Here is a 56,322-nt window from a genome sequence, read left to right as displayed (position 1 = left end):
CACGACAAGTATTTCGCAGGCGGACCGAACAGGAAACACTCCTGACACACAGGCGCCGGAAGGGCCGGTGAAAGGCCCTCCCGGCACCCCTGGTGAGCAGGTGTCAGGAGATGTTCAGCGCGGTGTCGTCGATGACGAAGCTGGTCTGCAGCGAGGCGTCCTCGACGCCGTTGAACTTCAGGGTGACGGTCTGTCCGGCGTAGGCGGACAGGTCGACGGTCTTCTGGACGTACCCGGTGCTCCTGTCGAGGTTGGAGTACGTGGCCACCGAGGTGCCGTTGACCGACAGGGTGAGCTTGTCGTAGGCGGTGGTGCCGGTCTCGGCCGTGTCGACGTGCAGCCAGAAGCTGAAGGTGGCCTTGCAGCCGGCCGGGATCGCCACCGTCTGGGAGACGGTGTCGGTGTGGGCCGAGCCGTAGCCGTTCATCCAGGCCTTCCAGGAACCGCTGTGCGCGGCCTGCGAGGTGGAGTTGTCGAGCACGCCGGTGGTGGTGGTCCACGGGGCGGCGGTGCCGGTCTCGAAGCCGGGGTTGCCGAGCAGCTGCGCGGCGGTGCAGCCGCCGGTGGGCGGCGGGGTGGTGCCGCCGGTGCCGAGCAGGGCGTTCGCCAGGCCGTCGGCGATCGGGGTGCCCCAGCCGGTGACCTGGTCGTAGCCGGCCTTGGTGGCGAAGTCCTGGTTCGAGCCGCTGGTCACGTCGTGCAGGGCGGTGCCGTAGGAGCTGCTGTTGGCGACCGGGTACAGCTTCGGGTTGACCTCGCCCAGGGCGGGCTTGGCGGCGGCCTTGGCCTTCTGGTTGTACAGCGCGGCGAAGCCGGACCACAGCGGGGCGGCCGCGGAGGTGCCGCCGTAGACCTGCCAGCCGGGGCTGCTGCTGCCCTGGGTGTAGATCGCGAAGCCGCTGGCCGGGTCGGCGTTGGAGGCGATGTCGGGCACGGTGCGCATGGTGCCGGTGACGTTGGTGCCGGTCTGCCAGGCCGGCTTGGCGAACTGGGTGGAGACGCCGCCGCCGGCGGTGCTCCAGGCGCTCTCCGAGCTGTAAGTGGTGCCGGAGACCTTCAGGTTGGTGCCGCCGACGCCGGTGTTGTACGGGCTGGAGGCGGGGAAGTCCACGGCCTTCACGGTGGAGCCCGAGGTGGAGCGGGTGCAGTCCCGGGAGCCGTCGTCGCCGGAGGCCGAGAAGATCGAAATGCCCTGGGCGGCGGCCTGCTTGAAGGAGTTGTTCACCGCCGTCATCGAGGAGGCGGTGGTGTCCGGCTCGCAGGAGCCCCAGGAGATGGAGATGACCGAGGCCCGGTTGTCCGAGACGATCTTCGCGGCCATGTCGATCTCGCCCTGGTCGCTGTTGGGCGCCTCGTAGATCAGCTGGGTGGCCTTGGGGGCGACACCGCGGACGATCTCCGAGTCCAGCTCGACCTCGCCCTGGCCGCCGCCGGGGGCCGCGTCGTAGTTCGCGCCGTCCACCGACACGGTGCTGACCGCCGGGCCCGACAGGCCGAACTGGCTGTCGTAGGTGGTCAGGTTGGAGGACTTGTACCCGTCGAACTCCCAGAGCGCCACGGTGCTGCCGGTGCCGTCCGCGCCCAGCTGGTCGAGGCGGTAGGCGCCGTCGTAGCCGGACGGGCCGAAGCCGCTGGGGGTGGCGTGCGGGGTGGCCGCCTCGGGCTTGGCGACCCGGGAGGTGCGCACGGTGTGGTCGTTGAGGCCGCTGACGCCCTCGACCACGCCGGCCAGCGCGGCCGGCACCGAGGCCGCGTCGTCGTTGGCGAAGAAGCTCCGGTTGCCCTGCTGCGGGTCGTTGTAGGTCGACTCGTGGGTGCCGAACGCGGCGGCGACCGCGGAAGCCGGGCCGGTGGCGTTCACCACCTGGCGGTTCGCGCTCACCGAGTCGACCTTCAGGCCCTGCGCGGCCAGGAACGCGCGCACCTGGTCCACGTCGGCCTGGGTCGGGCCGAAACGCTCGTTGAACTGCGCGGGCGTCAGATAGTGCCCGAATTCAGCGGTGCCGGGAGTCGCGACCGCCGAAAGGAAACGGTCGAGTTCGGCGGTGTTGCGCAGCTTCAGGGAGACCGCCACGGATATCTTCCGGTCGGCCGGTACGTCCCCCTGCTTGTGGGAGCGCGCCACCGCCGGCGTGACGGTCTGCGGCAGTGCCACCCGGGCACTGGCGTTGGGCGTCGGCGCCGCCTGGGCGGTACCGACGCCCAGCGAGACGGCGGTGAGAGGCAGGACAGCCAGGGCTGCGGCAAGGGCCAGCGAGCGGGGTCGCACGGGTTCCTCCGGAAATCTGGGGGCGTTCCGGTTTTCGAAAACGCTCGCCAGAATCTCTCAGAGAACTCTCAGGAATTGGCCCATGCCTGAGTAACCACCAACTAAAAAACAGTCAACTGTGGAACCGGAGAAGGCTTCAGTGAATGAACAGTGTGCCGACCGGTGAATTCAGTGAATATCAGGGACGGCCCAGCCACTGGCTGAGCGCGGCCCGCAGCTCGCCCCTGGTCGGGTCGATACAGGCCCAGGCCGCGTAGCCGTCCGGGCGGACCAGCAGCACGGTGTCGCGCAGCTTGCCGTGCGGGTCGGCGGGGGCGGCGGTGACCACCCGGTCGGCCCAGGAGTCCGCCACCGACAGCTCGTCGTTGCTGATCAGCACGGCCTTCCCGGCGCGCAGCGCCTCGTGCAGCCGGGACGGGCCGCCGGGCACGTCCACCGCCAGGCGCAGGTCCGGGACGCGGCGGCCGGCCAGCGGGTGGGAGCCCTTCTCGGCGGGGTAGCTGTAGCCGATGCCGGAGATCTGCTTGGCGCCCAGCTCGGCCAGCGGGCCCAGGTGCCCGGCGGCCGCGCCGAGGGCCGAGCGCAGCGCCCGGGTGGGGGCGTGCCGGCCGAGCGCGAGCCGCACCAGGGTGCCGGAGCTGCGCAGCACCGCCCGGCCGACCGGGTGCCGCTCGGTCTGGTAGGTGTCCAGCAGGGCGTCGGCGGCCCAGCCGCGGACGGCGGCGATCAGCTTCCAGCTCAGGTTGGCGGCGTCCTGCAGGCCGGTGTTCATGCCCTGGCCGCCGGCCGGGGAGTGGCAGTGCGCGGCGTCCCCCGCCAGGAACACCCGGCCGGAGCGGTAACTGGTGGCCTGGCGTTCGTCGCTGTGGAAGCGGGAGGTCCAGCGGGGCTCGGACATGCCGAGGTCACGACCCGTCACCTCGCGCAGCAGATCGGCGAGTTCGGCGGCCACCACCGGTTCGGAATCGGGCACCTGGTGGTCGCGGTCCCAGCCGATCACCCGGTGCCAGCCGTCGCCGTACGAGGCCAGGAGGACGAAGCCGCGCTCGCCGGCGCCGACCGTCAGCGGCTCCTCGGGCTCGTGCTCCAGCCGGACGTCGGCCAGCATCACCGAGCGCACCACCGACTCGCCGGGGTACGGGATGCCCAGCAGGTCGCGGACCGCCGAGTGCACGCCGTCCGCGCCGACCGCGTAGCGGGAACGGAGCCGCTGCTCGCCCTCGGCGGTGCGGACGGTCAGCGTGACGCCCAGCGCGTCCTGCCGAAGGCCGGTCAGTTCGGCGCCGCGGCGCAGCTCCGCACCCGCCTTGACGGCCCGTTCGCGCAGCACCCGCTCGGTGTTGGACTGCGGGGTGACCAGGGCGAACGGGAACCGGGTGGGCAGGCCGGAGAAGTCCATCCGGACCCCGCCGAAGGCCTGCAGCGAGGGCAGGGTGCGGCCGGTGGCGATCAGTTCGTCGGCCAGGCCGCGGGAGTCCAGCAGCTCCAGGGTGCGGGCGTGCACCGCGAACGCCCTGGTCAGGCTGGACTCCTCGGCCCGCTTGTCGACCACGGTCACCCGCAGTCCGGCCGCGGCCAGGTCGCCGGCCAGCAGCAGGCCGGTCGGGCCGGCCCCGACCACCAGTACATCGGTGGTGAACTCCGTCTCGGACATCCCGTCTCTCCCGTCGTCATCCCTCGTGTGCCGGTGGTCAACGGACCGGAGTCCCACGGCTTTCGGGTTCTCAGAGCGCTTTCAGACTGCCATCATCGCGGCCCCATCCGGGGCTGTGAACCTCCTTCCCACGACTCAGCCCGCGATGCCTCCCACGCTCCGCGCCGCCCCGGCTCCGGCCGGCGCGGTGGTCCGGACGCGGCTGGTGGAGATCGTGGTGCCCGTGCACACCGAGCAGCACTCGTTGCCTGGCGCTGACCACCGGGCGGTGTCGGTGCTGCACGCGCTCTCCCCGCGCGCCGGGCGCGGCGTTGAGCTGGGCGTGCTGGTGGCGGCGAACGCCGCGGCCACCCTGCTGCGGGCGTGGGTGTTCGATCCGCGCCGGAGCTCCTGACTCCCTGTCCACTCCCCCTGGGGCAGGGATAGGAGCGGGCCCGGACGCCGTCGTGGTGGACGGCCTCCGGGCCCGCTTCGCGCCGGTCGTGACTACTTGCGGATCTCGACGGTGCGGAACCGGTTGGCGACGAACGCGGCGTCGCAGTACGCCGAGTTGGCGGCCGGGTTGGCGCCGGTGCCGTGCAGGTCGGAGAAGGCCGCGGTCTGGTTGACGTACACGCCGCCGGTGAGGTTGAGCGAGAGCGAGACGCCGGCGTCCAGGCAGGCGTCGATCAGGGCGGTCTCGACCTCGGGGTCGGTGGTGTACGCGCCGGCGGTCATCGCGCCGTGCTCGACCGTGGTGCGGTGCAGCAGTTCGACGGCGGCGGTGGTGGATTCCACGGCGACCGCGAAGGCGACCGGGCCGAAGCATTCGGTCAGGAAGCGCGAGAGGTCGTCCGGCTTGCCGGCGTCGGCCTTCACCAGGGCGGGCGTGCGGATGGTCGCGCCGGGGAACTCCGGCGAGGACACCACCCTTGGCGCGAGGGCGAGTTCGCCCAGCTCGCCGCCGGCCGCGGCGGCGCTGCGCTGGAGCACCCCGGGGTTGACCACGGCGCCGAGGATGGCGGCGGCCCGGGCGTCGTCGCCGAGCAGCCCCTCGACGGCGGCGGCCAGGTCGGCCACCACCTGCTCGTAGCTGCGCTCGCCGTCCTCGGTGCGGATGCCGGTGCGCGGGATCAGCAGGTTCTGCGGGGTGGTGCACATCTGGCCGCTGTACAGGCTGACCGAGAACGCCAGGTTGTCCAGCATGCCGCGGTAGTTGTCGGTGGAGTCGACGACGACGGTGTTCACGCCGGCCTTCTCGGTGTACACCTGCGCCTGCCGGGCGTTGTCCTCCAGCCAGGTGCCGAAGCCGGTGGAGCCGGTGTAGTCGATCAGCTTCACCTCGGGGCGCACCGCCAGCACCTGGGCGATCGCGGAGCCCTCGTGCTCGGCGGCCAGGCACACCAGGTTCGGGTCGAAGCCGGTCTCGGCGAGCACCTCGCGGGCGATCCGTACCGTCAGCGCCAGCGGCAGCACGGCCCGCGGGTGCGGCTTGACCAGCACGCCGTTGCCGGTGGCCAGCGAGGCGAACAGGCCCGGGTAGCCGTTCCAGGTGGGGAAGGTGTTGCAGCCGATCAGCAGCGCGGTGCCGCGCGGGACGGCGGTGAACTCCTTGGTGAGCACCAGCGGGTCGCGCTTGCCCTGCGGCTTGGTCCACTGCGCGGTGCGCGGCAGCCGGGTCTGCTCGGCGTACGCGTAGGCCACGGCCTCCACGCCGCGGTCCTGGGCGTGCGGGCCGCCGGCCTGGAAGGCCATGCCGTAGGCCTGGCCGGTGGTGTGCATCACCGCCTGCGCGAACTCGTGCGAGCGGGCGTTGATCCGGGCCAGGATCTCCAGGCAGACCGCGGCGCGGGCGGCCGGGCCGGCCTTGGCCCAGGCGGGGCGGGCGGCCTCCAGGGCGGCCAGCAGCGCGTCCGGCTCGGCGTGCGGGTAGGAGATGCCCAGCTCGATGCCGTACGGGCTCGCCTCGCCGGTCACCGGCTCGCCGCCGTCGGGGTGGCCCGGCAGCTCGAACTCCCGGCCCAGCAGGGCTTCGAAGGCGGCCTTGCCGTCGGCGGCGGCGCTCTCGCCGTACGCCTTGGGGAACTCCGGGTACGGCGACCAGTAGTCGCGGGACCCGGCCGCGGCGACTGCGCGGTCGAGGGTGTCCTGGTGGCGGGCGATCAGTTCGGCGACCGGCAGGGGGGTCGCAGCGGCCATGGTGCGCTCCTCACGGGGGCGGGGCGGGACACGGCTCAGCGTAACCGAACGATCGGTCGGTGCAAGAGGTTCTCGGCAGGCGGCGCCGCCCGCGCCGGAGCGCGCCGGAGCGGGCGGCGACCCGGTCGTCTACGGAATGCCGAGCTGGAAGATGACGTAGCCGGCGAACCAGCCGGAGGACAGCGCGGCCACGCCGAGCACGGTGGCCAGGTTGCGCAGCCGGACCCGGGCCAGGGCCACCGCGAGCGGGATCAGCAGCGGGAAGATCGGCAGCACGAAACGGGACAGCGTGCCGAACATCTGCTGGCTGCCGAGCACCATCACCAGGGTGCCCACCGTGTACACCGTCAGCACCAGCGGCGGGCGCTTGGACAGCAGCGACACCAGCAGGATCGGCAGCGCGAGCAGCACCACGACCGCGATCAGGTCCTCGGTCGGGTACGCGAACAGGTAGTCGGTCTCGCCGCGCAGCACGTTGGTGGCTGCCCGCAGCGTGTAGCGGCCCCAGTCGAAGAAGTGCAGCCAGCCGCCGCGTTGCAGGGTGATGTAGCCGTCCAGGTGGCCCATCCGGTAGCCGACCCAGCCCAGGTAGCCCAGGCAGCCGATCGGTGGCAGCACGATCGCGGTGAGCGGCCCCACCACGCCGTCGGAGCGCTTCCACAGGGCGATCGCGGCGGCCAGCGCCACGCCGGCGATCAGCGGGACCGAACTCGGCCGGGCCAGGCCCGCCATGAAGGTCACCACCGCCGCGCTCACCCAGTTGCGGTCGACGACGAAGAAGCAGGCCCAGGCGGCCAGGGCGACGAACACCGACTCCGAGTAGACCGCCCACTCCACGCCGGAGCCCGGGAACGCCGCCCACAGGCCCGCCGCGATCACGCCCGCCCGGTGGCCGTACAGCCGGGACACCACGGCGAAGATGCCGGCCGCGGCGACGAAGGAGGCGACGATCGACACCAGCATGCCGGCGCCGTACAGGCCGAGACCGGTGTTCGACACCAGGCGGATCAGGCCCGGATACAGCGGGAAGAACGCGGCGGAATTCTGCTTGATGGTGAAGAAACCCTGCTCGGGAATCAGCTGCGGGTCGTAACCGAGCTGCGCGACCTTCTGGTACCAGAGGCCGTCCCAGGTGCCGACCACATCCCACGGGTGGGTGCCGCCGCCGAAACGCGGGTCGGTGGTGCGGTAGTGGCCGCTGGTTTCCAGCAGCCACATGAAAGCGGCGAATCCGGCGAGTTTCACCGCGCCGAACAGGGCGAGCGCCGGCCCGAAACGCTGGGCGGTGCGGCGCAATCCCCAGCCCGCCCCGGAGCCGGCGGCCGGTTCGGCGGCCGAGTCCTCCCGCGCCCGGTCGTCCGTCTCGGCCGGGGCCTCGTCCACGGCGGTGATCCCGCTCTCGGCGGAGGTCGGTGGACGACCCGCCATCCCTTGCCGGACGACACCCACGGGCCGCCTCCATCCTGTGCCATCTCGGGCCGCCGGGGGCGGCGGTGCGGACAGTGTAAGGCTGCGTCAGGACTGGCCACCGCGCTTCGTGGACGGGTGCGTCGGCCCCCGGAGCGGCGGCGCCCCGGCCGGGGCCGAACCACTCCTGGTGGGGGCCGTACCAGCGCGGATCCGGGGCACCTCGGGCGGCTGCGAATCAATGCGGAGAATTCCCGCGCGGAACCCGGCAGGTGGCGGCGAATTCGACGGACGTGACCCGCTTTCCCTGATCTTTTGCGCCGATATCGGACCGAAACTCCCACTGTCCGGGGCGATTCGGCGGACGGCCGGGAACCGCACCCCGGCTGACGGGGCGGTGTGGGCGGCGCGATACTCGTTGCCATGGCCGAAAACCTCACGCGCGCCTCCTACACGGTCGAGTCGCTGCTCGCCGTCACGGTGCGGGTCTTCAACGAGCGCGGTTACGACGGCACCTCGATGGAGGACCTGTCCCGGGCCGCGGGGATCTCCAAGTCCTCGATCTACCACCACGTGCGCGGCAAGGAGGAACTGCTGCGGCTGGCCGTCGGGCGGGCGCTGGACGCGCTGTTCGCGATCCTGGAGGAGCCGCGGGCGGTCGAGGGTCGGCCGGTGGACCGGCTGGAGCACGTGGTGCGCCGCACCGCCGAGGTGCTGCTGGCCGAACTGCCGTACGTGACACTGCTGTTGAGGGTCCGGGGGAACACCGTGACCGAGCAGTGGGCGTTGGAGCGGCGGCGCGACTTCGACCACCGGGTGGCCGAACTCGTCCAGCAGGCCGTCGGCGCGGGCGAGCTGCGGGCCGACCTGGAGCCCCGGCTGGCGACCCGGCTGCTGTTCGGCATGATCAACTCGGTGGTGGAGTGGTACCGCCCCAGCCAGCGCGACTCGGAGGGCCTGCCGGACGCCGTGGTCCAGCTGGCCTTCGACGGCCTGCGGGCCCGCTGAGCCGGGTCAGGGCGCGTCCGAGGGAATGTGGTCGGTCTCCTCGAACACCAGCATGGTGCGGGTGCTGAGCACCTGAGGGATCGACTGGATGCTGCCCAGGACGAGTTCGCGCAGCTCCCGGTTGTCGGCGGTGTGCACCAGCATCAGCACGTCGTAGTCACCGCCGACCAGCGCGATGTGCGCGACGCCGGGCAGCTGGAGCAACTGCTCGCGCACGGTGCGCCAGGAGTTCTGGACGATCCGCAGGGTGACGTACGCGGACGCGCTCTGCCCGGCCCGCTCGTGGTCGATCCGGGCGGTGAAGCCGCGAATCACGCCGTCCTCGACCATCCTGGAGATCCGGGCATAGGCGTTCGCCCGGGACACGTGCACCCGCTCGGCGACCGAGCGGATCGAGGCGCGACCGTCCTGCCGCAGCAGCCGCAGGATCGACCGGTCGACACGGTCGAGTCTGGACACCTGTTCAGCCGACATGGCCCCCCATCCCTCGCGATTGGACGTGCTGGCCCCAGCAGACCGCCCTTTCGGCCGACTGTCCACCGTCTTGACGGGGATATGGTCAAGATGAACAGACGACCGAACAATCGGTAGGGAGCCCCCACCACCCCGGAGGTGCCCCACATGACCGTTCTGGACCACCGAGATCAGGCCGACCCGGGCGTCGTGCCCGGCTGGCTGCCCGGCGCCACCGCGCCCCGCACCGACCCCGCCCCGCTGCTGCCGGACGAGGAACCGCTGCGCGTCCTCGGCACCCCCGCCGCCGAGAAGGCCGACCCCGACCTGCTGCGCGAGCTGTACCGTCGGCTGGTCGCAGGCCGCCGCTACAACCAGCAGGCCACCACCCTCACCAAGCAGGGCCGGCTCGCCGTCTACCCGGCGTCCACCGGCCAGGAGGCCTGCCAGATAGCCGCCGCCCTCACCCTGCGTGACGACGACTGGCTGTTCCCCTCCTACCGCGACACCCTCGCCGTGGTCGCCCGCGGCGTCGACCCGCTGCAGGCACTGACCCTGCTGCGCGGCAACGCGCACACCGGCTACGACCCGCGCGCCACCCGCACCGCCCCGCTGTGCACCCCGCTGGCCACCCAGGTCCCGCACGCGGTCGGCCTCGCCCACGCCGCCCGGCTGGCCGGCGACGACACCGTGGCGCTGGCCCTGCTCGGCGACGGCGGCACCAGCGAGGGCGACTTCCACGAAGGCCTGAACTTCGCCGCCGTGCTGCACGCCCCCGTGGTGTTCCTGGTGCAGAACAACGGCTACGCCATCTCCGTCCCGCTGACCCGGCAGTCCGCCGCGCCGACCCTGGCCCACAAGGCGGTCGGCTACGGCATGCCCGGCCGGCTGGTGGACGGCAACGACGCTGCGGCCGTCCACCAGGTGCTCACCGAGGCCGTCGAACGCGCCCGCAGCGGCGGCGGCCCGACCCTGGTGGAGGCACTCACCTACCGCGTCGAGGCGCACACCAACGCCGACGACGCCACCCGCTACCGGCAGCCCGAGGAAGTCACCGCCTGGCAGGCGCACGACCCGATCCGGCTGCTGGAGGACGCGCTGCGCGAGCGCGGCCTGCTGGACGAACAACTGGTCACCGAGGCCGGCGAGGAGGCCGAGGCGTTGGCCGCCCGGATGCGCGCCGAGTTCCATGCCGACCCCGACCTCGACCCGATGTCCCTGTTCGCCCACGTCTACGCCGAACCCACCCAGCAGCTGCGCGAACAGGCCGCGCAACTGGCCGCCGAGCTGGCCGCGGAGGCCGAGGTGCACACCCGATGACCACCGCCACCCGCGAACAGTCCGGTCTGCGCACCGGCACCATGGCGCAGGCCCTGAACACCGCGCTGCGCGACGCGATGCGCGCCGACGCGTCCGTGCACGTGCTCGGCGAGGACGTCGGCGCCCTCGGCGGCGTCTTCCGGATCACCGACGGCCTGAGTGCCGAGTTCGGCACCGACCGCTGCCTGGACACCCCGCTGGCCGAGGCCGGCATCCTCGGCACCGCCGTCGGCATGGCCATGTACGGCCTGCGCCCCGTGGTGGAGATGCAGTTCGACGCCTTCGCCTACCCCGCGATGGAGCAACTCGTCTCGCACGTCGCCAAGATGCGCAACCGCACCGCCGGGAAGCTCCCGCTGCCGATCACCGTCCGCGTCCCGTACGGCGGCGGCATCGGCGGCGTCGAGCACCACAGCGACGCCTCCGAGGCGTACTACGCGCACACCCCCGGCCTGCACGTGGTCACCCCCGCCACCGTCGCCGACGCGTACGGGCTGCTGCGGGAGGCGATCGCCTCCGACGACCCCGTGGTGTTCCTGGAGCCCAAGCGCCTGTACTGGGGCAAGGCCGAGTGGGACCCGGCGGCCGGCGTGGAGCCGATCGGGAAGGCTGTGCTGCGCCGGCCGGGGACCTCGGCGGTGCTGGTCAGCTACGGACCGTCGCTGCCGGTCTGCCTGGAGGCCGCCGAGGCGGCCAAGGCCGAGGGCTGGGACCTGGCCGTGCTGGACCTGCGCTCGCTGGTGCCGTTCGACGAGGCCACCGCCTGCGAGGTGGTGCGCTCGCTCGGCCGGGCCGTGGTGGTGCACGAGTCCAGCGGCTTCGGCGGGGCCGGGGCGGAGATCGCCGCCCGGCTGACCGAGAAGTGCTTCCACCACCTGGCGGCGCCGGTGCTGCGGGTCACCGGGTTCGACATCCCGTACCCGCCGCCGATGCTGGAGCACCACCACCTGCCCGGGGTGGACCGGATCCTGGACGCCGTCGCCCGGCTCCAATGGGAGGAGTGATGGCGATGCCGGTGGTCCGCGAGTTCACACTGCCCGACCTCGGTGAGGGACTCACCGGGGCCGAGGTGGTGCGCTGGATGGTCGAGGTCGGCGAGGTGATCGCCGTCGACCAGCCGGTGGTGGAGGTGGAAACCGCCAAGGCGGTGGTCGAGGTGCCCTGCCCGTACGGCGGGGTGGTCACCGCCCGGTTCGGCGAGGTCGGGCAGGAGGTGCCGGTCGGCGCGCCGCTGGTCACCGTGGCCGTCGCCCCCGGGCACGTCCCCGAGGAGGCGCCCGCCGCGCAGGCGGAGCGGCCGCTGGTGGGCTACGGGGTGGCCGAGACCCGCCGGGCCGGCCGTCGCCGGGTCGCGCCGGGCGGCGCCGCTGCCGCGGTGGTGGCACCCGCGCCGCCGGTCGCGGTGGCGGCTCCCGCGCCTGCTGCGGCGACGGCTCCGGCGGTGCTGCCGGTGATTTCGCCGCTGGTGCGCCGGATCGCCCGCGAGCACGGGCTCGACCTGACGCAGGTGCCCGGCAGCGGCCCGGACGGGCTGATCACCCGGCGGGACGTCGAGCGGGCGATCGACGGAGCCGCGCCGGTTGCCCGGACGGCGGCGGTTCCAGCTGGAGCGGACGACGAGCTGGTCCCGCTGCGCGGGCTGCGCCGCACCGTCGCCGAGAAGCTGACCCGCAGCCACCGGGAGATCCCGGCGGCGACCTGCTGGGTGGACGCGGACGCGACCGAACTGATGGCGCTGCGCGGCCAGTTGAACCAGGTGCCGGGCCCGAAGGTGAGCGTGCTGGCGCTGCTGGCGCGGATCTGCCTGGCCGGACTGGAGCGCTTCCCGGAGCTCAACTCCAGCGTCGAGGGCGAGGCCGTCCGCCGGCACCGCGCCGTCCACCTGGGCTTCGCCGCGCAGGGGCAGCGCGGGCTGGTGGTGCCGGTGCTGCGGGACGCCCAACTGCTGGGCACCGAGCGGCTGTCGGTGGAGCTGGCCCGGCTGACCGAGGCGGCCCGGGACGGGTCGCTGGGCCCGGCGGAGCTGACCGGCGGGACGTTCACGCTGAACAACTACGGGGTGTTCGGGGTGGACGGCTCCACGCCGATCCTCAACCATCCGGAGGCGGCGATGCTCGGGGTGGGCCGGATCACTCCCAAACCCTGGGTCCACGAAGGGCAGTTGGCGGTCCGTCAGGTCACCCAGCTGTCGTTCACCTTCGACCACCGGGTCTGCGACGGGGGCACCGCGGGCGGGTTCCTGCGGTTCGTCGCGGACTGTGTGGAGCGCCCGGGGATGCTGCTGCGGGGGCTGTGAGCCCGGTCCGGGTGCGGCCGGTTCGGGTCGGCCGCACCCGGGCGGGGGAAGGGTAGCGGGTGGACCGGCCGGGTGTCCGGAATTTGCCGGATTCGACGGATCTGCCGCGCGGTCGGTGGCACTGTGCTGGCGGCGTCAGCAGATCGGTCGACCGGAAGCGGAACGATTCCCTTGGCTACTCGTCAGCTCGCACTCGGCAGCAGGCCGCTCACCCCGGTGCCGGCCGTCCCGGCGAAGCCCACCCGCCCGCCGACGGTGCCCGCGCCGCCGGCCCCGGCCCGGCCCGCGCCCGTCGAGTCGCTGTTCGCCCCGGCCGCGCCGCTCAACTGGGTGGGCCCGGGCGACCGTTGGACCAGGGCCTGGGGCGTGCAGCCGGCCCGGCCGCAGCCGGTGGCGGTGGAGCGGACGGCCGGGGCGGTGATGCGGCCACTGGACGCGGCCGAGCTGGCACTGGTCCGGGCGGTGCTGGCGGCGGTGCAGCCGGTCGCGGACCGGGCGATGGCACACTTCCACGCGCTGATGTTCCTGCGCCACCCGGAACTGCGGGCGCTGTTCCCGGCAGCCATGGACGAGCAGCGCGAGCTGCTGCTGCGGGCGTTGCGGCAGTGCGCGCAGGGCGGCGACGACCCGGCGGCGCTGCGCGAGTTCCTCGTCCCGCTGGGGCGCCGGCACCGCAAGTACGGTGCGCTGCCCGGGCATTACGCCGCCGCCGAGGAGTGCCTGGTGCAGGCGCTGGCCCGGTACGGCGGCGACGCCTGGGACGAGCGGGCCGAGGCGGCCTGGCGGCGGCTGCTGGCGATGGTGTCGCGGCTGCTGGTCGAGGGGCTGGAGGAGCAGGCGCGGTCCGCCCCGCCGTGGTGGCAGGCCGAGGTGGTGGGGCACCGGCAGGCGGCCGAGGACGTCGCGGTGCTGACGCTCCGTCCGGATCAGCAGTACCCGTTCCGGGCCGGGCAGTTCGCGGCGGTGGAGACGCCCTGGTGGCCGCGGGTGTGGCGGCCCTACTCGTTCGGCTCGGCGCCGCGGGCGGACGGGCTGCTGACCCTGCACGTGAGGGCGGTGCCGGCGGGCTGGGTGAGCAATGCGCTGGTGCACCGGGCGCGGCCGGGCGACGTGCTGCGGCTGGGCCCGGCGGAGGGCGGAATGACGGTGGACCACACGGCGGGGGAGCACCTGCTGTGCCTGGGCGGCGGCACCGGGATCGGCCCGATCGGCGCGCTGGTGGAGGAGGTCGCCGCGCACGGGGCGGCGGGCCGCCGGGTGGAGGTGTTCTACGGGGCGCGCCGGGAGTCCGGGCTGTACCGGCTGGCCGAGCTGCGCGAACTCGCCGAGCTCCACCCGTGGTTGACGGTCCGTCCGGTGCTGTCCGAGGGGGATGCCCCGGCCCTGCCGGAGCTGGTGGCCCGGCACGCCCCGTGGCACGGGTACGCGGCGTACCTGAGCGGCCCGGCGGCGATGGTGCGCGGCGGTGCGGCGGCGCTGCGGCGCTGCGGGCTGGCGGCCGGGGCCGTCCGGCACGACCCGGTGGGGGAGCCGGCCTGAGCGTCAGCCGAGGTCTTCGGCGAGCAGGGCGCGGATGCCCTCGATGTTGGCGGCGAGGTAGGCACGGAGGCTGGGAGGGACCACGTTGACCGAGGTGACGCCCTCGCGGGTGAACGGCACCCGGACGATCTCGTACTCGCCGTTGGGCTGCTCCACCTCGGGGCCGTGCCGGCGGGCCGGGTCGAAGTCGGTGAGCCGGCAGACGAAGAAGTGCTGCACCTTGACGCCGTGCGGGTGGGCGGGGGTGCCGTCCTCGTGGTGGGAGTGCGCGACGGTGTCGACGAAGGCGGGCACCACGTCGGTGATCTTCCCGCCGAGTTCCTCGTCCACCTCACGGTGCAGGGCGGCGACCACCGTCGGGTCGGTGGACTCGACGCCGCCGCCGGGCGTGATCCAGTACGGGTGCGGGGAGCCGGGGCGCACCCGGCGGATCAGCACCAGCGAGGCGGGCGCGTGCGGGACGGCCGGATCGAACTCCAGCAGGATCGCGCGGGCGGTGCGCTTGACGACAGGACGGACCGGGCCCGACATGGCTGTCACCTCCGGGGCACGAGCGTTGTGCGGGAGTCTCCCGCGCCCCGGTGACCATGAAACTCGCACAAGGGGCCGAATCGGAGGATTTTGTTCCACCGCCGGCGACCCGCGGGCGGTGCCGCGCCGGCTCGGCGCCGTGTTGTTCACCATTTGAAAAAGCACGCCTTGTCCGCGTCGCCGTCAAACCTGGACGATGAGGTCCGAACGGGGAATTGGGGACAAAGAACCGACAGAGAACCGACAGCGAACCGCACAGAAGCCCGACCCCGCCGCTCGACCCTCGGCGTTCCGGGCGGGCAGAACGAGAGGTACTGGCGCATGCACAGCACGGTCCAAGCCCACATGGCGATGCGCCTCGTGGTGTCGAGCGAGCTCTCCTTCCGGGTCCTGGTCGACATGGAGTACCACGGCGGCGATCCGTTCGCCGTCCGATTCACCTTCCACCTGCCCGGCGACGAACCGGTCACCTGGGTCTTCGCGCGCGAACTGCTGGTCGACGGGCTCGGCCTGGCCAGCGGCGAGGGCGACGTGCACATCCACCCCGTCGGCGAGGACCTCGCCGAGGTCGGCCTGGTCCTGCGCTCCCCCGAGGGCGACGCCCGGATGCGCGCCGAGGCCGCGCCCCTGCTGGCCTTCCTCGCCCGCACCGACCTGGTGGTGCCGCTGGGACAGGAGACCACCGGCGGCGACCTCGACCAGGAACTGGCCAGCATCCTGTCCACCACCGGGCACGAGAACGCGGGCTGAGCCGAAGGACGCGCACCTGAGGTGACCGGCCACCGGACAGCCACGGAGCGCCGTCCGGTGGCCGGTCAGGGGCTCGCGCCCGCCGCCGCGGTCTCAGTCGTCGTCGCCGAACGCCAGGTTCAGGCCCCAGGAGACCAGGCTGATGATCAGCGAGCCGAGCAGCGCCGCCCAGAAGCCCGCCACGTGGAAGTCCAGGTTCAGCTGGTCCGAGGCCCAGGACGTCAGCCAGAGCATCAGGGCGTTGATCACGAAGGTGACCAGGCCCAGCGTGAGGATGAACAGCGGCAGCGAGAACAGCTTCACCAGCGGCTTGATCGCGAAGTTGACCACACCGAAGATCAGCGCCACCGCGAGCACGGTGATCGTCTTGTGCTTCCAGTCGCCCCCCGAGAGCGTGATCCCGTTGACGATCCAGGCGGCGATCCAGATCGCCAGCGCGTTGATGAGCGTTTTGATCACGAAATTCTTCATGCTGCGGATGGTGGCAGCCCGCCCGCCCGGGCGGAAGCTCTCCCGAACAACCGTGATGTGGAGTGCTGTTGAATGGGCGCGGACCGGGAGAGGAGCCGTGCCCCGATGAAACTGTTCCGGCTGGACGAACTCGACGCCGAACGCGCCGCCGGCGACGGCGCGTACCTGCGCTTCCTGAAGCAGCCCACGATGTCCGCCGGGCTGTACGCGCTCTCCCCCGGCGACACCGACCCGCAGACCCCGCACGCCCAGGACGAGATCTACCTGGTGGTCAGCGGCCGGGCCGAACTGACCGTCGGCCGGGAGACCGCCACCGTCGCCCGCGGCAGCGTGGTGTTCGTCCCCGCCGGGACGGAACACCGCTTCCACCACATCACCGAGGAACTGCGGGTGCTCGTGGTGTTCTCCCCACCGGAGGACTGACCGTGACGCGCCGGACCGCACATTTTGAGGAGCAGCTTGTGAAACTCACCGAGGAACTCTGGGCGGCCATCGAGCCGGTCTACGGCCGCATCCTCGACCACCCGTTCCTGGCCGGCCTGACCGACGGCACCCTGCCGCGCACCGCGTTCCGCCACTTCGTCGTGCAGGACTCGCACTACCTGCGCGACTACGCCCGGGCGCTCGCGGTGTGCGCCGCCAAGGCCCCCGGCGAGGACGAGGTGCTGGCCTTCTCCAACGACGCGGTCGGCGCCATCGCCGCCGAACAGGAGATGCACGCCGACTTCCTGCACGCCTTCGGCGAGGACGGCGCCACGGCCGCCGCCGAACCCGTGCTCCCCACCACCCGCGCCTACACCAGCTACCTGCTCGCCACCGTCTACGGCGGCTCCTTCGCGGAGGCGCTCGGCGCGGTGCTGCCCTGCTACTGGATCTACGCCCGGGTCGGCGAGGAACTGCTGCGCCGCTCCTCCCCCGACCCGCTGTACGCCAAGTGGATAGCCGCCTACGGCGGGGAGGAGTTCCAGGCCGTGGTGCGCCGCGTCCTGGACCTCACCGACCGGATCGGCGAGGAGCTCTCCGGGGCCGAACGGCGGCGCGTGGTCGAGCACTTCACCACCACCTCGCGGTACGAGTGGATGTTCTGGGACGCCGCCTGGCAGGGCGAGAGCTGGCCGGTCTGACCCCGGGCCCGGCCGGGCCCTGAGGGTTCTCCCGGGGCCCGCGTCAGGGGCCGATCTCCGGGTTCTCTCCGGGCCGGGAAGCCTCGTTTCGGCCTTCCGGGCGTCCTACGATCGAAGTGTCGAGATCGAGGGAGCGGGAACGCAGCCGGAACCACCGGCACCGAGCCCGAGGGGAGAAGGTACGGACATGGCCGAGCTCTGGAAGTCGCTGCCCTCGTGGGTGCGCAACATCGTCGTCCCGATCATTCTGCTGGTCATCGCCTGGAAGGTCTTCTGGACCATCGTGGGCACGGTGCTGGGAATCATCGGCTTCGCGGTCAACGCCCTGGTGCTGGTCGGCATCGCCGCCGCCGTGGTGATCCTGATCAAGAAGGCTGCCAAGAGTTAGTCCCCGCCGGGCAGTTGCCCGGGTGCGGGGCGGCGGCTCGCGGATGCCGGGCGGCGGCTCGCGGTGTCCGCGCGGCGAGGAGTGGGGTCATGGGTCCGCCCGGGGAGGGGATTCCCTCACCCGGGCGGATTTTTGATCACTGCCGTGGGTTACTTGGCGTCGGACTCGATCGGGATGACCTGGGCCGGGGCGGCGGCGGCCTTGGCGGCCTCCGCGGGTTCGGCGGCCGGGGACATCGCGGTGAGCAGCTGGCGGGCCAGGCCGAGGCCGGTCCCGCCCATGGTGAGCGCCTTGGCGAACATCTCGGACATGCCCTCGGCGCCGTTCAGCAGCACCATGTGCTCGACGTTGCCGAACGCGTCCGCGCCGGCCCGGACGATCGCCGGCCAGTTCTCGGCGAGCTGCTGGGCGACCACCGCCTCCTGGTTCTCGGCCAGCGCCGCGGCGCGGGCCTTGATGCCCTCGGCCTCGGCCAGGCCCTGCGCCCGGGTGGCCTCGGCCTCGGCGAGACCCTTCGCCCGGGCCGCCTCCGCCTCGGCCAGACCCTTGGCGGCCTCGGCGGCGGCCTGCGCCTCACCGGTGGCCCGGGTGGCCTCGGCCGCGGCCAGACCGCGGGCCCGGGTGGCCTCGGCCTCGGCCGCGGCGGCGACCTTGACCCGGTTCGCCTCGGCGGCGGTCTTCAGCTCGGTCTCCCGGGACAGCGCCTCGGCGGCGGAGATCCGGGCATCGCGGTCGGCCTCGGCCTTGGTGCGGGTCTCGTACGCGCGGGCGTCGGCCGGCTTGCGGACGTCCGCCTGGAGCTGCTGCTCCTTGCGGTGCGCCTCCAGCTCGGCGACCTTGGTCTCCTGGACCACGACCTCCTGCCGGGCGGCGGCCTGCGCGAGCGGTCCGGCCTGCAGCGCGCGGGCCGCGGCGGTGTCCATCTCGGCCTGGTAACCGGCTTGCTGGATACCGGAGTTGCGGGTTGCCTCGGCCTTGCGGGCGAACGCCTCCTGCTCGGCCTCGGTGGCCTGCCGGTCCGCCTCGGCGGCGGCGATGCGGGCGTCGCGCTGGACGGCCGCGGCGTGCGGCGCGGCCAGGTTGGTGATGTAGCCGGTCGGGTCCAGGATCTCCTGGATCTGCAGCGAGTCGATGATCAGACCGAGTTTCTCCATCTCGATGCCCGAGGCGGAGCGGGTCTCACCGGTGAGCCGCTCGCGGTCGCGGATCATGTCCTCGACCGTCAGCCCGCCGACGATGGACCGCAGGTGGCCGGCGAACACGTTGTGCACCCGCTGGCCCATCATCTTCTGCTGGTCCAGGAAACGCCGGGCGGCGTTGGCGATCGACGCCGGGTCGTCGCCCACCTTGAAGATCACAACCCCCTTGACGTGCACGGGAATTCCCTGCGACGTCACACACTCCACGTCCAGCGCGGCCTCGTTCAGGTCCAGCGAGAGCCGGCGCACCGCCTGGACGCCCGGCACCACGAAGGTGCCCCGTCCGGTCACCACGCGGAAGCCCAGACCCTCGCCGTGCTTGGAACCCGAGATCACCAGCGCCTCATTGGGTTCCGCCACGCGCCACATCAGTTTGAAAAGTACGACCAACAGAACGACGCCGGCGACGGCGCCTCCAACGATGCCGACCAACATCGGCAATCTCCCCCTTCAGGGCGCACCGGTCCCGTGCTGCGCTTGGGTTGTGCAGAACTGGCGCGGACCCGGTGGCAGCCGCATTCTCCGCCGTTCCGGATCACGGGGGAAGGGTCTGGACGGTGGGAACTCTCACTGTCTCAAAACTGTTGCGGCAGGTTTGCCGGAGGCTCCCTGACGTGCAATCAAAAGGGTTCGACGTACACCGTGCGCGGTGGCTGGTATTCGACCACGACTACCATGGTGCCCGGCGCCAGCGGCTCGCCGGGGGTGGCGCGGTAGGCCAGGAACGCCTCGGTGCCCAGCCGTTCCGGGACGTGCACCATCACCTCGCCGACCAGGCCCGCGCCGATCCGCCCCGTCACCCGCCCCGTCAGTCCGATCACCCGGACGATTCTCCCACCTCGCCAGGGGCGTGAACAGCTCGGGCCCACGCGGGAGTTGCCTGCCGGGGCGGCCCCGCCCCGGGAGCGCGCCCTGGACCGGCGCCGCCGCGTGCCCTACGGTGAGGAACCGAACGCAGGCGGACGACGCCTGCGCGGAACGGGAGCTCGGAGCACCGGGCTGAGAGGGCGCTGACGGTACGCGGACCCGCGGACCACCTGCTGCGCCGACCGCAGGAACCTGACCGGGTAATGCCGGCGTAGGGAGTTGAAGGTCCGATGACCGCTTTTTCCGAGTACCCGTCTGCCCGCGAGTCGGCCGCCACCGGGTACCCCACCCCGGCCTGGCGCAAGGCCTACCGCCAGGGCAGCCGCCCCGACCTGCGGGTCCCCTACCGCGAGGTCCACCTCACCGACGGCCGCACCGTCCCGCTGTACGACACCTCCGGCCCGTACACCGACCCGGACCGGCCCACCGACGTCCGGCGCGGACTGCCCGCCCTGCGTGACGCCTGGATCCGCCAGCGCGGCGACGTCGAGGAGTACCAGGGCCGCGAGGTCCGCCCCGAGGACGACGGCATCAAGCACACCGCGCCGCGCGGCGGCGACCTGCGCAACCTGGACGCCGTCTTCCCCGGCCGCCCACGCCGCCCACTGCGCGCCAGGGACGGCGGCGCCGTCACCCAACTCGCCTACGCCAAGCGCGGGTTGATCACCCCCGAGATGGAGTTCGTGGCGCTCCGGGAAGGCCTGGAGCCGGAGTTCGTGCGCGAGCAGGTGGCGCGCGGACGGGCCGTCATCCCGGTCAACGTGAACCACCCCGAGAGCGAACCGGCCATCATCGGCACCGACTTCCTGGTGAAGATCAACGCCAACATCGGCAACTCCGCCGTCACCTCCTCCATCGAGGAAGAGGTGGAGAAGATGACCTGGGCCACCCGCTGGGGCGCCGACACCGTCATGGACCTCTCCACCGGACGCAACATCCACACCACCCGCGAGTGGATCCTGCGCAACTCCCCCGTCCCGATCGGCACCGTCCCGCTCTACCAGGCCCTGGAGAAGGTCGACGGCCGCGCCGAGGAACTCAGTTGGGAGGTCTACCGCGACACCGTCCTCGAACAGTGCGAGCAGGGCGTCGACTACATGACCGTGCACGCCGGCGTCCTGCTGCGCTACGTGCCGCTCACCGCCCGCCGCAAGACCGGCATCGTCTCGCGCGGCGGCTCCATCATGGCCGCCTGGTGCCTGGCCCACCACCAGGAGAACTTCCTCTACACCCACTTCGAGGAACTCTGCGACCTGCTGCGCGCCTACGACGTCACCTTCTCGCTCGGCGACGGCCTGCGACCCGGCTCCATCGCCGACGCCAACGACGAGGCGCAGTTCGCCGAACTCACCACCCTCGGCGAGCTCGGACGGATCGCCCGCGCCAAGGACGTCCAGGTGATGATCGAAGGCCCCGGGCACGTCCCGATGCACAAGATCCGCGAGAACATGGAACTCCAGCAGGAAATCTGCGACGAGGCCCCCTTCTACACCCTCGGCCCGCTCACCACCGACGTCGCACCCGGCTACGACCACATCACCTCCGGCATCGGCGCCGCGATGATCGCCTGGTGGGGCACCGCGATGCTCTGCTACGTCACCCCCAAGGAACACCTCGGCCTGCCCAACCGCGACGACGTCAAGACCGGCGTCATCACGTACAAGATCGCCGCCCACGCCGCCGACCTCGCCAAGGGCCACCCCGGCGCCCAGGATTGGGACGACGCCCTCTCCGACGCCCGCTTCGAATTCCGCTGGGAGGACCAGTTCAACCTGGCCCTCGACCCGGAGACCGCGCGCGACTTCCACGACGAGACCCTCCCCGCCGAACCCGCCAAGACCGCGCACTTCTGCTCCATGTGCGGCCCGAAGTTCTGCTCCATGAAGATCAGCCAAAAAATCCGGAACGAGCACGGCACCGGATCGACCGCCGCGGAGACCGGGCCCGACGCCGAAGCCGAAGCCGGCATGCAGGCCATGTCCGAGGAGTTCAAGGCCCAGGGCAACCGGGTCTACCTCCCGCTGGCCGACTGACGCACTGCACGCGAGAGCCGCCCCGAGAGCTTGTGCCTCTCGGGGCGGCTCTTTGCGGTTCGCTCCCGGCCTTCCTGAGGCCTGATACGGCCGCCGAGTCATCTGCATTTTGCAGACATCGAAGTAGAATGCAGGCATGACCGTCCTCACGATCCGGGACGTCCCGGACGATCAGATCCAGACCCTGAAGGTTCGCGCGGCCCAGGCCGGCCAGTCGCTCCAGGCGTTCATGCAGGACCTGATCGCCAAGGAGGCGTCCAAGCCCACGATGGCGGAGATGATGGACCGGTTGAACCGGGAGACCACCGCCACCATCAGCACCGCCGACGTCCTCGCCGCCATCGACGAGGGGCGAGCCGGACATTGATCGTCATCGACTGCTCCGCTCTCGTCCTGGTCCTCACGGCCCACGGCTCCGACGGAGACCTCATCCGCAGCCGGGTGGCCGAGGCGGGGGACGTCTACGCGCCCACCCTCCTGGACTACGAGATCCAGTCGGCCCTCCTCGGCATGCAGCGTGGCGGCAAACTGACCGAGAAGGAGGTGGAGCGGGCGGTAGCCGCGTACCGGATGCTCCCCATCGCCAAACGGGAGACCCTGCCCTTCTGGGACCGGGTGAAGAAACTGCACGCCAACCTCAGTGCGTACGACTCCCAGTACGTTGCCTTGGCGGAAGCCCTGGGCGTGCCGCTGATCACCAGCGACGCGAGGATCAAACGCAGTGGTGCGGCGAAGTGCGAGGTTGAGGTCTTCGCGTAGATCCACCCTTGACCGGCTCGGGGCGGCCCTCTCGCCCGCTACTTCTCGCCGTCGCCGAAGACCATGCGGTGGCCGCGCGCGGTGTCCATGTATTCGCGGACGCGGTGGATCAGGCCGTCGCGGAGTTCGAAGACGAGGCAGTAGTCGTTGACGTAGTGGTTGCCGTTGGCGAGCGTCGCGGTCATGGTCTCCTCGACGACGACGCGGTCACCGTCGGCATGGAAGCCGTGGAACGCGACATTGACGTCCCGGACGAACAACCGGCCGAAGTCCTCGGCGAGGAACTTTGCGATCGCCGCCCTGCCGACCATGTGACTGGGGCAGTCCAACGCGACGGCCGTGGCGTTCCCGGCCGGCGCCAGCCACTCGGCGTCCTCGGTGAAGACGGCGGAGATCCGCTCCGCGTCGTGGCTGGCGAACGCCTTCCAGGCGTGCTGAACGATGTCGCGGCTACGTTGAGACATGACCGCGAGGCTAGGCGGGCGCGGGTCGTGACACTGGCGGTTTTCGGACGCTGTCACCCGGTGAGCCCGGTGCCCGCTGGACGCGGGGACCGGGCTCACGGGGGGCCTGTGGTGGTCAGGACTGGTGCCAGGTGCCGGTGGACCAGAGCGGGTCGCCCTGGGGACCGTAGAGGACGGTGTTGTTGTCGTCCTGGACCACGAGGTGGGCGTTGGCGTGGCCGTAGGTGCCGGTGGACCACAGACCGCCGCCGTTGGCGTCGTACAGCACGAAGTTGCCGTCCGCCTGCATGGCGGCGCGGGCACCGGGGTGGCCCCAGGTGCTGGTGGACCACAGGGCGCGGCCGGTGGCCTTGGAGTACAGCACCAGGTTGCCGTCGGCCTGCATGTCGAGGTGAGTGCCTGCCGCGACGATGCTGGTGCCCGGGTAGAGGACGGTGCCGACGGCGACCGGGACGCCTCGGCTGTCGGGACCGGCGGCCCAGGTGCCGGTGGACCAGACGGGCTTGTTGTCGGAGTCGTAGAGGACCAGGTTGCGGTCGTCCTGCACGGTCAGCCGGGCGCCGGGGTGGCCCCAAGTCCCGCTGGACCAGACGGCGTTGTTGCCGGTGTCGTGGACGACGAGGTTGCCGTCGGGCTGCAGGGTGGCGCTCGCGCCGGGGTGGCCCCAGGTCACGGTGGACCAGAGCGTCCGTCCGGAGGCCTCGGTGGTGTAGAGGACGAGGTTGCCGTCGGCCTGCATCGAAAGCCTGGCGCCGGCCGAGGTGGCCGAGTCACCGCCGTGCAGCGTGATCCCCGGGGCGAGTACCGATCCCTTCGACCAGGGTGCGGTGTTGGTGGACCAGAGCTGGGTGCCGCCGGTGCGCAGGACCATGTCGCAGTCGTCCTGGACGGCGAGCAGCGTGGTGCTCGGGCTCGGGCTCGGGGTCTGGGTCGACCACACCACCTGACTGTCCCCGTACCGGTTGACCCCGAAGCTGCCGTCGGGCTCCACCATCGCGTACGCCGCGTACAGGCCGGCGGTGCCGCTGGACCACAGCGTCTGACCGGTCTTCAGCTTGGTCAGCACCAGGTTGCCGTCGCGCTGCAGGGTCAGCTTCGCGCACTGCGAGTAGACGACGTCGTAGTTCACCATGCTGTCCCCCGCCCGGCCGACCGTCGTGAAGCGCGGATTGTCCCGGCCGAGCTCGACCCGGTCGCCGAACTGCGCGACGCCGTTGACGGGCGGTCGGCCGGGGTACTGCTGCACCCAGCCGCCGGCAGTGAACAGGTCCGGGGTGCCGTCGCGGCCGGCCGCCACGGCGAGGGTGTGCGCATTGCCGAAGTCCGCCAGCTGGGCGCTGTTCTGCTGCACGCTCACCGGCAGCACGTTCTGTGGGTTCGGCAGGGCTCCGGGGCCCTGGGCACCGGAGGTGCCCCAGAGCTGGGACGGAGTGCCGTCACAGGGGTCGAGCTCGGTCAGATAGCCGACGTAGCTGTTGTTGACGAGGGTCAGGCAGCGCCCCGATCCGGGCTCACGGATGGTGCCGTCGGCCCCGGCCTTCCACTTCTGGCTCGAAGCGCCGCTGCACGGGGAGGACCGCCAGATCGGCTGAGCGGGCGCCGCGTCCGGGGTGCTGTCCAGGCAGCCACCGGTCGCGCGCAGGGTGCCGTCGGCACCGAGGATCCACTGGCTGTCCACCCCGTAGGGGATGTTGTCGCAGTCGAAGCCGCGCACGCCCGGGCCGCTCGGCCCGGTGCCGAGGCACAGGTGAGCGCCGTCGGACCGCGTGCTGCCGTTCTCCAGCTGCACGGTGGTGGGGGGTGCGAGCCGGGCGGCCGGGGTGCCGTCGGCCTTGAACGTCAGCGGAAGGGTGGCGATGGCACCGCTGGTGTTCTCACGCACCCAGAGGGCCGGAGCGGAGACAGCCTTGCCCGGGGCCAGGACCGTGGTGTTGCCCCAGTTGCCGGTGCCGAGCAGCGACGGGCTGCCGAGGATCGTGCCGGCCTTGCCCGGGTAGTACCAGAGCTTGCCGTTCTCGACCGTGATGACGTCCGGCAGACCGGCAGTGTTCGCGCTGCCGACGGTGGCGACGATCTGGGTGGTGCTGTTCCAGGTCGCGTCGTAGTCCGCGCAATCGGTGGGCGGGGCGCAGGCCGGCTTGGCGAGCCTGGTGGAGAATCTGCTGGTGAAGTGCCCAGGGGTGCCGCCCGTGCCGGCATCGTTCGGGTAGGCGTAGAGCTGGTGCGAGACGGTGTTCAGCACCAGCAGGTCGTCCAGGGTGCCGCCGGTCAGGCTGCCGTGGTGGGTGACCACGTAGTTGGACCAGTTGTCGCCCTCCGGGCTGTGCGCGTCGTCCGAGGCCGTGACCGGGGCGCTGCCGTTGGAGAAGAACGAGAGGCTGCCCGGGGCCTTCGCGTACCCGCCGCCGGTGATGACCGCGACGTCCGGAACGCCGTCACCGGTCAGGTCGCCCGGCACCGACGCCGTGGTGTTCGCCGACCGGGCCCCGGCCGGGGCCGCGAAAGCGGTGCCCGTGGTGCCCGCCGCCGTGGTGGCGGCGATGGCGGTGGCTGCGGCTGCGACTGCCAACCGGCGGATCAGGCCGCCAGGTCTGTTGCTCGTGGAACGCACGTCTGTCCTCATCCGAGGTCCCCTCCGAAAAGTGCGCGGATGCGGCCCGGCTCGCGCCGCTCGACCAGAGATCCTGACCCCTGGGAGAACTGTGAAGACCTGGGACGCCCGGTGAAGGCTAGTGGTGGGTCGCCCCCGGAGCAACGGAGTTCGGCCCGCCACGACAGGCCGCGCGAAAGAAGAACGGCGCACCACCGGAGGGGACTTCCAGGCCCACCATGGCCGAGCTCGGGGCTCATCCGGCGTTGCGGTCGTGCGGGATCGGGACGCCGGCACAGGTGCGTGGCGGTCCTGAGGGTTGGTCAAGTCTTTGCATCTCACTTGAATGACGGCCGGTTGATATGGCCGTATTTGCCGGAAAGCGCCAGTGTCGGATCTGGATAAGGTGCGCGGAAACGTTCGACCTGATCCGCACAAGAGGTAATTCATGGCTACCCCACAGCCCCCGCAGACTCCCCAGCCCCCGGTCGCGCCCGGCGCGGGTGAGTCGGCTTCGTTCCAGTACGGTCAGGCCGCGCCGGCGCCGGTCGCGCCCAAGCGGGGGATGGGCAAGAAGCTGCTCTCCGCTGTCGGCATCCTGGTGGTGATCGTCGTGGTGGCGATCGTCAAGGTCGGCCTCCGGGACATGCTGTCCGACAAGCCGGTGCACGCCAAGGTCGGCGAGTGCGTGTCCGTCACGGGCAGCGACAACGACCCCAAGGTGGACACGGTCGGCTGCGGCGACAGCAAGGCCACCCACACGGTCGAGAAGGTCATCGACAACAGCTTCGACACCCACGCCTGTGGCCCGGAGTTCGATGCTCTCGGCCAGCAGTTGGGCAGCGACAAGTTCGTTCTCTGCCTGACGCCGAAGAAGTAGTCACCGGGTCCGTCGCCCGCCCCCGAGCCCGGGGCGGGCACTGGCCGGTCATTCCGCCGGGTCGTCCCGCTCCGAGTCCTCGGCGTGCGGGACCGGTCCGGGGCTGGTGAAGTCGGGGCTGCTGTGTCCGGGGCCGGTGAACCCGGCGGGACGCGGCTCGCCCTGACTGTCCGTCAGTCCTTCCGGTCCGGGGCTGGTGAAGTCGGGGCTGCTGTGTCCGGGCCCGGTGAACCCGGCGGGGCGGCGCGGGCCGCCCTGGTTGTTCGTCAGGCCGCCCGGTCCGGGGCTGGTGAAGTCGGGTGAGGTGTATCGGGGGCCGTCGGGTCGCGGCCGGCCGTCCGCGTCGGTGAGGTGTTCGGGGCCGGGGCTGGTGAAGCGGGGGCCGTCCGGGCGCTTGCGCCCCTGGTCGTCGGTGAGGCCCTCGGGGCCCGGGCCGGTGAAGTCGGGTGAGGTGTAGCGGGGCCCGTCGGGGCGCGGCCGCCCGTCGGGCACGGGGGTGCTGAACCCGGGGCTGGCGTACCCGGCCCGGCTGTAGCCGGGGCTGAGCAGGTCGGGCGGCGCGGTCCGGGCGCGCGGGACACCGGGGGGTGCGGTGTGGTCGGCGAGCAGCCAGGGCAGCAGGGCGCGTTCGCGCAGCGCGGTGTGCCAGGCGGCCCGGGCCTCGGCCAGCGCGGCCTGCCGCTGCGGGTCCGCGCCGGGCGCGTGGGAGCCGTCGCGCCGCGCGGTGAGGACCAGCCCGGTGCCGCCGATCAGCAGCGCGGCGGCGGCGACGGCCAGCGCGAGCAGGCCGGCGGTGACGGTGGAGCGGCCGAGCGCCAGCCCGGGCGCGGCGGCCCGCAGCAGCCAGCCGAGCAGCAGCAGGGCGAGTCCGGCGGAGCCGGCCAGCACCGGGGTCAGCACCGTCAGTACGGGGAACAGCCCGGCGCCGCCCGGCGGCGTGCCGTTCGGGTGTTCGGCCTGCGAGGTGCGCAGCGCCAGGTAGTGGGCGTACTCGGCGGCGGCGGGCGCGGCGACGGTGTCGGCGTCCGCGAGCGCCCGGGTGTGCAGCTGTTCGGCGGTGAGGTGCTCGCCGGGCGCGGCCAGGGCCTGCCGGACGGACGGGTCGCGCAGGGCTTCGTCGAGCAGCCGGGCGAAGTCGGCGCGGTCCTCGGCGAGCAGGCGCGGCGGGTGGCTCATGGGTACCCCGTTCCGCGAGGTGGACGGAAGGTCACTGGCCTCGATGGTAGGGGTGCGCGGGAGCGCGCCGACAGGCTCTTTCCGGAACTTCGGCTCGTTCAGTTCCCTTGCGCCGTCGAGCAGTTGTTCAGTTCAGCGGCAGTTGTGCGACCAGCAGGCGGCCGTCCATGGTGACGCCGCCGTCCATCGCGATGGCCAGTTCGTCGGCGTAGATGTACGGGCCGGGCACGTGCGGGGGGACGCCGTCCTCCGGGTGGTCGCCGGTCAGGTACGGGATCGGGCTGTGGCCGTGCACCACCCGGTAGCCGCCGTACACGGCGAGGAGTTCCTGTGCGGCCATGGTGCCGGCCTGGCCGCGGAACGCGAACCGCTTGGTGAACTTGCGGAAAGCGTCCCACCATTCGTCGATGCCCTCGTCGGCGAGCAGCGCGTGCACGGCGTCGTTGACGTCGGCGATGGTCTCGCCGTACTCCAGGTACGCGGTGGTGTCGGAGTGCAGCAGCAGGTGGCCGTCCTCCAGCGCCATCGCGGGCAGCCGGGACAGCCAGCTGATGTGGTGCGGCTGCAGGCGTTCCAGGTCGTGCTGCTGGCCGCCGTTGAGCCGCCAGGCGGCGAGGAACGAGGCGGTGCCGGCGGTGGACTGGACGGCCTCGTCGCCGTAGCGGGCGGCGCCGAGGAAGAGCAGTTCGTGATTGCCCATCAGGGCGCGGCAGTAGCCGCCGGCCGCGGCGGCCTCGGCGGCCAGCTGCATCACCAGGTCGATGACGCCGATGCCGTCGGGGCCGCGGTCGGTGAAGTCGCCGAGGAACCAGACCCGGGAGCGCCCGGCCGACCAGTGGCCGTCGGCGTCGATCAGGCCCTGCTGGTGCAGTGCGGCGAGCAGTTCGTCGAGGTAGCCGTGCACGTCGCCGATGACGAACAGCGGGCCGGGGCCCTCGCCGGGTTCGGGCTGCGGGTACGGGAAGTGCACCTCGACGGGGGGCACCGCCTCGATCGGCGGGCCGAGTTCGATGGTCGGCGGGTCCTCGTGCGCGTAGTGCCCGGGTGCCTGCGGGGCGGCGTCGCCGAACTGCCCGGCGGGGGCCCAGTGCTGCTCCAGGTAGTGGGCGCCGCCGTAGGTGCTGTGGGTGTCCTCGTACTGGTAGCCGGCGGGTTCGGCCGGCTCGAACCAGGAGCCTTGGGGGAGCACGTCGAGGTCCTGGCGGGAGCGGATGCCCGAGTGCGGTTGCTCGGGTTCGCGGAAGAGGTCCTCGGGTGTCATTCGCCCATCATAGGAAGCGCACTCTCCCGCCGTCCTCACCTGGTCGGTATCCGTTTTCCCCGTTGACCCGCCGGGCGACGGGCGGGCCGCCCGGTCTGCCCCGGTCCGGGGCGGTCCGGACCGTCGGCGGGCGCGGGCGGCGCGTGCTCACACCTCGCCCGGCGGGCGGGGCGGACTGACCGTGGTGCGCGGGCTGCGGCGCTGCGAGGAGGCCCGCACGATCAGCTCGGTGGGCATCAGGGTGCCGGGCGGCGGGCCCGTCCCGGCGGTGCGGTAGCGCGGCGGGAACAGCCGACCGGGCACGGATCCCGATCCCGCGCCGACTCCTTCGATCGCGTCGATCAACAGGTTGACCACGGTGGTGCCGATCCGACGGGGCTTCAGCGACAGGGTGGTGATCGGCGGTTCGGTGTTGGCGTACACGTCGGACTCCGAGCAGCACACCAGCAGCAGGTCGTCCGGCACCCGCAGGCCGTAGCGGCGGGCGGCGGCCAGCAGGTCGGTGCCGTTGGGGTCGAACAGTCCGTACACCGCGTCGGGGCGGTCCGGGCGGGCCAGCAGCCGGTCGGCGGCGACCGCCCCGGCGGCCGGGTCGTGCGCCGGGTAGGCCTCGTACACCGGCTCCTGGCCGATCCGATCGCACCAGGCGAGGTACGCCTCGGTGGACAGCCGGGTGTAGGTGTCGGTGGAGGTGCCGGTGAGCAGGCCGATCCGGCGGGCGCCGGCCTCGCTCAGGTGCTCCAGGATGCCGAGCACCGCGGCCTCGTGGTCGTTGTCCACCCAGGCGGTGACCGGGCAGTTGCCGGGTTTGCCGTCGGAGACCACCGGCACGCCGGACCGGTACAGCTCGGTGACCAGCGGGTCCTGGTCGGGCGGGTCGATCACCACCGTCCCGTCGAGCGCGATGTTGCTCCACACGTCGTGCCGGGAGGACGCGGGCAGCACCACCAGGGCGTAGCCGCGGCCCAGCGCGGCGCTGGTGGCGGCCCGCGCCATCTCCGCGAAGTAGGCGAACTCGGTGAAGGTGAACGGCTCTTCGCCGTAGGTGGTGACGGTCAGTCCGATCAGGCCGGACCGGCCGGTGCGCAAGGTCCGGGCGGCGGCGGAGGGCCGGTAACCCAGGCGCTCGGCGACCTCGCGGACCCGGCTGCGGGTCTCGTCGGGGAGCCGGCCCTTTCCGTTGAGGGCGTCCGAGACCGTGGTGATGGAGACTCCGGCGGCCGCCGCGACGTCCCGGATGCCTGCCCGTTCCAGGCGCCGTGAGGCGGTGGCTCGGCGACCGTTCTGATTGGCTGCTGCTGTCATGGCGGACCGATCGTATGGCGCATCGCGGCGTTCTGTGACCGGATCGCTACCGGCCGTCAAAGAACCGTTTCTCCAAGGCCATTCCCGGGGTGCACCCTTCGACAGCTGCGGTTTTGCGGCTCCAATACCTCTGACATGTGCCAAAGGAACCCGGCAGAATGGCTGATCTGCACCCGTAACCCGGACGAGCATCTCACCCGCACGGGTGAGGAGCGGTCGGTATCGTTCACGGCACCCGACCGGGGAGCGACCGGTACCACCGCCCGAAGAGAAACGGAGAACCCCGTGGTTCAGCGTGAGCAGGGCCCCCGGCTGCGGCCGAGCCTGGACGACATCCCCAGCTACAAGCCCGGGAAGCCCGCCGGCGCGGACTCCTACAAGCTCTCCTCCAACGAGAACCCCTACCCGCCGCTGCCCGGCGTCCTGGAGGCCGCGGTCGCCGCCGCCGGCTCCTTCAACCGCTACCCGGACATGGGCGTCGGCGCGCTCACCGCCGAACTCGCCCAGCGCTTCGGCGTCCCCGCCGAGCACATCGCCACCGGCACCGGCTCGGTCGGCGTCGCCCAGTCCCTGGTGCTCGCCACCGCCGGCGAGGGCGACGAAGTCATGTTCGCCTGGCGCTCGTTCGAGGCCTACCCGATCATCACCCAGATCGCCGGCGCCACCCCGGTGCCCGTCCCGCTCACCGCCGACGAGGCCCACGACCTCGACGCGATGCTCGCCGCGATCACCGACCGGACCAGGCTGATCTTCGTCTGCAACCCCAACAACCCGACCGGCGCCGCCCTGCACCGCGAGGAACTGGTCCGCTTCCTGGACGCCGTGCCCGCGCGCATCCTGGTCGTCCTCGACGAGGCCTACCGCGAGTTCATCCGCGACGAGGACGTCCCGGACGGCATCGAGCTGTACCGCGACCGCCCCAACGTCTGCGTGCTGCGCACCTTCTCCAAGGCCTACGGCCTGGCCGGCCTGCGGGTCGGCTTCGCCATCGGCCACGAGCAGGTCGCCGGCGCGCTGCGCAAGACCGCCGTCCCGTTCGGCGTCAGCCAGCTCGCCCAGGACGCCGCCGTCGCCTCGCTGCGCGCCGAGGACGCCCTGCTGGAGCGGGTCGAGGCGCTGGTCGCCGAGCGCGTCCGGGTGACCGCCGCGCTGCGCGAGCAGGGCTGGACGGTCCTCCCCTCGCAGGCCAACTTCGTCTGGCTGCGCCTCGGCGAGCGCACCCTCGACTTCGCCGCCGCCTGCGCCGAGGCCGGCGTGGTGGTCCGCCCGTTCCCCGGCGAGGGCGTGCGCGTCTCGATCGGCGAGGTCCAGGGCAACGACCTGTTCCTGGGCGCCGCGGAGGCGTTCCGCAAGGAGATCTGACGCGGTATCAACAGGCGGGGCGGGCAGCACGGTTGTCCGCCCCGTCGGCATGACCGGCCCGGTGCCGGCCCCGGGTGAACCGGGGACGGGACTTCGCTGGGAGCTTTCCGGGAGTCCGGTCAAGAGCTGGTGCTCCGCCGGGCATCCGACGGCCAACGGCCGGGTGATTCGTGACGATTCGTCCGGATCGCTGCTCCCAGCGGGCGCCCAGCAAGCGCACAGGGCGGCGAAAGAGCCCAGGGCGATGCTTCGGTGCCATGAAGGTGCTTCCGCGACGGCGTGGTGCCGTCCTCGTCAACTCCGCGCTCGGCGTGGCCCTGCTGGGCGGGGCCGCGCTGGCGTACACCACCCTGGACGGCGGGACGGGCAGGGCCGCCACCGGCTCCAAGGTCCGGACCGCGACGGTCGCCAAGGGCGCGGTCCAGGCCACCGTGTCCGGATCGGGCACGCTGTTCTCGCCCTCCGACGCCGGCCAGGACTTCACCACCGGCGGCAGGCTGACGGCGGTGAAGGTCGCGGTCGGCGACACGGTGAAGAAGGGCCAGGTGCTCGCCACCGTCGACACCACCACCGCCCAGCAGCAGGTCGACCAGGCACAGTCCGCGCTGACTGCGGCGCAGGCCAACCTGACCAAGGCCGAGGCGGGCGAGACGGTCACCACCACCGTCCCCGGCACCGGCTCGTCCGGCTCGGGCGCCGGCGGTTCCTCGGGCCGCGGCGGTTCCGGCACGGCCGCCGCCACCCCGCAGCCGACCACCACGACCACCGTGAAGATCGACCAGGCGCAGGTCGCGCAGGCCCAGCAGCAGGTCGACAACGCGCAGAACGCGCTGACCAACGCCAAGGCCGCGCTGTCCGGCACCACGCTCACCGCCACCACCGACGGCACCGTCGCCTCGGTCTCCGGCAAGGTCGGCGACACCGTCTCCGCCGGCGGCTCCGGATCCTCCTCCGGCGGCACCTCCACCGGAACCAAGTCCGGTACCGGCAACGCCAGTTCGAGCACCACCCCGACCGGCTTCATCGTGCTGACCAACCCCTCCGGGATGGAGGTCACCGCGAACTTCTCCGAACTGGACTCGCTGAAGCTGAAGAAGGGCCAGAGCGCGACCGTCACCCTGAACGCGCAGTCCGACACCAGGCTCGACGCCACCGTGCTGTCGGTCAGCCCGCTCCCGTCCAGCTCCACCAACGGCGCCGTGCAGTACGGCGCCACGCTGCGGATCACCGGTGACACCACCGCGCTGCGCACCGGGCTGAGCGCCACCATCTCGGTGGTCACCGGCTCCGCCGAGAACGCCCTGTCGGTGCCCACCGCGGCCCTGCAGGGCACCGGTTCCACCCGCACCGCGACCGTGCTGCACGAGGACGGCTCCACCGAGCGGGTGCAGGTGACGGTCGGCATCGAGGGCGACAGCACCGTGCAGGTCACCGAGGGCCTCACCGAGGGCGAGAAGGTCGAACTGACCGCCACCACCGCAGGCACCGGCAACGGCTTCCCGTCCGGACAGTTCCCCGGCCTGAACGGAGGCGGCTTCGGCGGCGGCGCGGGCGGCCTCGGCGGTGGCGGCGGCCGCAGCGGCGGCGGCAATGGCGGCGGCGGCAACGGCGGCGGGGGTTCGCACGGATGAGCACCGGCAAGCCCCCGGTGATCCAGGTCCGCCGGGTCCTCAAGTCCTACGGCCACGGCGACGCCGTCGTGCACGCACTGCGCGGCCCGCTCGGCCCGGACGGCGAACCGCTCGGCGTGGACCTGGACGTCGCCGAGGGCGACTACGTGGCGGTGATGGGCTCCTCCGGCTCCGGCAAGTCCACCCTGATGAACATCCTCGGCTGCCTGGACGTCCCCACCGCCGGCCGCTACCTGCTCGACGGCACCGACGTCGGCCACCTCGACGAGGGCCGGCTCGCGCTGGTCCGCAACCGCAGGATCGGCTTCGTGTTCCAGTCCTTCAACCTGGTGCCGCGCACCACCGCCCTCGCCCAGGTCGAACTGCCGCTCGCCTACGCGGGCGTGCGGGCCGCCGAGCGGCGCCGCCGGGCGATGGCCGCGCTCACCCTGGTCGGCCTGGCCGAGCGGGCCGGCCACAAGCCCAACCAGCTCTCCGGCGGCCAGCAGCAGCGCGTCGCGGTGGCCCGCGCCCTGGTCACCGCCCCCGCGATGCTGCTCGCCGACGAGCCCACCGGCAACCTCGACAGCCGCTCCACCGAGGAGGTGCTGGGCATCATCGACGGTCTCAACGCGCGCGGCCGCACCGTGGTGGTGATCACCCACGAGGACGAGGTGGCCCGGCACGCCAAGCGGGTGGTCCGCCTGGTCGACGGCGCGATCGTCTCCGACGTCCGGCAGGCCCCGGTCGACGGCCCGCCGCCGGCCCTGGCCGCGGAGGTGGTCGCGTGATCGCCTGGCAGATGATCCGCTTCGCGGTCGGCGGCCTGGCCGCCAACAAGGTCCGCTCCGCGCTGACCATGCTCGGCGTACTGATCGGCGTCGCCTCGGTGATCCTGCTGCTCGCCGTCGGCAACGGCTCCTCGGTGGCGGTGAAGGAGTCCATCACCTCGCTGGGCACCAACTCGCTGACCGTCTCCGCCGCGGCCTCCCGCGGCTCCGCCACCGCCGCCAGGAAGCTCACCGTGGAGGACGCCAAGGCATTGGCCTCGGCCACCGACAGCCCGGCCATCAAGTCGGTCGCCCCGGTGGTCACCACCAGCGGCACCGCGCTGTACGGGAACATCTCCTACCAGCCCGGCCAGATCGTCGGCAGCTACCCGGCATACTTCGAGACCGCCAACCAGAAGATCGCCGAAGGCGACTACTTCTCCGCCGACGACGTGCTGAACTCCCGCAAGGTCGCGGTGCTCGGCTCCACCACCGCCAAGGAACTCTTCGCCACCGAGGACCCGATCGGCAAGAGGATCACCATCGGCGGCACCCCGTTCACCGTGACCGGCGTGCTCACCACCAAGGGCTCCACCGGCTTCAACGACCCCGACGACGTGGTGATCGCCCCGCTGCCGACCGTGCAGAACGCGTTCACCGGCTTCGGCTCGGTCAACCAGATCCTGGTACAGGCGTCCTCCGCCGACACCACCACCGAGGCGCAGGCCGACATCACCCGGATCCTGATGGGCACGCACGCCATCAAGGACCCCACCAAGGCCGACTTCCGGATCAGCAACCAGACCTCGCTGCTGAGCGCCCGCGAGTCCACCACCAAGACCTTCACGGTGCTGCTCGGCGCGGTCGCCGCGATCTCGCTGCTGGTCGGCGGCATCGGCATCACCAACATCATGCTGGTCACCGTCACCGAACGGACCCGGGAGATCGGCATCCGCAAGGCGCTCGGTGCGCCCCGCGCGGTCATCCTCGGCCAGTTCCTCGCCGAGTCCACCCTGCTGTCGGTGACCGGCGCCGGCCTCGGCGTGCTCGCCGGGATCGCCGGCTCGCACTTCCCGGTGGTCGGCATCAAACCGGTGGTGATCCCCGAGTCGGTGCTCGGCGCGTTCGCCATCGCCGTCGCCATCGGCCTGTTCTTCGGCAGCTACCCCGCCAACCGGGCCGCCTCGCTGCGCCCCATCGACGCCCTCCGGCACGAGTAGAAGGAGTCCTTTCATGTCGGACGAGCAGGAGCTGCTGGCCACCGCGCCGGACGCCCGCGACATCACCGCCGAGCTGGCCGCCCCGCCGCGCCGCAAGCTCCCCTGGCCCACCCTGGCGCTGGCCGGCGGCCTGATCGCCGTGCTGTCCTTCGCCGGCGGCGTCTGGTACCAGAAGGACAACAGCAGCGGCGGCAACGGCGCCCCCCGCGCCTCCAGTGGCCAGTTCCCCGGTGGCGGTCAGCAGAACGGCGGCCGCCGCGGCGGCCAGGGCGGCGGGCAGCTGCCGGGCGGCGGTCAGTTCCCCGGCGGTGGCGGCTTCACCCGCGGCACCGTCAAGTCGGTGGACGGCACCACCGTCTACCTGACCGACGCGGGCGGGAACACCGTGAAGGTCACCACCGGCGACTCCACCAAGGTCACCACCACCAAGGAGGGCAAGGTCGGCGACCTCCAGCCCGGCCAGAGCGTCACCGTGCTGGGCAGCAAGGGCGCCGACGGCTCCTACAGCGCCACCCAACTCACCGAGGGCGGCGCGGGCGGCTTCGGCGGCCGGGGCGGCGGTGGCGGTGGCGCAGGCCAGGGCGGCGGACCCGGTACCGGTTCGAGTACGACCGGATGACCAAACCCCTCTTCATTCACTTGGCGCAGCGTGCCCGGGCTAGGGTCTGTCTGACGACGTTCGATCGGGCGTGCCCGGCCGACCTCGTCCGACCGTCCCGGAAACCGCTCGGGCCGGCCCTTTTCGTCCCGGCCCTGGAGGCGGAGCAAGATCGTGTCTGGCGCAGTGCAGTCGAGCCCGTCCGCGGCGACTCCGGCGGGCGGTGAACCGTTCCTGCTGGTGGTGGACGACGAGCCCAACATCCGCGAGCTGCTGTCGGCCAGCCTGCGCTTCTCCGGCTTCCGGGTGGCCTCCGCCGCCACCGGCCAGGAGGCGCTGGACGCGATCGCCACCGAGCGCCCCGACCTGGTGGTGCTCGACGTGATGCTGCCCGACCTGGACGGCTTCACCGTCGTCCAGCGGCTGCGCGACCAGACCCAGTGGCCGGGCAGCCCCGAACACGTCCCGGTGCTGTTCCTGACCGCGAAGGACGGCACCGGCGACAAGGTCCAGGGCCTGGCCGTCGGCGCCGACGACTACGTCACCAAGCCGTTCAGCCTGGAGGAGCTGATCGCCCGGATCCGGGCGATCCTGCGCCGGGCCGGCGGCCCCGCCGACGACGGCCGCCTGATGGTGGCCGACCTCACCCTCGACCCGACCGCGCACGAGGTCACCCGCGGCGGCGTCCCGGTCTCGCTCTCCCCCACCGAGTTCAAGCTGCTGCACTACCTGCTGGCCAACGTCGGCCGGGTGGTCTCCAAGGCACAGATCCTCGACCACGTGTGGGCGTACGACTTCGGCGGCGACCTGTCCATCGTCGAGTCGTACATCTCCTACCTGCGCCGCAAGCTCGACTCCGGCCCGGCGCACGGCCCCAAGCTGATCCACACGGTGCGCGGCATCGGCTACGCGCTGCGCCGCCCGCCGAACAGCTGAGATGGCGCGTTTCTCGCTGCGGGTCCGGCTGCTGGTGCTGGCCCTGCTGCTGGTCACCACCGGCCTGGTGGTCAGCGACACCTGGGTGCTCGGCACCGTCCGCGGCCAGCTGGTCGAACGCGCCGACCAGCAACTGGAGCGGTACGCCGAGCCGCTGTCGCGGCGCGCGCCGAGCCGCCAGCAGTCCCCGGCGTCGGTGTTCAGCCCGCAGACGCTGAGCCGCCGCACCGGCCAGGCGCTGCCCAGCGAGTACGTGGTGCGCTACCTGTCCGCGGACGGCACCGTGCTGTCGGTGCTGCGCCAGCCGCTGACCGACTCCGAGCCGGCCCCGCAGCTGCCCGCGCCGACCGCCGCCGCGCTGGCGCACCGGGAGGGCGCCGAGCCGTTCACCGCGAAGGTGCCGCGCGGCAGTGAGTGGCGCTCGCTGGTGCTGCCGTTGCAGCGCACCGTCGCCACCGACTTCGGCTCGCCGCGGTACGTCCAGGTCGCGGTGCCGCTGGACGACGTGCAGTCCACCATCAAGCACCTGCGCACCACCTTCTTCACCATCGGCGGGGCGGTCCTGGTGGGCCTGGCCGGCCTGGGCGCGGTCGCGGTGCGGGCCGGGCTGCGGCCGCTGCGCCAGCTGGAGGCGGGCGCCCAGCGGATAGCCGACGGCGACCTGTCGCACCGGATGCCGGACCTGCCGGCCCGCACCGAGGTGGGCCGGCTGTCGGCGGCGCTGAACCGGATGCTGACGGACATCGAGACGGCGTTCGCCGACCGCGCCGCCTCCGAACGCCGGATGCGCCGCTTCGTCGCCGACGCCTCGCACGAGCTGCGCACCCCGCTGGCGGGCATCCGCGGCTTCGCCGAGCTGCACCGGATGGGCGCGCTGGACGACGTGGACCGGGCGATGGACCGGATCGAGTCGGAGGCGGTGCGCCTCGGCGGCCTGGTGGAGGACCTGCTGATGCTGGCCCGCCTGGACGAGGAACGCCCGCTGAACCTGGCCCCGATGGACCTGCGCACGCTGGCCGCCGACGCCCTGCACGACCTGACCGCGCTGGACCCGGGCCGCCCGGTGGCCCTCACCGGCCCGCACGGCGAGGGCGCCCCGCAGCCCGCGCCGGTGCTCGGCGACGAGGCCCGGCTGCGCCAGGTGGTGAGCAACCTGGTGGGCAACGCGGTCAAGCACACCCCGCCGGGCACCGCGGTGCGGATCGGGGTGGGCCGGGTGGACGGCAGCTGCCTGCTCGAAGTGGCCGACCGGGGGCCGGGGTTGACCGAGGAGCAGGCGGCGCTGGTGTTCGAGCGCTTCTACCGGGCGGACGCTTCCCGGACCCGCCGGGCCGACGGGGGCGGGGGATCGGGCCTGGGGCTGGCGATCGCCTCCGCGCTGGTGTCCGCGCACGGCGGCGAGCTGACCCTGCGCACCGCGCCGGGCGACGGCGCGGCCTTCAGGGTGGCCCTGCCGCATCAGCGCTGAGCTGGGCTGATGTATCGTCAGCCAGGCCGGTGTCAAGTGCCGGTCGGTACAGCGGTGCCGCCCGGCTGCGGCTTGTGACCGGCGGAACCGGCGGCAGATCATTCCATTGTCGGAAAACACCCCCCCCGTGCGAATGCACTGATAAGCATCATGGATACTGCTTTTGTGAACGTGTTCACGTTCACAAGCGGACAAGCTTGGGCAGGTTCGGCGCGGTCGCGTGCTACATGTGCCTTTTTGTCCGGCAGGCACATCCTGTGAGAGAGGGCGCAGTGGACCTAGCAGTCGCTCACGAGACCATCTCGCGATGGCAGTTCGGCATCACCACCGTCTACCACTTCCTCTTCGTCCCGCTGACGATCAGCCTGGCCTCGATCGTGGCCGGTCTGCAGACCGCGTGGGTGCGCACGGGCAAGGAGAAGTACTTCCACGCCACCAAGTTCTGGGGCAAGCTCTTCCTGATCAACATCGCCATGGGCGTGGTCACCGGCATCGTCCAGGAGTTCCAGTTCGGCATGAACTGGTCCGACTACTCCCGCTTCGTCGGCGACGTGTTCGGCGCCCCGCTGGCGATGGAGGCGCTGATCGCCTTCTTCTTCGAGTCCACCTTCATCGGACTGTGGATCTTCGGCTGGGACAAGCTCCCGAAGAAGATCCACCTGGCCTGCATCTGGATGGTCGCGATCGGCACCGTGCTGTCCGCGTACTTCATCCTGGCCGCCAACTCCTGGATGCAGCACCCGGTCGGCTACCGGATCGACCCCGTCACCGGCAAGGCCCAGCTCACCGACATCGTCCGGGTGCTGACCCAGAACACCACCCTGGTGCAGGTCTTCCACACCCTCACCGCCGCCTTCCTCACCGGCGCCGCCTTCGTGGTCGGCATCGCCAGCTACCACCTGTGGCGCGCCAAGCAGGGCAAGCAGCCGGACAAGCGCAAGACCGCCGCGATGCGCACCTCGCTGCGCGTCGGCCTGGTCATCGCCGCGGTGGCCGGCCTCGGCACCGCGATCAGCGGCGACACCCTCGGCAAGGTGATGTTCGAGCAGCAGCCGATGAAGATGGCCGCCGCCGAAGCGCTCTGGGACACCCAGGCCCCCGCCCCGTTCTCGGTGTTCGCCGTCGGCGACGTCTCCAAGGGCCACAACTCGGTCGCCCTGGAGATCCCCGGACTGCTGTCCTTCCTCGCCCACAACGACTTCTCGTCCGAAGTCCCCGGCATCAACGACATCGCCGCCTCCGAGGCCGCCCAGCACGGCGGGCAGCCCACCGACTACATCCCCAGCATCTTCGTCACCTACTGGGGATTCCGGCTGATGATCGGCTTCGGCATGACGTCCTTCGTCGCCGCGCTGATCGGCCTGTGGACCACCCGCCGCAGGTTCTGGCTGGCCCCCGAGCACCGCACCGGCGAGGACGAGCCACCGAAGCTGATGCTCACCAGGAACCGGGAGATGAACGTCTTCTTCACCCGGTGGAGCTGGCGGATCGGCATCCTCACCATGGGCTTCCCGCTGATCGCCAACAGCTTCGGCTGGATCTTCACCGAGATGGGCCGCCAGCCCTGGGTGGTGTTCGGCCTGATGTTCACCCGCGACGCGGTCTCCCCCAACGTCAGCGTCGGCACCCAGGTGCTCGGCCTGACCACGCTGACCGCCCTGTACGCGATCCTCGCCGTGATCGAGGTCAAGCTGCTCGCCAAGTACGCCGCCGCCGGCCCCAACACGGACGAGAAGCCGCCCGCCAAGGACCCGACCCTGCGCGGCCCCTCGGACGAGGACTCCGACCAGCCGCTCACCTTCGCGTACTGAGGACGGATCACATGCACCTGCACGACTTCTGGTTCATCCTGATCGCCGTCCTGTGGATCGGCTACTTCTTCCTGGAGGGCTTCGACTTCGGCATCGGCATCCTCACCCGGCTGCTGGCCCGCAACACCGCCGAACGCCGCGTCCTGATCAACACCATCGGCCCGGTCTGGGACGGCAACGAGGTGTGGCTGCTCACCGCCGGCGGCGCCACCTTCGCCGCCTTCCCCGACTGGTACGCCACCCTGTTCAGCGGCTTCTTCATCCCGCTGCTGATCATCCTGGTCTGCCTGATCGTCCGCGGCGTCTCCTTCGAGTACCGGCACCAGCGCGACAGCGAACGCTGGCAGCGCAACTGGGAACTCGCCATCTTCTGGACCTCCCTGCTGCCCGCCTTCCTGTGGGGCGTCGCCTTCGGCAACATCGTGCACGGCGTCGCGATCGACCAGGACAAGAACTACGTCGGCACCTTCTGGGACCTGCTCAACCCGTACGCGCTGCTCGGCGGCCTCACCACCCTGGTGCTGTTCACCTTCCACGGCGCGGTGTTCGCCGCGCTGAAGACCAGCGGCGAGATCCGGCACCGGGCCCGCGTCCAGGCCACCGTGCTCGGGCTGGTCACCGCGGCGCTCGCGGCGGCCTTCCTGATCTGGACCCAGGTCCACTCCGGCAACGCCTGGAGCCTGGCCGCGCTGATCGTCGCCGTCCTCGCCCTGCTCGGCGCGCTCGGCGCCAACCAGGCGGGCCGCGAGGGCTGGGCGTTCGGCTTCAGCGGCCTGACCATCGTCGCCGCCGTCGGCATGCTGTTCCTGTCGCTGTTCCCCGACGTGATGCCCTCCACCCTCAACGCGGGCTGGTCGCTGACCGTCAGCAACTCCTCCTCCTCGCCCTACACGCTCAAGGTGATGACCGTCGTCGCGGTGATCTTCACCCCGATCGTGCTGCTCTACCAGAGCTGGACGTACTGGGTCTTCCGCCGCCGGATCGGTGTCCAGCACATCCCCGCCGCCGCCCACCACTGACCGCCGTCGCAGGAGCACACCTGATGGAAAGCCAGCAGCGGATGCGTCCGATCGACCCCCGGCTGCTGGCCTACGCCCGCACCACCCGCGCCTTCCTCGCCGGCTCCGTACTGCTCGGCGGGGTGGGCGCGGCCCTGCTGGTCGCCCAGGCCGCGCTGATCGCCGACCTGGTGGTCCGCGCCTTCCAGCACGGCCAGTCCCCACTGTGGGGGCCGCTGCTCGGCCTCGCCGCCGTCACCCTCGGCCGGGCCCTGGTCGCCTGGCTGACCGAACTCACCGCCCACCGCTCGGTCGCCACCGTCAAGTCCACCCTGCGCCGCCGCCTGCTCGACCACGCCACCGCGCTCGGCCCCGGCTACCTGACCGGCCGCCGCACCGGCGACCTCGCCACCCTCGCCACCCGCGGCGTCGACGCCCTCGACGACTACTTCGCCCGCTACCTGCCGCAACTGGCCCTCGCCGTGGTCGTCCCCCTCGTCGTGCTGACCCGGATCCTCGGCGCCGACTGGGAATCCGCCGCGATCATCTGCGTGACACTGCCGCTGATCCCGCTGTTCATGATCCTGATCGGCTACGCCACCCAGGCCCGCACCGACCGCCAGTTCGCCGGTCTGTCCCGGCTCTCCCACCACTTCCTCGACGTGGTCGCCGGACTGCCCACCCTCAAGGTCTTCGGCCGGGCCAAGGCCCAGGCCGCCGCGATCGGCCGGATCACCGAGGACTACCGCCGCGCCACCCTGCGCACCCTGCGCCTCGCCTTCGTCTCCTCCTTCGCGCTGGAACTGCTCTCCACCCTCTCCGTCGCCCTGGTCGCCGTCTCCATCGGCTTCCGGCTGGTGCGCGGCAGCCTCGACCTGGAGACCGGCCTGCTGGTGCTGGTCCTCGCCCCCGAGGTCTACCTGCCGCTGCGCCAGGTCGGCGCGCTCTACCACTCCAGCGCCGAGGGCCTGGCCGCCGCCGGGAAGATCTTCGAGGTGCTGGAGACCCCGCTGCCCCGGGCCGGCCACCGCCCCGCCCCGAACCCCGCCGGCACCGACATCCGGATCGAAGGCCTCACCGTCCGGCACGAAGGCCGCACCCAGGACGCCCTGCACGAGGTCTCACTGGTGGTGCCGGCCGGACGCACCACGGTGCTGACCGGACCCAGCGGCGCCGGCAAGACCACCCTGGTGAGCGCCCTGCTCGGCTTCGTCCGGCCGGACGCCGGACGCATCCTGATCGGCGACCAGCCGCTCGCCGACACCGACCTGGCGAGCTGGCACGCCCAACTCGCCTGGGTCCCGCAACACCCCCACCTGTTCGCCGGCACCGTCGCCGAGAACGTCCGGCTGGCCCGCCCCGACGCCACCGACACCGAACTCGCCGCCGCCCTCGCCGCCGCCCGGGTCGACTTCGCCGACCCCGGCACCCGGCTCGCCGAGAACGGCCACGGCCTGTCCGCCGGCCAGCGCCAACGCCTCGCACTGGCCCGCGCGCTGCTCGCCGACCGCCCGCTGCTGGTGCTCGACGAACCCACCGCGCACCTCGACCCCGTCACCGAGGCCGCCCTGCTGGAGACCCTCGGCGGGCTCCGCCGCACCGTGCTGCTGATCACCCACCGGCCCGCGCTGATCGCCCTCGCCGACCACCACGAGCGGCTGCCCGGCGCACCCGCGCCCGTCTCCGCGCCGGTCTCGCAGCCCGCTGCCGCCAAGGCCGCGCCCCGGCCCGCGCAGCCGCAGGAGCCGGCGGACGCCGCCGAGCCGTCCTCCCGGATCCCCGGACTGTGGCTCGCCGTGCTGCTCGGCTCGCTCGCCCTCGGCTGCGCCGTCGCCCTGATGGGCACCTCCGGCTGGCTGATCTCCCGGGCCTCGCAGATGCCGCCCGTGCTGTACCTGATGGTGGCCGTCACCTCGGTCCGGGCGTTCGGCATCGGCCGCAGCGTGTTCCGCTACGCCGAGCGGCTGGTCTCGCACGACGCCGTGCTGAAGGCCCTCGGCGGGGTCCGCACCGCCGTCTACCGCCGCCTGGAACAGCTCGCCCCCGCCGGGCTCCCGCAGTTCCGGCGCGGCGACCTGCTGTCCCGGCTGGTCGCCGACGTGGACGCGGTGCAGGACCACCACCTGCGCTGGCGGCTGCCCGCCGCGATCGCCCTCGTGGTGTCGCTGGGTGCCTCCGCCGCCCTCGCCGCCCTCCTGCCGCTGGCCGGCCTGGTGCTCGCCCTCGGCCTGCTGCTCGCCGGGGCCGTCGTCCCCGCGCTGGAGCGCCGGATCTCCGGCCGCACCGAACGCCGGCACGCCCCCGCCAAGGGCGAACTGGCGACCGCCGTACTGGACACCCTGACCGGCACCGCCGAACTGACCGTCGCCGGCGCCCTCCCGGACCGGCTGCGCGCCACCCGCGGCGCCGACGCCGCGCTGACCAGGCTGGCCGGACGCTCCGCCGCCTCCGGCGCGCTCTCGGCGGGCCTGGTCGCCCTGGTGTCCGGCCTGACGGTGGTGGCCGCCGCCGCGGTCGGCGTACGCGGCGTCGCCTCCGGCGCGCTGCCCGGCGTCTGCCTGGCCGTGGTGGTGCTGACGCCGCTCGCCGCGTTCGAGGCCGTCGCCGGGATGCCCACCGCGATGCGGTTCCGCGAACGCGCCAGGGCCTCGCGCGAACGCCTCGCCGAGGTGCTGGCCGCGCCCCTGCCGGTGACCGAACCGGCCGCGCCGAAGACCCTGCCCGCCGAACAACTGCCCATCCGGGTCAGCGACCTGACCACCCGGTGGCCCGGCGCCACCCGCGACGCGCTGCGCGGCGTCGAGCTGGAACTGCGGCCCGGCCGGCGCGTCGTGGTGGTCGGCCCGTCCGGCTCCGGCAAGACCACGCTCGCGCACGTGCTGCTGCGGTTCCTCGAACCGTCCACCGGCTCCGTACGACTCGCCGACGGCCAACCCGACGCCGTGGACACCCGCGACCTGACCGGCGAGGACGTCCGCCGGGTGATCGGCCTGTGCGCGCAGGACGCGCACGTCTTCGACAGCTCCGTGCGGGAGAACCTGCGCCTCGCCCGCCCCGACGCCGACGAGTCGCAGCTGCGCGCCGCACTCGCCCGGGCCCGGCTGCTGGACTGGGTGGATGAACTGCCCGCCGGCCTCGACACCATGGTCGGCGAACACGGCGCCCGGCTCTCCGGCGGCCAGCGCCAGCGCCTCGCCCTGGCCCGCGCGCTGCTCGCCGACTTCCCCGTGCTGATCCTCGACGAGCCCGCCGAACACCTCGACGTGGCCACCGCCGACGCGCTCACCGCCGACCTGCTCGCCGCCACCGAAGGCCGCACCACCCTGCTGATCACCCACCGGCTCGCCGGACTCGACGACAGCGGCGTGGACGAGGTCCTGGTACTGGACGACGGCCGGGTGGTGGAGCGCGGCCGCTGGTCCGCGCTGGCGGCCCGGCCGGGCGGACAGCTGGCCGCGATGCTGGCCCGCGAACGGGACGCCGAGGCCCGCGAGGTGGCCGCCTGACGGGTGCCGGGGTGCCGCCCCGCCCGGAAGCACGGACGAACCCGGACCGATCGGGACCAACAGGCACACTGGTGGCATGGATCAGCCGGCCGCCGAGAACGGCCCACCGCGCATTCCCGAGATCTCCTCGCTCGGGCTGGACACCCTGGTCACCGAGGTCTCGGAGCGGCTGCAGTCCGCCGCCGCGGTGGCCGACCGGATGCAGCGCCTGCTGGAGGCCGTGGTCTCGGTCGGCACCGGCCTCGACCCGCACACCACCCTGCAACGGATCGCCTCCGGCGCCGCCGAACTCGTCGACGCCCGCTACGCCGCGCTCGGCGTGGTGAACCCGCACGGCGGCGGCCTGTCCGACTTCATCCACGTCGGCATCGACGACGACACCGCCGACCGGATCGGCCGGCTCCCCGCCGGGCGCGGCATCCTCGGCGCCCTGATCGACGACCCGCGGCCGCTGCGGCTGACCGACCTGTCCACCGACCCGCGCTCGGTCGGCTTCCCGCCCGACCACCCGTCGATGGTGTCCTTCCTGGGCGTGCCGATCCGGGTCCGCGGCGAAGTGTTCGGCAACCTCTACCTGACCGAGAAACAGGGCGGCGGCTCGTTCACCCCCGAGGACGAACAGGTGGTGCAGGCACTGGCCGCCGCCGCCGGCGTCGCGATCGAGAACTCCCGCCTGTACGAGGAAGGGCGGCGCCGCGAACGCTGGATCACCGCCGCGGCGGCCGTCACCACCTCACTGCTCTCCACCGACGAGGCGCGGATCGCGCTGACCGTCGCCGCCGAACAGGTCCGCGAACTCGCCGAGGGCGCGCTCGGCATGGTCCTGCTGCCGGCCGGCGAGAGCCGGATGCGGGTCGCGTACGCCTCCGGGGAACGGGCCGACTACCTCGCCGGCGAACTGCTCCCCGAACACGGCCTCACCCCGCGCCTGCTGTCCGGCGAGGCCGTCCACCTGGACGACCTGGCAGCCGCCCCCGAAACCGCCTCGGACAGTCAGTTCGACCGTCTGGCACGGGAGTTCGGCCCGTCCATGGCCGTACCGATGGTGTCCTCCGGCCGAGTCCTGGGCGCGCTCTGCGTGTGGCGCGGCGCCGGCGCCGCACCGTTCACCGGCACCGAACGGACCCTCGCCCAGACCTTCGCCTCGCAGGCCGCGCTGGCCCTGCGACTGGCCGAGTACCAGCTCAACCAGCAGCGCCTGGCGGTCTTCCAGGACCGCGACCGGATCGCCCGCGACCTGCACGACCTGGTCATTCAACGGCTGTTCGCCACCGGCATGATGCTGGAGACCGCCGCCCGCCGGGCCGTCGTCCCCGAGGTCAAGGAACGCATCGGGCAGGCCGTCGACGAACTCGACGCCACCATCCAGGAAGTCCGCACCACCATCTACGCCCTCCAGCACGGCGACGCCGACGACGAACCCGACACCCTGCGCACCCGCGTCCTGCGCGAGGGCAGCCAGGCCGCGGCGGCGCTCGGCTTCCGGCCCAGCATCACCTTCACCGGCCCGGTGGAGAGCCTGGTCGGCGAACAGGCCTCCCGCCAACTGCTCGCCGCACTGCGGGAGATGCTCTCCAACACCGCCCGCCACGCCCGCGCCTCCCGGGTCGCCGTCGAACTCGACGCCACCGTCCACCTCGGCCCCGACGGCCGCCCCGTCGCCCCCGACCCCGCCCGCCCCGGCCTGCCCGGCGTTCTCCTCACCGTCACCGACGACGGCGTGGGCATCCCCGACGGCGGCCGCCGCTCCGGCCTGCGCAACCTCACCCGCCGGGCCGAAGCCCTCGGCGGCGACGCCTGGCACGAACCCGGCCCCCACGCCAAGGGCACCCGCGTCCGCTGGACGGCGCGGCTGTGACCAGCTGCTGACTCGGCGTCAGACTGCCCGCACCGCGATGCGCGGGTGACACAGCCGCCGCAGATCGTCGGTGTCGCTGGTCACCACGGTCACGTGGCCGCGCTCCAGATGGGCCGTGGCGGCGAGCATCGCGTCGATCGCGTACTTGTGGCCGTGCAGGCCCTCGGCTGTCAGCAACCTGCTCGCGTCCCGTGCGACCTCCTCGGTGACGGGGCGCACCTTGGTGAGCGAGACGGCGTGGTCGAAGGCGGCCTGCGGCACCTTCGGGTCGCGGGCCTCCACCAGAGTGGCCGCGCTGGTGACCAGCAGCAGATCCAGCGTGCGGGCGGCGTCCAGCCACGTGGTCATGGAGCGGTGCCGCCGGGAGAGCTTGGAGAGCGCCTCGCTGTCGAGCACCAATGTCCCGCTCATGCGGCATCCGAGGAGGCATCCCCGGGGTGCGCGGCATGGTGGGCGCGGATGCTCTCGACCAGGGCCGCGACCTCGGCCTGGTCGACCGGGCCGTGCTCGGCCTCTGCGGCGGCGATGAACTCGTCGATGGCCTCCCGCTGCAACTGCCGCTGGACAGCCTCCTCGATGTAGGAGGAGACACCCTGCTTTCCGGCGCGCGCCCGGATCGCTTCGAGGGTCTCGGCACGCAGGGAGACGCTGGTCACCCGGGTCCGGCCGGGGCGGGAGCCTTCCATGGAAAAAGTGTAGTACTCCATGTGTGAAGGCGGGTGATCGCAGCCGTGCGGTGACGGGCCGTCAGAGCAGGGTTTCGATGACCGCGGCAACGCCGTCCTGGTCGTTGCTCACGGTGTGGCGGGTGACGGAGGCGAGGACCAGGGGGTGGGCGTTGGCGACGGCGTAGGACCGGCCGGCCCAGGCGAGCATTTCGAGGTCGTTGGGCATGTCGCCGAAGGCGATGACCTCGGTGGCGTCGATGCCGTGCTGGGCGCACCAGCGGGCCAGGCTGCTGGCCTTGGTGACGCCGGGGGCGCTGATCTCGACCAGGGGGATGGGGCTGGAGCGGGTGACTTCGGCGATCGGGCCGACGGCGGTGCGGGCGCGGTCGAGGAACTCGTCGGGGGAGAGGTCGGGGTGCTTGCCGAGCAGCTTGAACAGGCCGTCGACCCGGCCGGAGGCGAGGAGTTCGGCGGCCGGGCCGACCGGGTGGTCGTTGTCGGACTCGCCGTGGAAGACGGTGTACTCGGGCTCCCGCGCGAAGCCGTCCGGGAACTCGAACGCGAAGGCGGTGCCGGGCAGTTGGGCGCGCAGCCGCTCGACGGCGGTGAGCGTGTCGGCGCGGCCCAGCGGGCTGGTCTCCAGCAGTTCGCCGCGCCGGACGTCGACCACCGCGCCGCCGTTGGAGCAGATCGCCACGCCGTGGCCGCCGATGTGCGGGCCGAGGTGGCGCATCCAGCGCGGCGGGCGACCGGTGACGAACACCACCTGCACGCCGGCGGCCTCGGCGGCGGCCAGTGCGGCCGCCGTCCGGGGGGAGACCGTCCCGCCGGGGCACAGCAGGGTGCCGTCGAGGTCGGTGGCGATCAGGCGGGGGCGCGGGGAGGCGGTCATCCGTCCATCTTCGCGCACTTGTACGGGAAGTGGACCCGCCCCGGGTGGGGCGGGTCCGGGGTGTCAGGCGGCGGCGTTCAGGGTGAGTGCCGCGGTGTGCAGGGTGCCGCCGGTCTGGAACTGCAGGAACAGCCGCCAGTCGCCGGCCTTCGGCAGTTCGGCGTGGAACGACAGGGTCGGGCCGCCGCCCTGGGCCGTGACCCCGGTCTCCGGGTGGAGGTGCGCGAACGCCTGGTCACCGGCGTGGAAGGCGGTCAGGTGGGCGTACGTCTCTAGGTAGGGCTCCAGGTCGGTGACCGGCTTGCCGTCCTTGCTGACGGTGACGGTCAGCTCCCCGGCCGCGCCGGCCTTCGGCGTACCGGCCACCGTGATGCTGTAGCCGTCGACGGTGCTGGTGGCGGCGGCCGCCGGAAGCGGCACGGGCGTGGCCTGCCCGGCCACGGTGGCGGTGCGGCTGAGCACCAGTCCGGTGCCCTTGCCGCTGCCCGCGCCGGGGACGAACGAGGCGTACATCCGCCAGTCGCCGGGCTGCAGGGCGGCCAGCGGGGCCGTCCAGGTGCCGTCGGCGGAGCGCGTCGGGTGCAGGTGCTGGAAGCCGGACAGATCGGAGCGGATCGCGTAGAAGTGCATCTCCTTGGTCTGCTCGGGCTGGTACTCGGTCAGCACCTTGCCGTCCGGGCCGGTCACGGTGAACCGGTACTCGTTGCCGGCCAGGCCGCCGTCGAGGCGGTAGCCGCCCTGCTCGGCGGCCGGCCCGTCGGCGCTGTGGGCCATGCCCGGCATGCCCGCCATGCCGTCCGGGCCGTGGCTCATCCCGGGCATGTCGTTGGGCATGTCGTGCCCGGCGGCGGAGCGGCTCGTGGACGGCATGGTGCCGTGATCCATGCCGGACATCGCGTCGCTGCCGCAGGCGGCCAGCGTCAGGGCGAGCGCGGCGGCGGTCGCGGCGGCGGTCGCGGTGGCCAGCAGGGTGCGGCGGGTGGTCGTGGTGGTGCGGGTCATCGGAGTTCGCTCCAAGGTGCGCGCGCACCTGCGGTGCGCGTTCGCGGACAGGACGCGGCGCCCGGCGGCCCCTGACGGGACGGCCGGGTGGCGCCCTCACCTGCGGGCGACGCAGACCCGGGTCAGCAACTCCCGCCCGCTGTCCGGCGGTGACCGGCCGGTCCGGGCCCCGCCCGTCCGGAGTGGTCCGGCGACGGCGGGCGGCTGCGGGTGGCTCCACGGCGCGGCGGCGGACGGGGCGGCCAGCGGCGACCGGTCGCGGGCCTGGGTGGAGACGCAGTCGGTGGAGGTCCGGTCGTGCGCGCCCGGCGCACCCGCGGCGATCCGGCCGCCCCCTTCACCGGCGTGCGCCCCCGGGTGGGTCATCACCGCGGCACCCTCGGCCCGGTGGCAGCCCGCGGCGCTCGCCGGGCTTCCGTGCATCAGGAACAGCCCGAGCAGCAGGGCGCACAGCACCGCCCACCGGGCGACCGTCCGCCCGGCGGGGTCCGTCGCCCGCCCAGTGCGCTCCATCCCCGCCACGATACCCCCTCCCCGTATCGAGCCCAGGTTCCGCGCGGAGGGCCTCCGGTCCTTTCCGGCGAGGCGTCGGATCCCCTGTCGGGCAGAGCCGGTACGGATGCGATCGGCCGTTGCCGTCCGGTGACGGATCGGCGATTCGCAGCGGACATCCGCTCGACAGAATTCTCTTAACGGCGCTCGCCCGACAGGGGAGACGAACAAGGGCAACCGCCGCATCCACCACTCACCGTCATCAGTTCCTGGGGGGAACTTCCGATGTCCGTCCGCACCCGCCGCACCCGGCTCGCCGTCCTCGCCGCCACCGCCGTCCTCGGCGCCACCATTCCCGTCCTCGGCGGGGCGACCACCGCCTGGGCCTGCGGCGACGACCAGCCGGCTGCCGCCGCGCCCGCCTCCGCCCCGGCCGCGTCCGCCTCCGCCTCCGCCCCGGCCGCGCCCGCCTCCGCCCCGGCCGCGCCCGCTCCGGCGGCCGCCCCGGCCGCGGACGTGAAGCTGCGCGTCGACTCGATCTGGCGGGATGCCGACACGATCACCGCAGGTGGTGCGCCTGTGCAGATCGGTGTCGAGATCAGCAACGGCGGCACGGAGACCATAGACGGCGTCCAGCCGTTCCCCACCTTCTTCAACGACTCCGGTGACCCGAAGAGCATCCTGCACCCGGAAGACCTCGTGCTGGAGGTCAAGACCGGGGGCGCCTGGAAGACCCTCCCCATGAAGTGGGGCTGCGACCCGACGCTGCGCGGCGACTACTCCTCGCTCGCCACCGACCTGGCGCCCGGCCAGACCGTCAGGTTCGTTTTCCGCCTGTCCGTCACCACCCACTCCAACGAGGCGCAGCAGAAGATCGACGTCAGCGTGGGCGTTCGGGCCGGCCAGGTCGCCCCGATACCCGGCAAGGGGTTTGTCCTGCCGATCGTCCACCCGGCTGCCCCGGCCACCCCGGCGCCCACCGCCACCAGCAAGGCCCCGAGCACCCCGGCCGCGACCCCGTCGGCGCCGACCACCCCGGCGCAGACCCCGGGTGCCAAGGACGCCGCCGGTCCGGCCGTCGTTCCGGCCGCCCTGCTCGGCAGCACCACCCCGAGCCCGGCCTCCGTCCCGGCCGGCACCGGGAACCTCGCGTCCACCGGCGGCGGTTCCAGCAGCACGCCGATGCTGATCGGCGGCACCGCCCTGGTCCTGCTCGGTGCCGGCGCCGTCGTGTTCGCCGCCCGCCGCCGGGCCGCCGCCCACCGGGGCTGACCGGTCCCGGATCAACTCCCTCCGCCCCGACGCCGATTCCGGTGCTCGGGGCGGAGTGCTGCCTGGCGTTCCGGTTCGCGTGTTCGAACCGGGCCGCCTAGAGTTCCGCCGACAGGCAAGCGGACGGATCGGGGAGAACGTGGCGGGCAGGCGGGCGGCGGGTAGTGCGGGCGCGACCAGAGAACCGGCGGCCGGGGGAGCGGAAGCGGCGTACTGGCGGGCGATGGCGGAGGCCGACGCACGGGAGGCCAGCCGCAAGCGGACCCTCGGCATCACCGCCCTGGCCACCGGCCTGGTGACGGTCGGCGCGATGGTCGCCGTCGCCGTGATCGTCACCGACCGCGCCGACGATCCGTCAACGCCCAAGACCGCCAAGGCCGGTGTCGCCGCGTCCGCCGAAGCCAAGCCCTCCGCGAAGGCCCCCGCCGGCCAGGGCGGCCAGGGTGGCTCCGCCGCGGACTCCGCCGCTTCGGTGCCCGGGCTGAAGCTCGGCAGCGCCGCGAAGGTCGGCGCTGCCGACGGCCGCGACGGCAAGGCGCTGCAACTGACCGGCAGCGGCGACGGCTACGCCGAGGCCGCCGACGCCACCGTGGACACCACCAAGGACTTCACCGTCTCCGCCGTGGTCCGCAACGACGCCGCGAGCGCGTCGAAGGCGGCGCTGTCGCAGAACGGCGAGCAGTTCTTCTCCTTCTACCTGGGCCGCGAGGACTCCGGGAGCAACAAGAACCGCTGGGTCTTCAAGGTGCAGACCGCCAACGAGGCCGGCAAGAGCGCGCTGGCGGTGTCCACCGCGACCGCCGCCACCGGCCAGTGGACCACCCTGACCGGCGTCTACAACGCCAAGGCCAAGAGCATCTCGCTGTACGTGGACGGCACCCTCGCCCAGACCACCGCCGCGCCGTCCATCGTCCACGGCACCGGCCCGCTGGAACTCGGCCGGGCCCGCTCCAAGTCGCAGTGGGCGGACGCCTGGAACGGCTCGATCACCGGCGTCCAGGTCTGGAAGAAGGCGCTGACGGCCGAGCAGGTCTCCAAGGCCGCCACCGGCAAGGCCACCGAGGCCCCGGCCGCGAGCCTGCTCGGCTCCTGACCGACTCCGGGCACGAGGGAGGGGGCCGGCGGGACACCCGCCGGCCCCCTCCTTTCGTTGCTCAGCCCAGGCCGTTGACCTTCTTGTACTCCAGCGCGTACGCCAGCTTTCCCGGCTTGGCGTCCGAGTACGGCTTGGCCAGCTTGTCGAACTCGCCCTTGTCGGCGGCCTTTCCGGCGTTCCACTGGCTCAGCGCGCCCAGGTCGGCGGCGGTGAAGCCACTGCCGATCACGGTGTTCTTCGGCAGTGCGGCCATTGTCCGAGTGGTGCTCTTCACGGCGGCCAGGTAGCTGGTCAGGTCCGAGCGGTTCCAGCCGGACAGGTCGACCGGCGCGGTGTCCCGGATCCAGCTGCCCCAGTAGAACTCCTGGAACGGCACCGAGTTCTGGGTGTAGCCGATGTCGCGGCCGAAGTAGAGCAGGCTGCGGTACGTGTCGTCCTGGAAGTTGGCCAGCCCGACCGAGGTGGGCAGCTTGTTGATCTTCACCGGGTTGCCCTGCGGGTCGCTCAGGTACACCCACTTGTTGGCCTGCATCTGCGCCCAGAAGTCCTTCTGGGTCAGCGTGCTCAGGTTCGCCAGCACCTTCAGACGCACGTGCAGGTTCGCGCCGCCGTCCGGGGTCTCGTAGAACGAGGTCAGCGTGTGATGACCGTCCGTCAGGAACGGCTCGCCGCCCGGGCCGATCACCACCGTCTTCATCGCGGCCTCGCTGTCCGCGGTCTCCCCGCCGACCGGCAGCGCGCAGGTGAACGAGGACGGGTCGTCCAGCCGCGCGTTCGACTGCACGGCGGCCGCCTCGATCCGGCCGTCCGCCTCGCACCAGTCGCTGAACTTCTTGTTGACCGCGTCCTTGCCGAGCGTGTACCGGCCGAGCTTGTAGTACACCTCGTCGTAGCCGAGCGACGGCTGGGTCGGGTGCACGTCCCCGATCCGCACGTCCAACAGCTCCCCGGGCCTCGCGCACAAGTAGCCGGCGAACGGCGTGTGTCGGTTGTCGTGCCCGCAGAACGACGGACGCTGCCCCGGCGCGCCGGGCGCGGCCACCGCGCCCGGCGCCGTCGCGGCGACACTGACCAGGGCCGCACCGACCGCCAACAGCGGTACCGCGGAAGGGACTCGGAATCGCATGACACTCCCTGCGAGCATGGCTGGATGTGCCCGAGAGCGTCCCAGCGGACGGCCAACACCCGGCATCACCGCCATGGCCTCCCGGAGAACGCGGGCGAACGATCCCTGGCCCGGACGCCGGGGGCCCCGGGCCGAGGCCGACCTGGGACGCGCACGCCGCCGGCCCGCGCAGCAGCCATTGGAAGGCCACGTCAGCCGTCTGCGGATGCGCGGAGTTCGTGGTTACCGAAGGACGCAACGGCTGAGCGCCGCCGGCTGTCTGTCGATGCCCCTGCGGCCGTCGACAGACAGCCGGTTCTCGCCCTGATGTCAGTGGTTCTGTGAGTCGGCCGGCCAGAATTTCGGTGGCACGCTGGCAGGATCCACGATCCGCAAGCGGCTCTGCTGGGACGGGTCGACCGCATTCAGCGAGATCAGGCGCTGGCCGTCTGCCTGGTCCAGTTCAGCCAAGGCATGGGGCAGGCCGGCACACACTGTGGCGATGGCAGCACCGAGACCCACCAGTCCACCGTGCTTGTGGTTCTGGCGAAACTCGATGCGATGCAGGCCCGACTCGGCGATGGCGACGACCTCGAGTGGGCGGCTCAGTTGCTTCGTGTCATTCGTGACAACGACCTGAAAGCCATCCGCTGCCGCGCGTGCGTAGAGGTCGATGTCTCTGGTCCCCGCCCAACCACTGAGGTCAGCCACATGCTCGACGACGTGCTGCTTCAGGAGCAATCGCACGATCCGTGCCATGGGGAGCGGCACGTTCTCGTCCAGTAGAAGCTTCAAGACGCTGCCTGCCGGATCTCCACTCCCTCGTAACTGTCGACGTAGTCGGCGAAGTCCGCTGCGTCACGCGCTGCCTCTGCTGTGACGCCGGGGTAGTAGTCGCCGATCTGCTCCGGTGGTACGCCGTCCCGTAGGAGCGCGGCAACCTCTGTCGCCGGGATACGTGTCCCCTCGACGACCGGCTCGCCGCCGCGCACGGCAGGGTCGATGGACACGTGAGGCCGGGGTTCGAGGAGATCCGGGATTCGCCGCCCCCCCCGGTAGAACGGCGCGAGCACGTCCACCATGTCGTGGATCACGACATTGCCCTTGCCCCGTACGAGGTCCACCGCGTGGTCCGGGTCTGCCAGGTAGATCGTGTCCCCGCCCGCGACCAGTCGGTAGGCCGAGAGATGCTGCCGTTCGTCGAGGTCCTCGCGCAACGTGCTCAGTGCCCGTCTGATCTTCTGGAGAGACGCCTCCTCGCGGAGACGGACACAGGCGCGGAGAGCAACCACATCGCGAAAGGAGTAGAGGACCGGACGAGATGCCGAGATCTCCGGCACCAGGACAGCTCCGCGCTCGCCGGTGGCCCGCCGCCAGTGGGACAGCTGCCGCAGAGTCGCACCGGACAACGCGGCAGCCAGCTTGGGCTCGTACGACATGCGACACCTCCTTGACTTCGGGCGACGACTCGACGCTACTCCATCGTCCCGTGCAGGTATCAGGCCTGCCGACGTTTCACCCGGACGGGGTGACCGGGGAGGGACGTTGCGGTCAGCTGTGCTTCCGTCCGCCGGTGTCGGCGGCGAGCCCACGGAAGTGCTCGCCGGTCACGAGTACGGCTGCTCGGGGAATCTGTGTGGCACAGCGATCTGCGTCGGCACACGAGCACCTCACCCGCGCCGCCTCACCGCACCGAGCTTCGGTCGAACCCTCGCCCACCGGCCCGGGCGACGTAGGGTCGGGGCCATGCGCTTGAGCACCGTGATTCTCCCCATCCACCGGTGGGCCGAAGGACAGAAGATCTGGCAGCGGGCCGAGGAACTCGGCTTCCACGCGGCCTACACGTACGACCACTTGAGCTGGCGGAGCTTTCGGGAGGAGCCCTGGTTCGGGTCGGTGCCGACGTTGACGGCGGCGGCGTGTGCGACGGAGCGGATTCGGCTCGGGACGTTGGTGACGTCGCCGAACTTTCGGCATCCGGTGACGTTGGCGAAGGAACTGATCACGCTGGACGACGTGTCCGATGGGCGGGTGACGCTCGGGATCGGGGCCGGTGGGACGGGGTTCGATGCGACGGCGCTCGGGCAGGAGGCGTGGTCGCCGAAGGAGCGGGCCGAGCGGCTCGGTGAATTCGTGCCGCTGCTGGACGAGTTGCTGCGGCAGGACGCGACCACGCGGGAGGGCGCGTACTACTCGGCGGTGGAGGCCCGGAACATTCCCGGCTGTGTGCAGACGCCCCGGGTGCCGTTCTACGTGGCGGCGACGGGGCCGCGCGGCCTGCGGCTGGCGGCGGAGTACGGGCAGGGCTGGGTGACGTACGGCGACCCGAAGGCGCCCGCCGATGTGCCGGTGGAGCAGGCGCCCGCGGTGATCGCCGGGCAGATCGCGAAGCTGACCGCTGCGTGCGAGCAACGGGGCCGGGACGTCGGCGAGTTGGAGAAGGTGCTGCTTCAGGGATCGACCGCCGAGCAGCCGCTGCAGTCCGTGGACGCCTTCGTCGACTGGGCGGGAACGTACCGGGAACTGGGAATCACCGAACTGGTGGTGCACTGGCCGGTCCCGGACTCGATCTTCGCGAACGATCTCGACGTCTTCGAGCGGATCGCCACCGACGGTCTGCGGCAGTTGAACTGAACGGACGGCAGGTGAGGGCCCGCCCCGCCCGGTCAGGGGCCGCCGAGGGCGTGGTCGGACGGGAGTCCTAGGCTCGGTCGCAGCCCGGCGCAGGTCCGGGGCGGTGGCCTCTGAAGGGGGTACGGATGAGCGGGGACAACAGAGGTCCCGGGCAGCAGCCCGGCGGGCAGTGGGGCCAGGGACAGCCTCCCGGGCAGGGCCACTGGCCGGGGTACGGGCAGCCCGGCGCGCCCGGCGGCGGGTGGGGGCAGGGCCCCTGGGGGGCCGTGCCGCTCGCACCGAAGCCGGGCGTCATCCCGCTGCGCCCGCTGTCGTTCGGCGAGATGTTCGGCGCGGTGTTCGACACCATCCGCCGTTACTTCAAGGCGCTCTACCTGCCGCTGCTCGCGATAGCCGGCGTCGGCGCGGTGCCGGTGACGGCGGTCTCGCTGTTCTTCGTGGGCGACCTGCGCGACGCGCTCGACCGGATGCCCGACGACGGGGAGGCGGCGACCCGGCAGCAGCTGTGGGACCTGATGAGTCCGATGCTGCTGCTGCTCCTGACGCTCGGACTGGTGCTGCTCGCCCTGTCCGTCGTGGTCGCCCCGCTGGCCACCGTGGTGCTGCGGGCGGCGACGCTCGGCCGTCCGATGACGGCCCGTCAGGCCTGGGCGGAGGCGCTGCCCAAGCTGTGGCCGACCGTGCTGTCCCTGGGCGCGGTGTTCCTGCCGATGACCCTGCTGGAGCTGGTGGCGGTGGGCGGCCCGATCGGCCTCGGGGTGCTGACCGACAACCCGCTGCCGATGCTGGCCCTGCTCGTGCTGCTCCCGGCGGTCACGATCGGCGCCGTGTTCGTCTCCATCCGGTTGACGCTGCAGGTGCCGGCGCTGGTGCTGGAGGAGACCACGCCGATCGGCGCGATCCGCCGGGCCTGGCGGCTCAACGCGGGCAACTGGTGGCGCAGCCTGCTGCTGAGCGTCCTGGTGGCGTTCGCCGGCCGGATCGCGGCCAACATCGTGACCGCTCCGCTCGGACTCGTTCTCGGGGCCTTCATGCCGGCCGCCGCGGGCAGTGGCGTCGACTCGCAGCAGGAGGCTGTGGCGCCCAGCAACGGTGCGCTGAC

Annotated in this window: 51 protein-coding genes and 1 riboswitch (1 of these 52 running past the window's edge); of the genes, 29 read left to right on the top strand and 22 right to left on the bottom strand. The window is 72.3% G+C overall.

What is annotated here, in order from left to right; translation table 11 throughout:
• Window positions 1–103: 103 nt before the first annotated feature.
• On the bottom strand, window positions 104–2,269 hold the full coding sequence (locus ACFV18_RS07205) for a protease pro-enzyme activation domain-containing protein (RefSeq protein WP_380480179.1): 2,166 nt from the start codon (window positions 2,267–2,269) through the stop codon (window positions 104–106).
• A gap of 178 nt (window positions 2,270–2,447) precedes the next feature.
• Window positions 2,448–3,923: an FAD-dependent monooxygenase gene (locus ACFV18_RS07200; RefSeq protein ID WP_380480177.1), complete on the bottom strand. Its 1,476-nt coding sequence runs from the start codon at window positions 3,921–3,923 to the stop codon at window positions 2,448–2,450.
• Window positions 3,924–4,068: 145 nt separating this feature from the next.
• On the opposite strand from ACFV18_RS07200, the gene ACFV18_RS07195 reads away from it, so the two are divergent.
• Window positions 4,069–4,317 carry a hypothetical protein gene (locus ACFV18_RS07195; protein WP_380480175.1) on the top strand — a complete coding sequence of 83 codons (249 nt, stop codon included), beginning with the start codon at window positions 4,069–4,071 and terminating at the stop codon, window positions 4,315–4,317.
• A gap of 92 nt (window positions 4,318–4,409) precedes the next feature.
• On the opposite strand, the gene paaN is transcribed toward ACFV18_RS07195, so the two are convergent.
• A complete protein-coding gene (gene paaN, locus ACFV18_RS07190; protein ID WP_380480173.1) occupies window positions 4,410–6,101 on the bottom strand; it encodes a phenylacetic acid degradation protein PaaN in 1,692 nt (563 codons plus the stop codon).
• A gap of 129 nt (window positions 6,102–6,230) precedes the next feature.
• On the bottom strand, window positions 6,231–7,550 hold the full coding sequence (locus ACFV18_RS07185; RefSeq protein WP_380480171.1) for a hypothetical protein: 1,320 nt from the start codon (window positions 7,548–7,550) through the stop codon (window positions 6,231–6,233).
• 381 nt (window positions 7,551–7,931) lie between these two features.
• On the opposite strand from ACFV18_RS07185, the gene ACFV18_RS07180 reads away from it, so the two are divergent.
• Window positions 7,932–8,516 carry a TetR/AcrR family transcriptional regulator gene (locus ACFV18_RS07180; RefSeq protein ID WP_380480169.1) on the top strand — a complete coding sequence of 195 codons (585 nt, stop codon included), beginning with the start codon at window positions 7,932–7,934 and terminating at the stop codon, window positions 8,514–8,516.
• Window positions 8,517–8,522: 6 nt separating this feature from the next.
• Here ACFV18_RS07180 and ACFV18_RS07175 read toward each other — a convergent pair whose 3' ends face one another.
• Entirely contained in the window at window positions 8,523–8,990 is a 468-nt protein-coding gene (locus ACFV18_RS07175) for an Lrp/AsnC family transcriptional regulator (RefSeq protein WP_380480167.1), read from the bottom strand.
• Between the two features lie 147 nt (window positions 8,991–9,137).
• Between ACFV18_RS07175 and pdhA the strand changes: the two genes are divergently transcribed.
• The 4 genes from pdhA to ACFV18_RS07155 all read left to right on the top strand — a co-directional run bounded on the left by pdhA (window position 9,138) and on the right by ACFV18_RS07155 (window position 14,124).
• On the top strand, window positions 9,138–10,289 hold the full coding sequence (pdhA, locus tag ACFV18_RS07170) for a pyruvate dehydrogenase (acetyl-transferring) E1 component subunit alpha (RefSeq protein ID WP_380480165.1): 1,152 nt from the start codon (window positions 9,138–9,140) through the stop codon (window positions 10,287–10,289).
• Window positions 10,286–11,293, top strand: coding sequence for an alpha-ketoacid dehydrogenase subunit beta (locus ACFV18_RS07165; protein ID WP_380480163.1), 1,008 nt, complete (start codon window positions 10,286–10,288; stop codon window positions 11,291–11,293). Before pdhA ends, ACFV18_RS07165 begins: the two co-directional genes overlap by 4 nt.
• A 5-nt stretch (window positions 11,294–11,298) precedes the next feature.
• Complete coding sequence (locus tag ACFV18_RS07160) at window positions 11,299–12,585, top strand: dihydrolipoamide acetyltransferase family protein (RefSeq protein ID WP_380480404.1); 1,287 nt, start codon at window positions 11,299–11,301, stop codon at window positions 12,583–12,585.
• Between the two features lie 171 nt (window positions 12,586–12,756).
• On the top strand, window positions 12,757–14,124 hold the full coding sequence (locus ACFV18_RS07155; RefSeq protein WP_380480161.1) for a globin domain-containing protein: 1,368 nt from the start codon (window positions 12,757–12,759) through the stop codon (window positions 14,122–14,124).
• A gap of 3 nt (window positions 14,125–14,127) precedes the next feature.
• On the opposite strand, the gene ACFV18_RS07150 is transcribed toward ACFV18_RS07155, so the two are convergent.
• Window positions 14,128–14,655, bottom strand: a complete 528-nt coding sequence (locus ACFV18_RS07150; RefSeq protein WP_380480159.1) for an NUDIX domain-containing protein — start codon at window positions 14,653–14,655, stop codon at window positions 14,128–14,130.
• Between the two features lie 321 nt (window positions 14,656–14,976).
• On the opposite strand from ACFV18_RS07150, the gene ACFV18_RS07145 reads away from it, so the two are divergent.
• A complete protein-coding gene (locus ACFV18_RS07145; protein WP_380480157.1) occupies window positions 14,977–15,405 on the top strand; it encodes an SsgA family sporulation/cell division regulator in 429 nt (142 codons plus the stop codon).
• A 93-nt stretch (window positions 15,406–15,498) separates the two neighbouring features.
• Here ACFV18_RS07145 and ACFV18_RS07140 read toward each other — a convergent pair whose 3' ends face one another.
• The gene (locus tag ACFV18_RS07140) at window positions 15,499–15,876 is read right to left on the bottom strand and encodes a phage holin family protein (RefSeq protein WP_380480155.1); all 378 of its coding nucleotides are present in this window, start codon (window positions 15,874–15,876) and stop codon (window positions 15,499–15,501) included.
• Between the two features lie 105 nt (window positions 15,877–15,981).
• Here ACFV18_RS07140 and ACFV18_RS07135 point away from each other — a divergent pair, with 105 nt between their 5' ends.
• The 3 genes from ACFV18_RS07135 (at window position 15,982) to ACFV18_RS07125 (ending at window position 17,388) form a co-directional block, all read left to right on the top strand.
• On the top strand, window positions 15,982–16,299 hold the full coding sequence (locus tag ACFV18_RS07135) for a cupin domain-containing protein (protein ID WP_073807032.1): 318 nt from the start codon (window positions 15,982–15,984) through the stop codon (window positions 16,297–16,299).
• 38 nt (window positions 16,300–16,337) lie between these two features.
• The gene (tenA, locus tag ACFV18_RS07130; protein ID WP_380480153.1) at window positions 16,338–17,000 is read left to right on the top strand and encodes a thiaminase II; all 663 of its coding nucleotides are present in this window, start codon (window positions 16,338–16,340) and stop codon (window positions 16,998–17,000) included.
• Window positions 17,001–17,187: 187 nt separating this feature from the next.
• Window positions 17,188–17,388 (top strand): hypothetical protein, encoded by a 201-nt coding sequence (locus tag ACFV18_RS07125; protein WP_380480151.1) that lies wholly within the window; start codon window positions 17,188–17,190, stop codon window positions 17,386–17,388.
• Between the two features lie 149 nt (window positions 17,389–17,537).
• Here ACFV18_RS07125 and ACFV18_RS07120 read toward each other — a convergent pair whose 3' ends face one another.
• Window positions 17,538–19,022, bottom strand: a complete 1,485-nt coding sequence (locus ACFV18_RS07120) for an SPFH domain-containing protein (protein ID WP_380480149.1) — start codon at window positions 19,020–19,022, stop codon at window positions 17,538–17,540.
• Window positions 19,023–19,207: 185 nt separating this feature from the next.
• Window positions 19,208–19,408: a hypothetical protein gene (locus ACFV18_RS07115; protein ID WP_380480147.1), complete on the bottom strand. Its 201-nt coding sequence runs from the start codon at window positions 19,406–19,408 to the stop codon at window positions 19,208–19,210.
• Window positions 19,409–19,555: 147 nt separating this feature from the next.
• A riboswitch (TPP riboswitch) is annotated at window positions 19,556–19,689 on the top strand.
• Here ACFV18_RS07115 and thiC point away from each other — a divergent pair.
• The 3 genes from thiC (at window position 19,685) to ACFV18_RS07100 (ending at window position 22,246) form a co-directional block, all read left to right on the top strand.
• Window positions 19,685–21,487, top strand: a complete 1,803-nt coding sequence (gene thiC, locus ACFV18_RS07110; protein WP_380480145.1) for a phosphomethylpyrimidine synthase ThiC — start codon at window positions 19,685–19,687, stop codon at window positions 21,485–21,487. Its footprint overlaps the riboswitch before it by 5 nt.
• A 136-nt stretch (window positions 21,488–21,623) precedes the next feature.
• A complete protein-coding gene (locus tag ACFV18_RS07105) occupies window positions 21,624–21,854 on the top strand; it encodes an antitoxin (protein ID WP_380480143.1) in 231 nt (76 codons plus the stop codon).
• Window positions 21,851–22,246: a type II toxin-antitoxin system VapC family toxin gene (locus ACFV18_RS07100; protein ID WP_380480142.1), complete on the top strand. Its 396-nt coding sequence runs from the start codon at window positions 21,851–21,853 to the stop codon at window positions 22,244–22,246. The genes ACFV18_RS07105 and ACFV18_RS07100 overlap by 4 nt, the downstream gene beginning before the upstream one ends.
• Before the next feature lie 38 nt (window positions 22,247–22,284).
• Here ACFV18_RS07100 and ACFV18_RS07095 read toward each other — a convergent pair whose 3' ends face one another.
• Together ACFV18_RS07095 and ACFV18_RS07090 are read right to left on the bottom strand one after the other, a co-directional pair.
• Window positions 22,285–22,710: a nuclear transport factor 2 family protein gene (locus ACFV18_RS07095; protein ID WP_380480141.1), complete on the bottom strand. Its 426-nt coding sequence runs from the start codon at window positions 22,708–22,710 to the stop codon at window positions 22,285–22,287.
• Between the two features lie 115 nt (window positions 22,711–22,825).
• Window positions 22,826–25,279, bottom strand: a complete 2,454-nt coding sequence (locus ACFV18_RS07090) for a ricin-type beta-trefoil lectin domain protein (RefSeq protein ID WP_380480140.1) — start codon at window positions 25,277–25,279, stop codon at window positions 22,826–22,828.
• A 469-nt stretch (window positions 25,280–25,748) separates the two neighbouring features.
• On the opposite strand from ACFV18_RS07090, the gene ACFV18_RS07085 reads away from it, so the two are divergent.
• On the top strand, window positions 25,749–26,180 hold the full coding sequence (locus ACFV18_RS07085) for a hypothetical protein (RefSeq protein WP_380480138.1): 432 nt from the start codon (window positions 25,749–25,751) through the stop codon (window positions 26,178–26,180).
• A 48-nt stretch (window positions 26,181–26,228) separates the two neighbouring features.
• On the opposite strand, the gene ACFV18_RS07080 is transcribed toward ACFV18_RS07085, so the two are convergent.
• The 3 genes from ACFV18_RS07080 to ACFV18_RS07070 all read right to left on the bottom strand — a co-directional run bounded on the left by ACFV18_RS07080 (window position 26,229) and on the right by ACFV18_RS07070 (window position 29,922).
• Entirely contained in the window at window positions 26,229–27,356 is a 1,128-nt protein-coding gene (locus ACFV18_RS07080) for a hypothetical protein (protein WP_380480136.1), read from the bottom strand.
• A 127-nt stretch (window positions 27,357–27,483) separates the two neighbouring features.
• Window positions 27,484–28,617 (bottom strand): metallophosphoesterase, encoded by a 1,134-nt coding sequence (locus tag ACFV18_RS07075; protein ID WP_380480134.1) that lies wholly within the window; start codon window positions 28,615–28,617, stop codon window positions 27,484–27,486.
• 147 nt (window positions 28,618–28,764) lie between these two features.
• Window positions 28,765–29,922: a LacI family DNA-binding transcriptional regulator gene (locus ACFV18_RS07070; RefSeq protein ID WP_380480132.1), complete on the bottom strand. Its 1,158-nt coding sequence runs from the start codon at window positions 29,920–29,922 to the stop codon at window positions 28,765–28,767.
• Between the two features lie 285 nt (window positions 29,923–30,207).
• Here ACFV18_RS07070 and hisC point away from each other — a divergent pair, with 285 nt between their 5' ends.
• From hisC to ACFV18_RS07015, 11 genes are all read left to right on the top strand, one after another.
• On the top strand, window positions 30,208–31,284 hold the full coding sequence (hisC, locus tag ACFV18_RS07065) for a histidinol-phosphate transaminase (RefSeq protein ID WP_380480130.1): 1,077 nt from the start codon (window positions 30,208–30,210) through the stop codon (window positions 31,282–31,284).
• Between the two features lie 257 nt (window positions 31,285–31,541).
• On the top strand, window positions 31,542–32,915 hold the full coding sequence (locus tag ACFV18_RS07060; protein WP_380480128.1) for an efflux RND transporter periplasmic adaptor subunit: 1,374 nt from the start codon (window positions 31,542–31,544) through the stop codon (window positions 32,913–32,915).
• Entirely contained in the window at window positions 32,912–33,685 is a 774-nt protein-coding gene (locus ACFV18_RS07055; protein ID WP_380480126.1) for an ABC transporter ATP-binding protein, read from the top strand. Before ACFV18_RS07060 ends, ACFV18_RS07055 begins: the two co-directional genes overlap by 4 nt.
• Window positions 33,682–34,884 (top strand): ABC transporter permease, encoded by a 1,203-nt coding sequence (locus tag ACFV18_RS07050; protein WP_380480124.1) that lies wholly within the window; start codon window positions 33,682–33,684, stop codon window positions 34,882–34,884. Before ACFV18_RS07055 ends, ACFV18_RS07050 begins: the two co-directional genes overlap by 4 nt.
• 13 nt (window positions 34,885–34,897) lie before the next feature.
• Window positions 34,898–35,503, top strand: a complete 606-nt coding sequence (locus ACFV18_RS07045) for a hypothetical protein (RefSeq protein WP_380480122.1) — start codon at window positions 34,898–34,900, stop codon at window positions 35,501–35,503.
• 153 nt (window positions 35,504–35,656) lie between these two features.
• Window positions 35,657–36,418, top strand: a complete 762-nt coding sequence (locus ACFV18_RS07040) for a response regulator transcription factor (protein WP_380480120.1) — start codon at window positions 35,657–35,659, stop codon at window positions 36,416–36,418.
• 1 nt (window position 36,419) lies between these two features.
• A complete protein-coding gene (locus ACFV18_RS07035; RefSeq protein ID WP_380480118.1) occupies window positions 36,420–37,886 on the top strand; it encodes a sensor histidine kinase in 1,467 nt (488 codons plus the stop codon).
• Window positions 37,887–38,158: 272 nt separating this feature from the next.
• Window positions 38,159–39,697 (top strand): cytochrome ubiquinol oxidase subunit I, encoded by a 1,539-nt coding sequence (locus ACFV18_RS07030; protein ID WP_380480116.1) that lies wholly within the window; start codon window positions 38,159–38,161, stop codon window positions 39,695–39,697.
• Between the two features lie 11 nt (window positions 39,698–39,708).
• A complete protein-coding gene (gene cydB / locus ACFV18_RS07025; RefSeq protein WP_380480114.1) occupies window positions 39,709–40,716 on the top strand; it encodes a cytochrome d ubiquinol oxidase subunit II in 1,008 nt (335 codons plus the stop codon).
• Between the two features lie 41 nt (window positions 40,717–40,757).
• A complete protein-coding gene (cydD, locus tag ACFV18_RS07020; RefSeq protein WP_380480402.1) occupies window positions 40,758–44,201 on the top strand; it encodes a thiol reductant ABC exporter subunit CydD in 3,444 nt (1,147 codons plus the stop codon).
• Window positions 44,202–44,400: 199 nt separating this feature from the next.
• Window positions 44,401–46,059, top strand: coding sequence for a GAF domain-containing sensor histidine kinase (locus ACFV18_RS07015; RefSeq protein WP_380480400.1), 1,659 nt, complete (start codon window positions 44,401–44,403; stop codon window positions 46,057–46,059).
• Between the two features lie 18 nt (window positions 46,060–46,077).
• Here the strand turns inward: ACFV18_RS07015 and ACFV18_RS07010 are convergent, their stop codons facing one another.
• The 5 genes from ACFV18_RS07010 to ACFV18_RS06990 form a co-directional block, all read right to left on the bottom strand.
• Window positions 46,078–46,470: a DNA-binding protein gene (locus tag ACFV18_RS07010; RefSeq protein WP_380480112.1), complete on the bottom strand. Its 393-nt coding sequence runs from the start codon at window positions 46,468–46,470 to the stop codon at window positions 46,078–46,080.
• Window positions 46,467–46,745, bottom strand: coding sequence for a hypothetical protein (locus ACFV18_RS07005; protein WP_380480110.1), 279 nt, complete (start codon window positions 46,743–46,745; stop codon window positions 46,467–46,469). Before ACFV18_RS07005 ends, ACFV18_RS07010 begins: the two co-directional genes overlap by 4 nt.
• A 61-nt stretch (window positions 46,746–46,806) precedes the next feature.
• The gene (locus ACFV18_RS07000; RefSeq protein WP_380480108.1) at window positions 46,807–47,619 is read right to left on the bottom strand and encodes an HAD family hydrolase; all 813 of its coding nucleotides are present in this window, start codon (window positions 47,617–47,619) and stop codon (window positions 46,807–46,809) included.
• A 63-nt stretch (window positions 47,620–47,682) separates the two neighbouring features.
• On the bottom strand, window positions 47,683–48,621 hold the full coding sequence (locus ACFV18_RS06995) for a hypothetical protein (RefSeq protein WP_380480106.1): 939 nt from the start codon (window positions 48,619–48,621) through the stop codon (window positions 47,683–47,685).
• Between the two features lie 96 nt (window positions 48,622–48,717).
• A complete protein-coding gene (locus ACFV18_RS06990) occupies window positions 48,718–49,134 on the bottom strand; it encodes a hypothetical protein (RefSeq protein ID WP_380480104.1) in 417 nt (138 codons plus the stop codon).
• 264 nt (window positions 49,135–49,398) lie between these two features.
• On the opposite strand from ACFV18_RS06990, the gene ACFV18_RS06985 reads away from it, so the two are divergent.
• Together ACFV18_RS06985 and ACFV18_RS06980 are read left to right on the top strand one after the other, a co-directional pair.
• Complete coding sequence (locus ACFV18_RS06985; protein WP_380480103.1) at window positions 49,399–50,385, top strand: LAETG motif-containing sortase-dependent surface protein; 987 nt, start codon at window positions 49,399–49,401, stop codon at window positions 50,383–50,385.
• 223 nt (window positions 50,386–50,608) lie between these two features.
• Window positions 50,609–51,478 (top strand): LamG domain-containing protein, encoded by an 870-nt coding sequence (locus tag ACFV18_RS06980; protein WP_380480101.1) that lies wholly within the window; start codon window positions 50,609–50,611, stop codon window positions 51,476–51,478.
• 61 nt (window positions 51,479–51,539) lie between these two features.
• On the opposite strand, the gene ACFV18_RS06975 is transcribed toward ACFV18_RS06980, so the two are convergent.
• From ACFV18_RS06975 to ACFV18_RS06965, 3 genes are all read right to left on the bottom strand, one after another.
• Complete coding sequence (locus ACFV18_RS06975; protein ID WP_380480099.1) at window positions 51,540–52,607, bottom strand: ParB-like protein; 1,068 nt, start codon at window positions 52,605–52,607, stop codon at window positions 51,540–51,542.
• A gap of 309 nt (window positions 52,608–52,916) precedes the next feature.
• Window positions 52,917–53,381, bottom strand: a complete 465-nt coding sequence (locus tag ACFV18_RS06970; protein ID WP_380480097.1) for a hypothetical protein — start codon at window positions 53,379–53,381, stop codon at window positions 52,917–52,919.
• Window positions 53,378–54,025 (bottom strand): DUF433 domain-containing protein, encoded by a 648-nt coding sequence (locus ACFV18_RS06965; protein ID WP_380480096.1) that lies wholly within the window; start codon window positions 54,023–54,025, stop codon window positions 53,378–53,380. The genes ACFV18_RS06970 and ACFV18_RS06965 overlap by 4 nt, the downstream gene beginning before the upstream one ends.
• 307 nt (window positions 54,026–54,332) lie before the next feature.
• On the opposite strand from ACFV18_RS06965, the gene ACFV18_RS06960 reads away from it, so the two are divergent.
• Together ACFV18_RS06960 and ACFV18_RS06955 are read left to right on the top strand one after the other, a co-directional pair.
• Entirely contained in the window at window positions 54,333–55,220 is an 888-nt protein-coding gene (locus ACFV18_RS06960; RefSeq protein ID WP_380480094.1) for an LLM class flavin-dependent oxidoreductase, read from the top strand.
• Between the two features lie 125 nt (window positions 55,221–55,345).
• Window positions 55,346–56,322, top strand: partial view of a hypothetical protein gene (locus tag ACFV18_RS06955; RefSeq protein ID WP_380480092.1) — the 5' portion only. It continues 355 nt past the right edge of the window; 977 of the gene's 1,332 nt are visible here — the first part of the coding sequence; its start codon is at window positions 55,346–55,348; its stop codon lies off the right edge, out of view.

The sequence above is a fragment of the Kitasatospora sp. NPDC059673 genome, from assembly GCF_042734215.1.
GTDB lineage: Bacteria > Actinomycetota > Actinomycetes > Streptomycetales > Streptomycetaceae > Kitasatospora.
The sequence above is the reverse complement of the archived record's forward strand: the minus strand, read 5'-3'. Positions and strand labels throughout refer to the sequence as shown.

Bases quoted from the DNA above. Each gene is read 5' to 3' on its own strand.
- ACFV18_RS07200 (WP_380480177.1), bottom strand. From the start codon at position 3,923: ATGTCCGAGACGGAGTTCACCACCGATGTACTGGTGGTCGGGGCCGGC.
- ACFV18_RS07195 (WP_380480175.1), top strand. From the start codon at position 4,069: ATGCCTCCCACGCTCCGCGCCGCCCCGGCTCCGGCCGGCGCGGTGGTC.
- paaN (WP_380480173.1), bottom strand. From the start codon at position 6,101: ATGGCCGCTGCGACCCCCCTGCCGGTCGCCGAACTGATCGCCCGCCAC.
- ACFV18_RS07180 (WP_380480169.1), top strand. From the start codon at position 7,932: ATGGCCGAAAACCTCACGCGCGCCTCCTACACGGTCGAGTCGCTGCTC.
- ACFV18_RS07175 (WP_380480167.1), bottom strand. From the start codon at position 8,990: ATGTCGGCTGAACAGGTGTCCAGACTCGACCGTGTCGACCGGTCGATC.
- pdhA (WP_380480165.1), top strand. From the start codon at position 9,138: ATGACCGTTCTGGACCACCGAGATCAGGCCGACCCGGGCGTCGTGCCC.
- ACFV18_RS07165 (WP_380480163.1), top strand. From the start codon at position 10,286: ATGACCACCGCCACCCGCGAACAGTCCGGTCTGCGCACCGGCACCATG.
- ACFV18_RS07160 (WP_380480404.1), top strand. From the start codon at position 11,299: ATGCCGGTGGTCCGCGAGTTCACACTGCCCGACCTCGGTGAGGGACTC.
- ACFV18_RS07150 (WP_380480159.1), bottom strand. From the start codon at position 14,655: ATGTCGGGCCCGGTCCGTCCTGTCGTCAAGCGCACCGCCCGCGCGATC.
- ACFV18_RS07145 (WP_380480157.1), top strand. From the start codon at position 14,977: ATGCACAGCACGGTCCAAGCCCACATGGCGATGCGCCTCGTGGTGTCG.
- ACFV18_RS07140 (WP_380480155.1), bottom strand. From the start codon at position 15,876: ATGAAGAATTTCGTGATCAAAACGCTCATCAACGCGCTGGCGATCTGG.
- ACFV18_RS07135 (WP_073807032.1), top strand. From the start codon at position 15,982: ATGAAACTGTTCCGGCTGGACGAACTCGACGCCGAACGCGCCGCCGGC.
- ACFV18_RS07125 (WP_380480151.1), top strand. From the start codon at position 17,188: ATGGCCGAGCTCTGGAAGTCGCTGCCCTCGTGGGTGCGCAACATCGTC.
- ACFV18_RS07120 (WP_380480149.1), bottom strand. From the start codon at position 19,022: ATGTTGGTCGGCATCGTTGGAGGCGCCGTCGCCGGCGTCGTTCTGTTG.
- thiC (WP_380480145.1), top strand. From the start codon at position 19,685: ATGACCGCTTTTTCCGAGTACCCGTCTGCCCGCGAGTCGGCCGCCACC.
- ACFV18_RS07105 (WP_380480143.1), top strand. From the start codon at position 21,624: ATGACCGTCCTCACGATCCGGGACGTCCCGGACGATCAGATCCAGACC.
- ACFV18_RS07095 (WP_380480141.1), bottom strand. From the start codon at position 22,710: ATGTCTCAACGTAGCCGCGACATCGTTCAGCACGCCTGGAAGGCGTTC.
- ACFV18_RS07085 (WP_380480138.1), top strand. From the start codon at position 25,749: ATGGCTACCCCACAGCCCCCGCAGACTCCCCAGCCCCCGGTCGCGCCC.
- ACFV18_RS07080 (WP_380480136.1), bottom strand. From the start codon at position 27,356: ATGAGCCACCCGCCGCGCCTGCTCGCCGAGGACCGCGCCGACTTCGCC.
- ACFV18_RS07075 (WP_380480134.1), bottom strand. From the start codon at position 28,617: ATGACACCCGAGGACCTCTTCCGCGAACCCGAGCAACCGCACTCGGGC.
- ACFV18_RS07070 (WP_380480132.1), bottom strand. From the start codon at position 29,922: ATGACAGCAGCAGCCAATCAGAACGGTCGCCGAGCCACCGCCTCACGG.
- ACFV18_RS07060 (WP_380480128.1), top strand. From the start codon at position 31,542: ATGAAGGTGCTTCCGCGACGGCGTGGTGCCGTCCTCGTCAACTCCGCG.
- ACFV18_RS07055 (WP_380480126.1), top strand. From the start codon at position 32,912: ATGAGCACCGGCAAGCCCCCGGTGATCCAGGTCCGCCGGGTCCTCAAG.
- ACFV18_RS07045 (WP_380480122.1), top strand. From the start codon at position 34,898: ATGTCGGACGAGCAGGAGCTGCTGGCCACCGCGCCGGACGCCCGCGAC.
- ACFV18_RS07035 (WP_380480118.1), top strand. From the start codon at position 36,420: ATGGCGCGTTTCTCGCTGCGGGTCCGGCTGCTGGTGCTGGCCCTGCTG.
- cydB (WP_380480114.1), top strand. From the start codon at position 39,709: ATGCACCTGCACGACTTCTGGTTCATCCTGATCGCCGTCCTGTGGATC.
- cydD (WP_380480402.1), top strand. From the start codon at position 40,758: ATGCGTCCGATCGACCCCCGGCTGCTGGCCTACGCCCGCACCACCCGC.
- ACFV18_RS07015 (WP_380480400.1), top strand. From the start codon at position 44,401: ATGCAGCGCCTGCTGGAGGCCGTGGTCTCGGTCGGCACCGGCCTCGAC.
- ACFV18_RS07010 (WP_380480112.1), bottom strand. From the start codon at position 46,470: ATGAGCGGGACATTGGTGCTCGACAGCGAGGCGCTCTCCAAGCTCTCC.
- ACFV18_RS07005 (WP_380480110.1), bottom strand. From the start codon at position 46,745: ATGGAAGGCTCCCGCCCCGGCCGGACCCGGGTGACCAGCGTCTCCCTG.
- ACFV18_RS07000 (WP_380480108.1), bottom strand. From the start codon at position 47,619: ATGACCGCCTCCCCGCGCCCCCGCCTGATCGCCACCGACCTCGACGGC.
- ACFV18_RS06995 (WP_380480106.1), bottom strand. From the start codon at position 48,621: ATGACCCGCACCACCACGACCACCCGCCGCACCCTGCTGGCCACCGCG.
- ACFV18_RS06990 (WP_380480104.1), bottom strand. From the start codon at position 49,134: ATGGAGCGCACTGGGCGGGCGACGGACCCCGCCGGGCGGACGGTCGCC.
- ACFV18_RS06985 (WP_380480103.1), top strand. From the start codon at position 49,399: ATGTCCGTCCGCACCCGCCGCACCCGGCTCGCCGTCCTCGCCGCCACC.
- ACFV18_RS06980 (WP_380480101.1), top strand. From the start codon at position 50,609: ATGGCGGAGGCCGACGCACGGGAGGCCAGCCGCAAGCGGACCCTCGGC.
- ACFV18_RS06975 (WP_380480099.1), bottom strand. From the start codon at position 52,607: ATGCGATTCCGAGTCCCTTCCGCGGTACCGCTGTTGGCGGTCGGTGCG.
- ACFV18_RS06965 (WP_380480096.1), bottom strand. From the start codon at position 54,025: ATGTCGTACGAGCCCAAGCTGGCTGCCGCGTTGTCCGGTGCGACTCTG.
- ACFV18_RS06960 (WP_380480094.1), top strand. From the start codon at position 54,333: ATGCGCTTGAGCACCGTGATTCTCCCCATCCACCGGTGGGCCGAAGGA.